Genomic DNA, 57,671 nt, shown 5'->3' on the forward strand with positions numbered 1-57,671 from the left:
GGTTTGGGGACTGTCCCCTTTCTGCAGCGGTTTGGGGACTGTCCCCTTTCTGCAGGTTCGCGGGTGTTCAAAGTTTTCAACAATGCTCTATACTTAACGACACTTTTCAACAATCACAAGGACAGAGCTATGGACATCACCCAGGAATCCGACGCCGAGGCGCTGTGGCAAGACGCTCTCGACCTGCTGGCCGACGAGGGCCAGCCGGAGTCGCTTCTCGCCATGTTCCGCAGCTGCACGCCCACCTCGCTGGAAGACGGCACGCTGCGCGTCGAGGCCTCCATGCGCCTCGTCCTCAAGAAGATCGCCGCGAACACCGAGGTCCTCGAGGACGTGCTCTCCCGCGCGGCCTTCGAGCCCGTGAAGATAGAGGCCATCCTCGGCGGCAACCACACGGCGCCCAAGGCCCACCTCTCCACGATGACGGCCGAGGAGGCGCGCGCCTGGGCTCCCCAGCCGGCCGCGGCAAACCCCTCGAACGCCCCCTCTTCCCGCATCGAGGACGACGGCTGGAGAGACGACGCCGAGCACGCCCAGCGGGAGAACCTGCGCCGCAGGCAGAACAACCCGCTGGTAGAGGATGTGGGCGCGGGCGACTCCAAGCTCACCTTCGACCGTTTCGTGCGCGGCGACGAGAACATGATCGCCTACGACTCGGCCGTCCAGGTGGCCAACGGCGTGAACAAAAGCTACAGCCTGCTCTTCATCTACGGCAAGTCGGGCCTCGGCAAGACGCACCTTTTGCGCGCCATCCAGAACTACATCGCCGAGAACGACCCGTCGCGCATCTGCGTGTACAAGGACGCCTCGTCGTTCATCACCGACTACGTCAACGCCTCGCGCTCCGAGAACAAGTCGGCAGCCGACGAGCTGCGCCAGAACTACGCTGACATCGACGTGCTCATCATCGACGACGTACAGGGGCTGGCCGGCAAGGCGGGCACCATCAACTTCTTCTTCGACACGTTCAATGCCCTGCGCGCCGCGGGCAAGTGGGTCGTGCTAGCCGCCGACCGCACCCCCGCCGAGCTGGGCATGGGCAAAGACGGCTTCGACGAGCGCGTGACCAGCCGCATCGGCGGGGGCTTCACCGCGTCGGTACAGGTTCCCAGCTACGAGCTGCGCGTGCGCCTTATCGAGAAGTTCTGCGAGCGGGCGCTCGAGGATGCGCAGAAAGAGCATCTCGGCGACTCCATGGCCGCCGTCGCCGCCCCCATACAGCGCCTCATGGCCGAGAAGGCCGGCAACAACATCCGTCTCATCGAAGGCTTCTGCCAACGCTGCCTCATCGCCGAGGGTCGCGCCCGAAAGGCCGGCGGAACGCTGCGCGAGGAGGACATCAGCGAGATCAGTCGCGAGGTATGGCCGGCGAGCGAGAAACGCGTGACCGTCGAGCAGGTGCAGAAGGGCGTCGAGCAGTACTACGACGTCAGCCACGCCGACCTCGTGGGCAACAAGCGCAACAAATCGCTCATGGAGGCCCGCCACGTCGCCGTCTGGCTCAGCCGAGAGCTCTGCGACCAAACCTTGGCCGACATCGGCAAGAAATTCGGCGGGCGGAGCCACGCCACAGTCATGCACAGCCTGCGCGTCATCGAGGAGGCCCGCCACGACCGAGCCTTCCAGGAACGCATCGCGAAGGTCCGTGAAGCTATTACGGGAGGCCTCTGATGGCCGTGTTCAAAAGCTGGTGACAAGCGGTAGGCCCGATGTTGAAAAACCGCGTCACCGTGTCGAAAGCTTTTCTTCACTCTTTGGAATGTTGAGAGTCGTTGAGAGGATGTCGGTTTCCGATGAATGAAATTTAAGCGTCTGACCTCGGAAAACACCAAGTTATCTTCTTTTCAACACGCTTTATTATTACTACTGGTTTTATGAATATATATAAGAACAAATAGAAGGGGTCGCCGATGAAGTTCACCGTCAGCCAGTCGTCTCTCATGAAGGCTCTCTCTGTCGTGGCCAAGGGCATGGGCGCTAACTCGACGCTGCCCATCCTCTCGGGCATCTACGTCAGGGCGAGCGAGGGCACGCTCGAATTCCAGACCAACAACCTCACCATCTCCATCCGCCACCTCATCCCGGCCAACGTTGAGGAGGAGGGCGAGACCGTCGTCTCCGGCAAGGTCATCACCAACATCGTGAAGACCCTACCGGATGCCGCCGTGACCTTTGAGGGCGGCGAGAGGACCATCTCCATCTCATGCGACAAGTCGTCCTTCCGTCTGAACACGCTCTCGCCCGCCGACTGGTCCGGCTTCCCGGCCGTCAACGCCCAGCGCGAAATCGAGCTACCAAGCGACCTTTTGGCCAACATGGTCGAAAAAGTCTACAAGGTGACCTCCAAAGAGACCTCGCGCGCCATCTTGCAGGGCATCCTGCTCACCGTCGAGGACAACACCATCCGCCTCGTGGCCACCGACTCCTTCCGCCTGGCGGTCTGTGACGCCTCCGCCGAGGCCCCTGCGGGAGAGGCGTTCCGCGCCATCGTCTCGGGCAACGTGTTCCACGACGTGCTCTCGATGCCGTCCATGACCGAGAAGGTGCGCATCGGCGTGGCCGAGAGCCAGGTCGTCTTCACTTTTGGCACCACCACCTTCGTCACCCGCAAGATCGAGGGCAACTTCCCCGACTACAAGCAGCTCCTGCCGCCTTCCTGCAACACCGCGGTCAATCTTGACGTCGCGGCCCTCACCGCCGCCCTTAAGCGCGTCTCGGTCATCGCCGTGACCAATGCCTCGGTGCGCTTCGATATCGACGCCGACGGCCGCTTTGTGCGCCTCTCCGCGAGCTCGCCCGAGCAAGGCGAGTCCTCCGAGATTCTCGACGCCCAGGTCGCCGGCCAGAGCCTCTCCATCGCACTGAACTACCACTACGTCTTCGACTGCATGAACGCCGTCGCGAGCTCCAAAAACCTGCGCCTCGAGCTGCAGAGCTCCGCGCAGCCGGGCATCTTCAAGTCCAACGGCGCCGTGAACTACCTGTACCTGCTCATGCCCGTGCGCCTCTAGCCGGGCATATCGTCGCAGGTCAGGGCTGGTCAACTGCATGGGGCTCGCGGTAAAGGGTCTTCATATGGACGACTTCCGCAATTCGGAGAGCCGCTCCATCGAGCTGTCTCGGCGCACGACCGTGCTCGTCGGCCCAAACGCGTCGGGCAAGACGAACACGGTCGAGGCGCTGCAGATGCTCACGGCGGGCTACTCTTTTCGCCGGCCACAGCCGCGACAGCTCGTGCGCGAGGGGGCCGCGGCCGCGCGCATCGAGGCGCGCCTCGAGGGCGACGGCCGCGTCGTCGACATGCGCTGCGACGTGGCGCAGGGGCGCCGCCAGTTTTTTCGCAACGGCAAGAAATGCCACGCGACCGATGTGCCGGGAACGCTTCTCTCGGTGCTCTTTACCCCTGATGACCTGGCGCTCGTTAAGCGCGGCGCTTCCGTGCGGCGAGAGGAGCTCGACGGTTTCGGCCGTCAAGCGGCCGCCGGCTACTCGCGGCTCCTCGCCGCCTACACCCGCGCCGTCGAGCAGCGAAACCGCCTGCTCAGGGAGGAGCGCCCGGATCCGGGGCTTCTCGACGCGTGGGACGCGAGCGTGGCCGTGGGCGGAGCCGCGCTGCTCCACTCGCGCCTGCGCCTCTTCTCGCGCCTCGCGCCCAAGGTAGCCGAGGCCTACGCCCAGATCTCGGGCGGTGAGTCGCTGAGCTGCGAATACGTGTGCAGCTTGGGGAACGCCGCCGTCGAGCTCGACCGCGACTCGCTGGCTGAGCGCTTCGGCGCAGCCCTGGCCGCCGCGCGCCTCGACGACCTGCGCCGCCAGCAGACGACCGTGGGCCCGCACCGCGATGACGTGTCGTTTCTCATCGACGGGCGAGACGCCCGTGCCTTCGCAAGCCAGGGCCAGCAGCGCTCGGCCGTCCTCGCGCTCAAGATGGCCGAGACGAGCATTGCCGAAGAGGTCACGGGCTCGCGGCCGCTGCTGCTGCTCGACGACGTGATGAGCGAGCTCGACGCCGCCCGCCGCGACGCCGTCGTGGGGATGCTGCTGGCCGACACTCAGGCCGTCATCACCACGACGAACCTGGGGTACTTCTCGGACGGCGTCCTTTGCGGCGCCGAGGTGGTGAGCTACGGATGATCAACATGAGCCGCACCGACGAGTTCGCGGCCGCCCAGGGGGTGGGCGACGCCTTGCGCGGGCTTCTCGACACGCCGCAGGCCAAGCGGGCTATGGGGCCCGGGCGCCTGGCGCAGCAGGCGTGGTACCGGGTGAACGGCGACATCGAGCGCGCCCATACCCGCGGCACCTACCTGACCCGAGGCCGCCGCTCCGGCGACGCGCCCACCTTCGTCGTCTACACCGATACCCGCACCTGCGCCATCGATTTCCGCGCGAACCGTGAGGTCTACCTGGCCCGCATGGCCGCCGCTGGCTTCGAGTTCTCGGACATCGAGTTCAGGCAGGACCGACGCCCGGCCCAAAAGGAGGCCGCCGGCCGCGCACGCAGCGCCAAGAAACCCGCCGCGCCGCGCCTGCCCGAGCTCACCGCCGAGGAGGAGGCCCGCATCCGTGCCGCGGTCGAAGATCAGCCCGAGAATTTGCGTGAGAGGGCCTATAAGGCGATGTGCGCGTCTGTAAGGCGCCAGAAGTACGATTCGGCGCAGAATTCGTAAATTACCGCTCAAAACGTCTCTGATGGCTTCTGGTGAGGTATCATAAGGTAGATACGCCTATATATGGCTCATGACCATACGCATAAGGCGGGACGGCCTGCGGTTTGGGGACAGTCCCCTCTGTCCGCAAAAGGGACTGTCCCCAAACCGCAGGCATACAGCTGAGCAGGCATTATGCGTATGGTCTTGGGTCAACTACGCCTATTTTTTGAATCGGCCTCCGGGCGACCGGCGGCCGTTCCGCGAAAAGCTGAAGGGGAGGGGGCCTCCCTAGGAAGGACATGCGCGTGGCAGAGACCAACGATACGCAGTACGACGGCAGCGAGATCAAGATCCTCGAGGGCCTTGAGGCCGTCCGCAAGCGCCCGGGCATGTACATCGGATCGACGAGCGCCTCCGGTCTGCACCACCTGGTGTACGAGATCGTCGACAATGCTGTCGACGAGGCGCTGGCCGGCTTCTGCACGAAGATTCTCGTGACCATCCACGCGGACAACTCCATCACCGTCGTGGACAACGGCCGCGGCATCCCCGTCGACCTGCACCCCGTCAAGAAGATCCCGACCCTTGAGGTTGTCCTCACGATCTTGCACGCGGGCGGCAAGTTCGATAACAACGCCTATAAGGTGTCCGGCGGCCTGCACGGCGTCGGCTCCTCCGTTGTCAACGCCCTCTCCAAGAAGATGGTCGCCCAGGTCAAGCGTGACGGCAACATCTACGAGATGAAGTTCGAGCGCGGCGAGACCACTCAGAAGATGCAGGTCATCGGCACCGCCGACACGACCGGCACCACCATCACCTTCTGGCCGGACGACCAGATCTTCGAGACCACCGTCTACGACTTCGACACGCTGCACGATCGCCTGCAGGAGATGGCGTTTTTGAACCGCGGTCTCTGCATCGTCCTCACCGACGAGCGCGAGAGCACCCCGCACGTCGAGGAGTTCTGCTACACCGGCGGCATCATCGACTTCGTCAAGTTCCTCAATGAGGGTGAGGACGTTCCCGAGACCCTCAAGGAGCCCATCTACCTCTCGGGCGAGAACGACGATCAAGACGACGCCAAGCGCGGCGAGGTCGAGGTCGCCATTCAGTGGAGCGGCTCTTATTCCGAGCACGTCATGAGCTTCGCCAACAACATCTACACCCCCGACGGTGGCATGCACATGGAGGGCTTCCGCACGGCGCTGACCCGTGTGGTCAACGACTACGCGCGCAAGCAGAACCTGCTCAAGGAGAAGGAGGCCAACCTCACCGGCAACGACATCCGCGAGGGTCTCACCGCCGTCATCTCCGTCAAGCTCGGCGACCCGCAGTTCGAGGGCCAGACCAAGGCCAAGCTCGGCAGTTCCTTCATGCGCCCGCTCGTCATGAAGGTCGTCTCCGAGGGTCTCGCCGAGTACCTTGAGGAGCACCCGAAGGCGGCCCGCAGCATCGTGAACAAGGCCCTGCAGGCCTCCAAGGCCCGCACCGCGGCCTCCAAGGCCCGCGAGGCCACGCGCCGCAAGTCGCTGCTCGAGACCGCGCACCTGCCCGGCAAGCTCGCCGACTGCTCCGAGCGAAACGCCGACCTCACCGAGCTCTTCATCGTGGAGGGCGACTCGGCAGGCGGCTCGGCCAAGGACGGCCGTCGCCGAGACATCCAGGCGATCCTTCCTCTGCGCGGCAAGATCTTGAACGTCGAGCGCGTCGGCGACGCCCGCGCGTTCTCTTCCGACACGATTCAGGCGCTCATCACCGCCATCGGCACCGGCGTGACCGGCTCTGGCGGAGACTTGGGCGACTTCGACCTTTCGAAGGCGCGCTACCACAAGATTATCATCATGACGGACGCCGACGTCGACGGCGCCCACATCCGCATCCTGCTGCTCACCTTCTTCTACAAGTACATGCGCCCGCTCATCGACGCCGGCTACGTGTACGCCGCCTGCCCGCCGATCTTCGGCATCAAGGTGCGCAAGAAGATCTACTACGTCTACCCCAACGGCAAGGAGCCCGAGGAGGAGATCTTGAAGCGCAAGATCCGCGAGCTCGGCTTCGGCGACGCGGACGACGCGGACGACGGCGACGAGATGTCCAACGGCAAGGCGAAGAAAAAGAAGCGCCCCTACACCGTCCAGCGCTACAAGGGCCTCGGAGAGATGGACCCTAAACAGCTGGCCAGCACGACCATGGACCCGCGCACCCGAATCCTGCAGCGCGTGACCATCGACGATGCGGCCATGGCCGACAAGGCTGTCCGCGAGCTGATGGGCAATCAGGTCGAGTATCGCCGCGACTACATTGAGAAACACGCGCATGATGCTCGCTTCCTCGATGCGTAACGCGCTTTCCCAATAACGGGTTCTACTTCTAGAGAAAGGCCGTAAGTGGCAGACGATATCAACAACAACGAGGGTGTGGACGGCGAGGCGCTGCCCGAGGACCTGCAGCGGCTCTTGGCGCGCGCTCAGGCCTCCGACGAGGGCGAGGACGTCTACGACGAGACCGAGGAGTCCGACGACGCCGAGGAGGACGACGTCGACGACGACGAGCTCGAGGAGGAGTTCGGTAACGCCGGCACCGGCGTCGACGCCGGCGAGACCGACGAGCACGGCGGCGCGCTGCAGCTCAAGGAGTTCGGCCACGAGATGCGCCAGTCCTTCATCGAGTACTCGATGTCGGTCATCACGGCCCGCGCCCTGCCGGACGTCCGCGACGGCTTGAAGCCGGTCCACCGCCGCATCCTCTACGCCATGAACGAGTCGGGCATCTTCCCGAACCGCCCGCACAAGAAGTCCGCCTGGACCGTCGGCGAAGTCATCGGCAAGTACCACCCGCACGGCGACTCCGCCGTCTACGACACCATGGTGCGCCTCGCCCAGTGGTTCTCGATGCGCACGCCGCTCATCGACGGCCACGGCAACTTCGGCAACATCGACGGCGACGGCGCCGCAGCCATGCGATACACCGAGTCTCGCCTGGCCAAGCCCGCCATGGAGCTTCTGCGCGACCTGCAGAAGGACACCGTCGACTGGCAGCCCAACTACGACGAGTCCCTCGCCGAGCCGCAGGTCCTGCCCGCGCGCTTCCCGAACCTGCTGGTCAACGGCTGCGGCGGCATCGCCGTCGGCATGGCCACCAACATCCCGCCCCACAACTTGGGCGAGGCCATCGAAGCCACCTGCCTGCTCATCGACAACCCGGACGCCACGACAGAGGAGCTCATGGGCGTCATGCCCGGCCCTGATTTCCCGACGGGCGCCGTGATCATGGGCACCGACGGCATCCGCGAGGCCTACGAGACCGGCCGCGGCTCCATCACCGTGCGCGCCAAGGCCCACACCGAGACGACCAAGACCGGCCGCAACCGCATCGTCTTCACCGAGATGCCCTATCAGGTCAACAAGGGCGCCCTGCAGGAGAAGATCGCGCAGCTCGTCAACGAGAAGCGCATCGAGGGCATCTCCGATCTGCGCGACGAGTCCAACCAGAAGGGCATCCGCCTCGTCATTGAGCTCAAGAAGGACGTGATCCCGCAGGTCGTCCTCAACAACCTGTACAAGTTCACGCAGCTCCAGACCACGTTCGGCGTCATAAACCTGGCGCTCGTCGGCGGCACGCCGAAGCTCCTCACCCTGCGAGAAATGCTGCAGCACTACATCGACCACCAGGTCGATGTCGTGACCCGCCGCACCCGCTTCGACCTCAAGAAGGCCCAGGCCCGCGCCCACATCCTCGAGGGCTATCTGCTCGCGCTCGACCACATCGACGAGGTCATCAGCATCATCCGCGCGAGTCGCACCGACACCGAGGCCTCCGAGCGCCTCATCGAGCGCTTCGGCTTCTCGCCCGAGCAGACCCAGGCCATCCTCGAGATGCGCCTACGCCGCCTGACCGGCCTTTCCCGCGACCAGATCGAGGAGGAGCTCGCCGGGCTCCGCCGCGCCATCGCCTACTACGAGGACCTTCTTGCCAACCCCGAGAAGATCCTGGCCGTCATCAAGGACGAGATGCGCGAGATTTCCCGCAAGTACGCCGACAAGCGCCGCACCGAGATCTCGGCCCAGGGCACCAGGGAGTACAACGTCGAGGACCTCATCGCCGAGGAGGACATGGTAGTTACCTGCACGCACGCGGGCTACGTCAAGCGCACCCCGCTCGACACCTATCGCGCCCAGAAGCGCGGCGGCAAGGGCGTCCAGGGCGTGAACCTCAAGGACGAGGACTTCGTCGAGGACCTCTTTGTGGCGAGCACCCACGATTACGTGATGTTCTTCTCCAACAAGGGCAAGGTCTACCGCATGAAGGTGCACGAGCTGCCCATCGGCCAGCGCACTGCGCGCGGCACGGCGCTTGTCAACCTCGTGCCCTTCGCCGAGGGCGAGCACGCGACGGCCGTCATCACCTGCCGTACGTTCCCCGAGGACGAGTACCTCATGTTCGCCACGTCCAACGGCACCGTGAAGAAGACCTCCATGGCCGCCTACGATCGCACGCGCCGCGATGGCATCATCGCCATCAACCTGCGCGATGACGATGAGCTGGTCAACGTCCGTCGCGTGTGCGAGGGCGACAAGGTCATGCTGGTCTCGACCGACGGCAAGTGCATCATGTTCCCCGAAGGCGACGCGCGCCCGATGGGCCGCGACACCACCGGCGTCCGCGGCATCACGCTCAAGGACGGCGCCAAGATGCTCGGTATGGAGATCACCGACGGGTCGGGCGACCTGTTCGTCATCACCGAGAAGGGTTATGGCAAGCGCACGCCCGTCTCCGACTACCCTGAGCACAAGCGCGGCGGCCAAGGCGTCTTTACTATCGTGATGACCGAGAAGAAGGGTCAGCTGGTGGCCTGCCGCATCGTCAGCGAGGAGCACGAGCTGATGATCATGTCCAACGACGGCGTGGTCATCCGCGTGAAGAGCGCCGACATCAGCCAGCTCGGGCGCTCCACGCAGGGAGTCAGGGTCATGAACATGGTTGACGGCGACACCGTGAGCGCCATCGCTCGCCTGGAGGACGACAAGGGCGACGGCGAGGGCAACGACGCCGAAGCCGAGTAAGAACCAGCTCGCCTGCAGTTTAGGGACAGTCACCTTTTTGCACACGCACGAGAGCCGGGAGTGTAACGCCGAATCATTGGGCGAATCACTCGAAACGGCGTTTCGTGTGCAAAAAGGGGACTGTCCCCAAACTGCAGGCGTCTTCTTGGCGAAGTCTTGCTGCAAAAAGGTGACTGTCCCCAAGCTGCGGGTGCAGCTACTCCGCGAAGTCGTCGGGGGAGAGATGCTCTACGAAGTCGTGGAAATCGGCTGCCTCGGCGGCCTGCTCGGCCTCGCGCACATCCTCGAGGTCGAGCATTGACGCGGCCTCGATGACCTCGTCGGCCATGAGCACGTCGACGTCGCAGCGCACGGCGAGCGCGATGGCGTCGGAGGGGCGGGCATCCACGCGGACCTCGCGCCCGTTGGCCGTGCGCAGGACGAGCTGAGCGAAGAAGGTCGTCCCCTCGACGCCGCAGATTCGCACGTTCAGAAGCTGCGCGCCCAACGTCTCGATGGTTGCCTTGAGCAGGTCGTGCGTTCGTGGACGCTGCTTTTTCGCGGGGTGGACGCCCGAGTTGATGGCCGCGGCCTCGACCGATCCGATGCGAATCGGGATGCGCCTCGCCTTGCCGTCCTCGTGCTGTTCGAGCACGAGGAACGACGGTAGGGGGCCCTGGCCCATCGCGACGGTGCGGATATTCACTCTCTTTAGCGGCAAAGCGGTTCCTTACTGTTCGGTGTGCTGTGCTATGGTACCCGTCCTGCGCCGCCGCGCATGGCGCACGAAAGTTTTTCAAAAAAGTTGTTGACGCGGGTGTTCGAGATGCGTAATATTACTTCTTGCGTTGGGCCTGTAGCTCAGTTGGTCAGAGCGTCCGGCTGATAACCGGGAGGTCACAAGTTCGAACCTTGTCAGGCCCACCATCTTTTTCTTGGCAATAGCCGCCCCAGCGTTAGCCGAGTCGCCGCTGGGGCGGTTATTCTATGTAAGGGATGATCACGCAATCGGGGACTTAGCTCAGCTGGGAGAGCGCGGGCTTTGCAAGCCTGAGGTCGTGGGTTCGAACCCCATAGTCTCCACCATGAATTTGTTGCCGCCGAGCCTTTGGGCCCGGCGGTTTTTCTTTGTGGTGATTTAGTATCAGAAGGCCACGATTATGTCTTAAAAAGGAGAAAATCATGACCATTGTGCCGATCAAAGAGCTGAAGAACACCGCTGCCATCTCGGAAAAGTGCCACGAGCTCGATGAACCGATCTTCGTGACCAAGAACGGCTACGGCGACATGGCCATCATGAGCATGGAGACTTTCCAGCGCTACGACGAGATTGTTCGCAAGGTCGAGGCTGACAAGGCGGCGCGCGAGGCATGGATGGACGAGACCGTGAGGCAGTTGCGCGAGGCCCATGCCCAGGTCCAGCGCGACGAGGTCAAGGACGGTTTTGAGTTCATGGAGGAGATGAAGGTGCGCTATGGCCTTTAATGTTGAAGTCTCCAATGAGTTCCAGGCCAACTACATCGAGGCGTCCGATTACCTGGTGCGGTGCAACGAGTCCGGTAAAGCGGTGGCGAACCTCGCGGCCGACGTTGAGGGTCTCATGCACCTTCTAGCCGAGTTTCCACGGATGTATCCGGTGAGGGAGGAAGAATCGAGGAAGGCGGGGATAGAGCTCGGGGCGACCGCGGCTGGGCGCTACATTCTGTACTACCACGTTGGAGAGTGGACAGTTCATCTTTACGCCCTTCGTCACCAGCTGCCGGACCCTGGCGCTGCGGATTGGGCGGCGCTCGCCGGGGAGTAGGGCGCATGCGGTAGGATGCTGGTGTTAAATGACGAGGAAGGGGCTGGGTATGGCAGACGATGAGCTTCGAGACGGTGTTTCGGCGGCGACCGACGAGATGGCGAGCGCGCTGCTCGGCCGGGCGCTCGATGTGTTGGCCGTGGGCGAGGAGCTGCACGTTCTTCTTGCCTTGGGCGACGAGGCGGGCGAGGTTTCGAGCTTCGAGTTTGCCGACGACGGCCCGGAGGAGTGCCTCGAGGGTGCCCGCAAGAAGGCTGCCGAGGCCGGGGCGTCCGTCGTTCGCGCCGCGCTCGCGTATCGTGGGGCTATCGCCGACGAGGCCGGTGCCTACCAGGATGCCGTGATCCTTGAATTCGGCGAGCGCGGTTATCACAGTTATTCGGCGTTTTCGCTGGTAGATGTAACCGGCGACGAGGATACTTTCGGTTGGACCGAGCCCGAGCCTGCCGGCGAGGTCGCCCCGCTGCTTTAGCGTTTCGCCCGCAGCCCGGGGACAGCCCCCTCGCGGACAGAAGGGACTGTCCCCGGACTGCGGGCGGGTTGCTGTAGATGCCGTGACTGCGCCGTATACGCGCCTCTCGCCGCCGTTCGCGCTGTATAATGCCCCAGTTGCCGAAAATTGAGGCATTACAACCACGAGAGGGACATATGCGCCAGGAGAACATCAGGAACATCGCCATCATCGCGCACGTCGACCACGGCAAGACCACGCTCGTTGACGAGCTGCTCAAGGCCAGCGGCGCTTTCCGCGCGAACCAGCAGGTCGAGGAGCGCGTCCTCGACTCCAACGACCAGGAGCGCGAGCGCGGCATCACCATCCTGGCCAAGAACATCTCCATCGAGTACAAAGGCATCAAGATCAACGTCATCGACACGCCGGGCCACGCCGACTTCGGCGGCGAGGTCGAACGCGTGCTGCGCATGGCCGACGGCGCTCTGCTGCTGTGCGACGCGGCCGAGGGCCCGATGCCCCAGACCCGCTTCGTCCTCTCGCACGCCATCGCCGCGGGCCTCTCCGTCATGATCGTCGTGAACAAGATCGACAAGCCGGGCTCCGACCCCGAGAAGGCCTACAACGACTGCCTCGACCTCATGGCCGACCTCGGCGCCACCGACGAGCAGCTCGAGTTCGCCATGGAGCACGTCGTCTACGCTTCCGCGGTCAACGGCTTCGCCCGCCTCGACCCCGCCGACGACAACGCCGACATGTTCCCGCTGCTCGACATGATCGTCGACGACCTGCCTGCGCCCGACGTGGATCCCGACGGCGCCCTTGCGCTGCAATGCGTCACCATTGACCATTCCGACTACGTCGGCCGCATCGGCATCGGCCGCATCTACTCCGGCACCATCCACTCCGGTGACAAGATCCTCGTCGTCAAGAACGACGGTAGCCGCGCGATGAGCCAGGTCAAACAGCTCTTTACCTTTGACTACCTGGGACGCAAGGAGTGCACCGAGGCCGTGGCCGGCGACATTGCCGCCGTCGTGGGCGTCGACTCCACCGACATCGGCGACGTCTACACCGACCCCGAGAACCCCGTCGAGCTCGAGCCCATCGAGATCGACCCGCCGACCCTCTCCATCGTGTTCGAGCCGTCCACCTCGCCGCTCGTCGGCCGCGAGGGCGACATCGTCGGCGGCCGCCAGCTCAAGGAGCGCCTGTTCCAGGAGCGCGAGAACAACGTGACGATGCGCATCGAGGAGCTGCCCGACAAGACCGGCATCGAGGTCTCCGGTCGCGGCATCCTGCACCTCTCCGTCCTGATGGAGTCCATGCGCCGCGAGGGCTTCGAGTTCCAGGTCGGCCGCCCGCGCGTCCTCTTTAAGAAGGACGACCGCGGCAACACCGTCGAGCCTGTTGAGCAGGCCGTCGTCGAGTGCCCGGGCGAGTATTCCGGCAAGGTCATCGAGGTTTTCGGCAACGCCGGCGGCACCATGGTCAGCATGGAGAGCGGCGCCGTGCAGACGCACCTTGAGTTCAAGATCCCGACCCGCGGCATCATGGGCCTGAAGAACCGCATCCTCAACGTGACCCACGGCGAGGGTGTCTTTTACCACACGTTCCTCGAGTACGGCCAGTATGCCGGCGAGATCGGTGTGCGCCAGAACGGCGCCATGATTTCGATGAGCACCGAGAAGGCTGTGGCCTACGCGCTCGGTACCCTGCAGGAGCGCGGCCAGCTCTTCGTCGCGCCCGGTGACGAGTGCTACGAGGGCATGCTCGTGGGTGAGCGCTCGAAGCCCGGCGACATGGTCGTCAACATCGCGCGCACCAAGAGCCTCGGCAATCAGCGCAGCTCAACCGCCGACGTGGCCGTGCAGCTCACCCCGCCCAAAACCTTCTCGCTGGAGGAGGCGCTCGAGTACATCATGGAGGACGAGCTCGTGGAGATCACGCCGCAGTCCATCCGCATGCGCAAGCGCATCCTGAACGAGACCGAGCGCCGCAAGTGGGCCGTGCGCAACGGCAAGGTCAAGAAGTAAGGGCCACAGACCTCGAAATCTGTGTTGTGGGTGCCTCCGGGGACGTTCCTCGTCGGCACCTGTTCGCAAATCGCGAGCAATACCAATCGATTTGAGGTTCGCATTGGTATTGCTCGCGATTTGCGAACATTTTGCCCCGAATGTTCCAGAAACTCGAGCAATACCAATGAACCTTGTCCAGGCATTGGTATTGCTCGAGTTTTGCGAACACCTCAGTCCTGATGGGGGAGTATTGAGGAGGTGCTCATCACGAAATCGAGCTCTTTTTTGAGTTTCAGGCGTTTGAGGCGGGCTTCCTGGCGCGCCTTGATGGTTTGGCGCCGATCGAGCCCGACGTCCTTGCGGATGAAGCCGAAGATGTCGTCCATCATGTCCATGTCGTCGTAGATGGTCTTGTTGACGCGGTACTCCTTGCCGTTGAGGGCGAGGATCTCGTCGGTGCGCTGGGCGTCGATGCCCTGTTGCTCGCTGGTGAGATGCCCCGCGCCGTCGTATTCTACGGCGACGAAAGCGAACGGGGCGGCTGACCCCTCTGCCGCGGCGATGACGATGTCGGGCTTGCGAACACCGAGGATTCCGGCCTTCCCGAGCCGCGGCACCGGCAACGGCTGGTTCATCGATTGGATGGGGATGCCGTAACCGCCCTGGCCGGGCTTGAGGCAACAGCGCAGCGCGAGCTGTGTCTCGCGCGGGGACGCCGACCCCTCGACCACCCCGGCCATCGCGCCGCGCACCTTGGCCACGCCCGGAAACTTTCCGAGCGCATCGAGGTGCGCGCCAAGTGACTCGAGGGTCAAGATAGGGGAGCGTCGCTGGAATATGCCGTCCTCGAATTCATTGGTCAGGGCATACGTTCCGACGAATTCATATATGAGGACCTGCAGCTCGAGGCGGCTTAGCTTCGAAGCTATCTGCACGATTAGGTGCTCCGGCGAGACGCACGCGAGCCCATAAGGCAGCTTGAGAATGGATCCGGCCGGCAAATCGGCGCCGCAGATGTGCGACTCGAACTCGGCCGTTCGCACACGCGCTTCGCGCCCGGCCACCAGGATGTGAACGGGTTTCGAGCGCGCATCGACGCGGAAGCAACGGAGCTCGTACGCGCAGAGATCGGTGTCGGTCGGCCGTGTGCTTGGAATCTGTCCGCGGCACGGCGCCCGCCGCTCGAAGTGCGCGCGCATATTCCAGCTGCGAATCACCTCGAGCGCGGAGCCGTGTGAAAGCACTATCCCCATGCCTGTATGAGCCACTCGTCGCGCTCGTTCACCCCCTCTCTAGCCACGCCGAGCTTTTCCTGCGGTTGTTTTAACCCTCGCATCCCAACGTAATTCGTCATTTGAACCTCCCGGGCATGTGCTTTTTTGGTTGACCCCTACGCGGATAAAGGGGCCGTCCTTTTGTCCGCAAGTTTCTGGGGGAGCATCATACGAAGAAAATCGCAGGTGCGCGGGCGGGGAGAGGGAAGCAATCTTGCAGAATTCTTACCGAATTCTTACCGTCGGTGTGCGAATCTGTCGTTTTTGGTCGGGAGTTTTCAACAATAGGCACGTCGGAGGCATGGGAGCACTGGTATGCAAACTGGTATTAGGGCTGGCGTCATATCCACAAAATAACTATTTAAGGCTTTATTTAGAAAGCTATATTTCTTCTTAAAAATCTCTAGGAACCGTAAATTTATACAGCCTATGTAAGGGGACGGCTATGTGTGGAGCCGCCGATGTGGCTGCCGGAGGCGCCGCGCGGGTTGTCCGATCAAGGAGAGACCCAATGAAAGTAAGAGGTGAGATGAGCTAGAAGGTACTATCTGTCTTTGTGGCCGCCGTCATGGATGCGCAGATGTGCATCTCACCCTTCCAGATCACCTACGCTCAGGAGGAGCAGACCGCTGCTCGGGAGTAGGTGGCCCAGATGCTTGAGGACGATTCGAACGTCGTCACCGAGTCCAAGACCGAGCTCGCCGCACAAGGCGACGACCCCCAGGCCCCGGTCGAGGAGTCTCAGGCTGAGCCCGAGGCCAACGTCGTGGCTGCCTCCGGCGACACCGTGTACACCCTAGGCAATGGTGATCCCATGATTACCTTGGGCGTGTATACGAACGAGAATTGCACAACCGCGTACAGCGGCGCTGCCATCACGGATGGAACCCGCTGTATGGCAAGCTCAACATAAATTACTAAAGATAAGCCCCTCGCGAATGGAACCCACCAGACCATTAAGTATGTGTTCCCGACGAACATCTCTGCTGTGAATGCTACTGGCGGTGACCTTAATGACGCTGAAAGCAATTAGGTCGGAACCTGGTCGCTCGCAAACAACGTGGTGGCCTTCGTCTACGACCTTACTTGGGTTGAGGAGCACTCGTCCAACATGACTTCTTACCTCAAATTCAAGTTCACGCTCGGCTCTACGAGCGGCTTTGGCGAGCGCGAAGTTAAGGCAAGCTTCCCGGGTATTGGCACCTCGATCACGATTAAGGTCGAGGAGGGTGACGTCACCGGTTCCAAGTCCGGCAGCTATAACGCCAACACCGGCAAGGTCACCTGGATCATTGCCCTTAAGCCCACTTCCAACATGATGAACCTCGTTGTGACCGATACCCTTGGCAGAACCTCTTGCTTTTCGCCGACTCCTTCAAGCTTGACGGCAATCAGGTTACCTGCACCATCGATGGCCAGACCGCAACCATTAAATGAGGCAGCGTCACCAATGGTGATCCAACCTGACCTACGAGACTACCGTTGGCGAGCCCGCCATCGACGCACTTGTCAACGGCGGGAAGCTCTCCGACACCGATAACACGGTAAACAGGTCTTGGGGCAACGGCCGTAAGAACACTACCCTCGCAACCGGCGCCGTCGACCTGAGCAAGGCGGCTATCACAAAGACCGACGGTACCGAAATCAAGGATGGCATCGCTGCATGGACCGTTGCCGTTAATGACGGCCAGTTGAAGGGTGGCGTGAGGGGCTGGATGTTTACCTACATCGCCGAAACTGGCCACGCCGTTATCGGCGCTGCTACCATCGAGAACGACGACGGTACCAGCAACACGATTAACATCAGCGGCAGCAGCTTTACCTGCACGTCCCTGCGAATGCGGGTAAGTACCAGTACGCCATTGCGTACAACACCAAGCTGCCCGACGCCTCTTCCACGAGCCCGGTGGAGACACCGCTAAGGTGAACGACGGCAAGAAAGGCTTTGCGGCCGAGGGCTCCTTCACCTCGGCCGACAAGACTCAGCACGTTGAGAAGGCGCTCGTCGACTCCAGCGCCGCCGTCATCGACGGCAAGGCCAAGTGGTCCACCGCTATTTACTTCAGCAAGATGAAGGACACCGTTATGTCGGTGGAAATGACCGACACGCTTTCGACGCCTGTTACGGCGAACTCCAAGTCCGACAAGGTTACCGTGACCGACCTTGTGGCCAAGGCTGGTGACGTTACGCTCAAGGCGGGTATCGACTACAGCTTTGCCGTGGACGGCAACAATCGCCTGAACAACAGCTTCAAGATCACCTTCGCCGTCGCCGCCATTAAAAAGTATCGTGGCAATACCGATGTGCCCGTGACCTACACGACCGCTACGGCAAATTACGGCACCTGCACCTACGCCAACACCGCAACGGTGCTCAACACTTCTTCCGGCGCTTCGCATGACATCACGGGCAATGCTCCTGACGTCCTGAAGAAGGCCGGTACGGCTACCTACGACGCCACCACGAACTCTTACGTCGTCGAGTTGGCCGTCTACTTTAACGCCAACAACTCCAACCCGACGAGCTGAGATGCCGATGAGACGTTGATTGGCGACAGCATCGTGATTAGGGACACGTTGCCGAACGGCGCTAGCTACGTTGAGGGCAGCGCTGTTTACTCCCTCCCCAAAAATGGTGTGTGGAATAAAACGGACCTTAATCCCGCGATATCTAATGGTGTTGCAACTTAGACCATCGACAACTCCAAACTGAGCTCCAAGCAAGGGATGGTGGAGCTGAAGTGCAAGACCAGCTAGGCCGCGTCTAAGATTTCTGCCGCTGACTCCAAGATTATTCTCACCAACTCCGCCTACGCCGAGGCTGGATCTCTTAAGTTCCCCGCCGACCCCGATAAGGTGACCATCAAGAAGACCCACCTGACCAAGTCCGGCAAGCAGGTGGAAAGTAGCAACCACATTCGCTATACCATCAAGGTGAATGAGGGTGGCCTGGACCTCGACGCCAAATTCGACAGGCTCACTCTTTCCGACACCGTTAACGACAGGGGTACGTTTCTGCCTCAGGCGTTTACTGCGGTCGACAACAGCAACAACGTCCTTAAGGGCTCCAGCCTCAGCGAGGAAGGCAAGACCCCGACCCTTGAAGTTCTCGTCGGCCTGCTCGTAACGGTTACGTATGACGTCATCACCGTCGGCAACGTGGGCGACGGCGCCGAGATCAGGAACACTGCGGTTCATATGGGCATTGTGAACAAGACCGTCAACGGCGGCCCCGAGACCGTTGCCTTCGAGGGCGTCATCTATATTCTCGCCGAGGCAGGTAAGACCTAAAGGTGCATGATCATCGAGGTCGGCCATAACGACAAGGGGTTGATCGCCGACTCTGACGTCACCGCTGATGTTACGGTCTCCCAGAACGTTGACCGCAGTCTCAAAATCGAGCAGAAGTACGGCCGCGGCACCAACGTCACCGAGTTCACGAAGAAGTACGCCACCGTGGGCAACGCAACCACATCGGTCTACAAGACCGTCAACGGCGTTGCGTATATCTCCGTCGTCGTGACCAAGGACGGGCAGCGCACCTTCGAGTTCTCGCTCAAGGGACATCGAGGCTGGCAGGGTCCCTGACATTGTTTCTCTGCAGGCCGGCGAGCACAATGCCGCTTGGTTCAACAACACCATCGACACCGAGCTCTACGAGAACGAGCACTGGTTATAAGACCGCCAGCTCGACCACGTCTTCTAAGAAGTCCACTATGCCTTCTACCGGCGAGGTGCTCTGAACGTGGCTCCCGTTGTGGTCGCCGTCGGCCTCGCCCTCGTGGCGGCGGGCCTGCACCGCAGCCGAAAGCGCTACGAGGAGCAATCCCGTCTAGCTAGCCGCACCAAGGCCAGCAAAGCAAAGCCGCCTAGCGCCTCGGCGCCGGTCGGCTTTTCATTGCCGTCGATTGTCCGATCTTCCGGGGTGTTCGCAAATCGCGAGCAATACCAATGAATCGGAGACGCCCATTGGTACAGCTCGGCTTTTGCGAACATTTGTGGACGAATGTTCGAAAAAGTCGAGCTGTACCAATCGCGTCGTCAAAACGATTGGTACAGCTCAAGATTTGCGAACACCTTCGGCCGCCGCGCTTGATTTTGGGAGGCTTGAGCGCGCCCGCCCGCAGTTTGGGGACAGACACCTTTTTGCACACGCGTCGCAGCTGCGAGCTGGTCGCCGAATCCTTGGGCAAATTTGCCGACACCAAGGTTCGTGTGCAAAAAGGCGTCTGTCCCAAACTGCGGGCGGGCGCGGCCAGAGGTTAGCGCTTCTTGCGCTCGCTGATGGCGCGCTTGAGCGCCGGCGTCAGGTCGTGCGCGCCCGGGGTCGTGGCCCCATGGCTCAGTGACCAGCGCCTAAGGCCCACGGTCACCACCATAAGGACCACCGCCGAGACGTATTTGTCGAGGCCGACCCACACGACCAGCGCGTAATACACGGCGCTGCCGGCCACGGCGCACACGGCGTAGAAGTTGCTAGGCTTAAAGATCCGTGGCACGTCGCCGAGGAAAACGTCGCGCAGCATGCCGCCGCCGACACCCGTCAGCGTGCCCATCAGGATGGCCGAGACAGGCAGCAGGTGGTACACGATGGCCTTGTCGGTGCCGCCCAGCGCAAAGAGCCCGACCGAGATGATGTCGACCCACTCGATCAGGCCGGGCACCTTCTCGAATACCCTCGCGAAGAAGAACACCGCGAGGCCGATGAAGATGGCCGCGGGGATGGCGTATTCGTTGTCGATCATGTAGACCGTGCCGACCTGCATGGCCATGTCGCGGATCAGGCCGCCGCCGAGGCCGCACAGCATCGAGAGGCCGATGAAGCCGATGGGGTCGAGATGGCGTTCCTTTGCCACGAGCGCGCCCGAGATGCCGCCGACCGCGACGGACGCGAGGTCGAGCCATGCGGGGAGCGAAACGGCGATTTCGGGGTTGTTCTGCGCAATTGAGAGGATCATCGGTCTCCCTGGGGCGTGAGTTGCGAGGTTTTCTCAACAATCCTAGCAATTGACGCAAATTTTGGTGGACATGCTCGGTAAAGTTCCGCTACAATAACCCCCGCACCACTTCAACTGGAGAGTTGTCCGAGTGGCCGAAGGAGCACGATTGGAAATCGTGTATACGTCTAAAGCGTATCCTGGGTTCAAATCCCAGACTCTCCGCCAGAATTTTTAACAGGGGCCTGCGGGCCCCTGTTCACCCTACGGAGGGGTGGCAGAGTGGTTGAATGCGGCGGTCTCGAAAACCGTTTACCCTTCGGGGTACGAGGGTTCGAATCCCTCCTCCTCCGCCATTTATAAGAGATGAGCCCCGGCGCCCGCGTCGGGGCTTTTTTAGTGCCGCGCCGCCCCACCTGCACCGGATGACAGGTTCCTGCTACTGTCCCCAAACGACAGGTTCACGCCTGCCATTTGGGGACAGTCCCCTTTCCGCAGCGGTTTTGGGACAGACCTGCATGCGGCGACAGGCTCGTTGTGCAGCACGATAAACCTGTCACCGGCTGCTGTACGAAATGGCGGGTTCGCTGTCCCCAAATGACGGGTGTTAAGCGGGTATTGAGCGTGGTGGGGTACCCTAGGTACTACCCAACGATAGGAGAATCATGGCATCGAACGTCGAAACCGGCGGCTACCAGCCCGACCGCTATATCGCCCGCAGCTGGGCGCTTCTTACCAGCGAGAAGGGCTGGTGGAAGCCCGTCCTTATCTGCATGGCCGCGAGCTTCGTGCCCATTGTGGGCCCGTTGGCCGTGCTCGGTTACGCGCTGGAGTGGAGCCGCCGCGTAGCATGGGGCTCGACGGAGGGCCCCTCTCGCCACGTCAAGGTGGGCGAGCTGATCCGCAGCGGCTGGCGCGGCGTCGTGGTCGCCGGCGGCTGGACCCTAGCCAGCATGGTTGTGAGCAACATCCTGGGCAACGTCCCTTACATGGGCGAGCTGCTTGACTTCGTGTGGTCCGTTTTCGGCATTCTGCTTGGCATGGTGTTCATGGCTGCGGCCGTCCGTGCCACCATTTACCAGGACTTTAAGGCCGGTTACCGCGTAAAGACCCTGTACCAGATGACGGCCGAGGATCCCCGGGGCCTGCTTCGAGTGTGGCTCATCCAGCTCGCGGCCTACATCGTCGACTTCGTGGCGAGCATGGCAATCATCGTCCCGACCATCGTCTCGTCGCTCTCGTGGATTGTGCGGCTGTTCGAGTATGTCGAGAACTACTCCAGCTACTACAGCTACGGCGTGGGCGACAGCTACGTGCTCGAGATCGTCGCCGCGCTGATCGGCCGCTTCGGCCCGGCGATCGTGCTGGCAATCCTGGTGGCCATCGCGGTCGAGGTGTTCTCGAAGCTGCTGATGTACGCGGGCCTCGGCCTGTGGATGCGTCGCTTCGACGTGGATAAGTGGGGCAAGGAAGAGGACCCGCTGCCCGAGCGCGCGATCACGGCGAAGGCGGAGGCGAGCGAGGCTGCGGCGCCGGTTGCACCGATCGAGCCGGAGCCGGTTGCGCCCGAGCCCGAGGCGCCCGAGCCCATCGAGCCTGCTGAGCCCGCTGAGCAGCAGGTTGTTGCCGACGAGCCTGTTGCCGACGCCGACGACGAGCCGCCCGTGCCAGGTGCGGATGAGGAGCCTGAGACGCCCGCCGAGGAGGAAGAGGAGATCGTTGCCGTGGAGCCCGTGGCCGTTGCGCTGCCCGCCGAGCCCGCGCCCGCCGCGAGCGCCGCCGACGCGCAGAGCCCGACGGAAACCGACACGCCCTCCGCGTAAGAATTCTCCCGACCCCTCAAAAACCGCCCAAAACATGGGGTTCCATGGAGAAAAGATGGGTATATTGGCAGGGACGTCGAGGAGCTTTCAGGTTCCTCGACGTCCCTGCCCGCGCATTGTTGAAAACACCTCCGACCTGCGGGAAGACTGCGGTTAGATTTCTGTCCGGAGCGCCTGCTAAGCTTCTTCTCAAACGAATTCAGGGGCCTGCGGAAGCTCCGATGGTGAGAAAAAACGGCGTATAAGCTGCTTCTATTTAAAAAACGGCTGCGCATATGCTAATATTCTCGGTCGGAACTTTCCTGCTCCGGGTGCACCTTCACTCCCCGGAGCCATTAGCCCAGAGGAGGTGACCACATGAAGGCTTATGAACTGCTGTATTTTGTCGATCCCACGTCCAACGAGGAGCAGCGCGCGGGCGCTATGAAGCGCATCGAGGTTGCTATCACCACCGACGGCGGCACCATCGACAGCGTCGAGGACTGGGGCAAGCGCAAGCTCGCCTTTGAGATCGACAAGCTCACCGAGGGTGACTACACCCTGATCAACTTCCACGCAGACCCCACGCAGATCACGGAGCTCGACCGCGTCCTTCGCATCAACGACGCCGTCAAGCGCCACATGATTACGCGCCGCGAGGACAGGGACTAAATGGAAGCGCAGGCTACGCGCCTGCAATGAGAGGGAGTGAGTTAAATGAGCATCAACAAAGTGATGATCACGGGCAACCTTACGAGGGACCCCGAGCTCCGCGCGACGGGCGGCGGCACGCAGATCCTGCACTTCGGGGTCGCCGTCAACGACCGTCGTCGCAACCAGCAGACCGGTGAGTGGGAGGACTACCCCAACTTCATCGATTGCGTGGTCTTCGGCGCGCGCGCCGAACCTCTCTCGCGTTTCCTCGCCAAGGGCTCGAAGGTCGCCATCGAGGGCAAGCTTCGTTACAGCTCCTGGGAGGCGAAGGAGGGCGGCCGCCGCAGCAAGCTGGAGGTCGTCGTCGACGACCTGGAGTTCCTCTCCTCGAGGAACGGCCAGGGCGGCCAGGGCCAGGGTTACCAGGCTCCCGCTGCCCAGCAGTACAACCAGGTCAACCAGGGCTACCAGGCCTCCGCTCCGAGCTACTCGGCGCCAGCGCCGGCCGCCCGTCCCGTCCAGACCCCGCCTCCTGCGGACGTCTACGACGAGGACATCCCGTTTTAAACACCGGCGGCCCTCGGGCCGTCATACGAAAGGCAACCAGACATGGCTCAGCAGAAGCAAGATTTTTCGCGCCAGCCGCGTCGCAAGTTCTGCCAGTTCTGCAAGGAGGAGACTGCGTTCATCGACTACAAGGACACGCAGCTTCTTCGTAAGTACATGACCGACCGCGGCAAGATCAAGCCGCGCCGCGTCACTGGCGCTTGCACGCAGCACCAGAGGGACATCGCCAACGCCATTAAGCGCGCTCGCGAGATGGCCCTTCTGCCCTACACCGTTCCCGTGGTCTCCAGCCGCGGCGGCCGTAACCGCGGTTAGGGATTTCGAACCGCTTCGAGAAAGGATGCGTGAGCAGTGGCTTTAACGCATGACAACGGGCGGCCCCCGGTTCCCGAGGGTATGTCCGGGGCAGGCGCTGGAGGCCCCGCTCAGCAAAAAGGCATCGTGCTCAGGGACCGGCAGGATAAAACCGCCGGACAAGGGATTCCGATGCTTTTCGCGTGCATTCTTTGCATGGTCGGAGGATTCGCGGCGGGGTTCTTCTCGCCGCTCGCCTGCCTGCTCGTGGGCTTTGGGGCCCTCGCAGCGGGTGCCGGCAAGAACGTGGGCGTCCGCGTCCTCGTCGCTGCCGGAACGCTCGTCTTCGCGGGCATCGGCGGCGCCGTTTTCGGCATCGAGGCCGTGCCCGACGCGATGGTCGCCTGCGTCCTCTCTCTCGCGCTGGCCGAGTTGGCCCGCCGGGGGAAGTTGACGCCGACGGTTGCCATCGTGGCCGGAATCCTGGCCACAGCCGCGCACATCGGCATCGCCGAGGCGTTCGCGGCGGCGGACCAGACGACGTTGGCAAGCTCGTTCGCGGGGCTTCTCGATGGCAACAAAGAGCTCCTCGCGGCCGCCGGCATCGACGACGGCACCTGGCAGACGCTCAAATGGGCGATGGGCCTTCTTTGGCCTGCGGTCTTTGGGACGTCTACCGTCTTCGAGCTCCTCTGCTCGTGCGCGGGCGCTGGCCTTGCGGCCGGCCGCCTGCAGGACCGTGAGGTCAAGAAGCCAGATTTCGGCCTCTTCGACCTTCCGCTTTGGGTCGTGGCGATCTTTGTCGCGGCCGTCGCGGGAATGGCCGCCTGGGTTACCCAGCCGGCACTTCGCAGCGACGCGCTTCTTGCGATTTCGGGCAACGCCCTTCTGGTCGTGAGGTACGCCTTGGCGGCACAGGGCTTCGCTGTGCTCGAAGGGCATATGCGCAGGAACAACACCCCTGCGTTCGCCTTCGTGCTGGCGGCTTTGGCGGCGGCTTATCTCGAGGTGCAGTTCATCGTAATGAGCATCGTCGGCCTGGTGGACGTGTGGGCCAATTTCCGACACCTCACGCGAGGCGAGGAGAACGGCACCCGGGACACCGCGGGCGCGACGAAGCAGGATTAAAGGCCGACAAACGTCGGCCGTAAGAAGGAGATACCCATGAAAGTCATCCTTTTGGGTGAGCTTCGGGGCAAGGGCGGCGAGGGCGACATCGTAGACGTCGCTCAGGGCTATGCGGAGAACTTCCTGTTCCCCAACAAGATGGCCCAGCCCGCCACCCCGGGCAACATCAAGCAGCTCGAGCAGCGCCGCAAGAACATCGAGAAGCGCGAGGCCGAGCGCGTGGCCAACGCCGAGGCCCTCAAGGCCGCCATCGATGGCAAGTCCGTGACCGTCGACGCCAAGATCGGCGAGGAGGGCCAGCTCTTCGGCTCCGTCACCGCCGCTCAGATCGCCGACGCTATCAAGGCTCAGCTCGGCACCGAGGTCGACCGCAAGCGCGTCGGCCGTGGCAACGCCATCAAGTCCGTTGGCGCCCACAAGGTCGAGGTCAACTTCTACCGCGAGATCACCGCTGAGGTGACCGTTCTGGTGGGCGTTACCGAGGCCGAGACCGCTGAGGAGGAGACCGAGGCTGAGGCCGAGGCCGCCGAGGACGTCGAGACTGCCGAGGACGCCGAGTAGCAACGGTTTTCGACCGGTTTTTCGCTCAACTGGGGTTTTCTTCAAAACCCGCAGGTAAAGCGATGACTTACAAACTGGTCACCGCTTACTCAAGCACATCTTGAAACCCCGCATGACCTGCAGGTTATGTGGGGTTTCTTATTTGCAAACACATTTACGTAGGCATCTACCTGCGGTTATGCAAAAGTGAACCAGAATTTTATGAGACGACGCGCGGCGATGCCGGCTTTACGCAGGTGTTTTGCTTGAGTCAATCTTGAATGTTGAAAACTGGCTCCTTGCGCAGTTCAGTAAATGTTGAAAACGTTGAAAACCCGTCACGGCCCGCCCGCCAAGAGTGACAGTTATTGGTGGCAGGTGAATCAGCTTCCAATGACCATCACTTTTGGCAGGCGCGCCACACTCGCCCCCATGCGAGTAAAATATCGACTCTAATTCGAGTGAAAGGCGCGAGCGTGGCAGGCGATTACGGCATCAACCCGACGAAGATGACCATGGAGGAGGGGCGCAACATGCCCCAGGACCTGGAGGCCGAGTCCTCGGTCCTCTCGGCCATGATGATTTCCGCGGAGGCGCTCCAGGAGTGCCTCATCGGCCTCACCCCGGATGACTTCTTCCACCCGTCGAACCGCACGGTTTACATCGCCATGCGTGAGATGTTCGACAAGAACATGCCCATCGACGCCATCAGCATGGCCGACTACCTGCGCTCCAAAGGCGAGCTCGACCGCATCGGCGGCCGCTCGTTCCTGCTCGGCCTGGGCAACAACTCCCTTGCCCTCGTCGGCTGGCGCCGCCACATGGAGATGCTCCATCGCGACACCACCCTGCGTAAGATGATTCAGGCCTCCGCGCAGATCACGGCGCTCGCCTTCGACGCCCCCGAGGACACCAAGGAGGTCGTCGACCGCGCCGAGAAGCTCCTGCTCGACGTGACCAACCGCGACGTGCGCCAAAGCGAGCAGTCGCTCGAGGAGATCATGGGCGAGCTGTACGAGGAGCTCGAGGAACAGGCCATGGCCGGGGAGAAGACCCACGGCGTGCAGACCGGTTTTCCCAAGATCGACGAGTGCCTGCTCGGCCTGCGCCCCGGCCAGATGATCGTCCTGGGCGCCCGACCCGGCGTCGGCAAGACCTCGTTCTCGCTGAACCTGGCCACCAACGCCGCCTTTCACGGCGCGTCGGTCGCGTTCTTCTCGCTCGAGATGTCCAAGGCCGAGATCGCGCAGCGCCTGCTGGCCGCCGAGGCGCGCATCGGCCTGCAGGAGATCCGCTCCGCCCGCATCCGCGACGACCAGTGGCCGCAGATACTCGAGGCCGTCAACCAGCTCTCCAACCTCGACATCGTCATCGACGACACGCCGGGCACGACCGTCACCGAGATCCGAGCTAAGGCCCGCCGCATCCTGCGCGGCAAGAAACTCGGCGTCATTGTCATCGACTACCTGCAGCTCGTCTCGCCGCCCGAGGGCGGTCACCGCGCCGACTCGCGCGCCACCGAGGTCGGCGAGATGTCGCGCGGCATCAAGATCATGGCCAAGGACCTGGGCGTGCCGGTCGTGGCCCTCTCGCAGCTCAACCGTACCGTCGAGAACCGAACCGGCAAGCGCCCGCAGCTTTCTGACCTGCGCGAATCCGGCTCCATCGAGCAGGACGCCGACATCGTCTGCTTCCTCGACCGCTCGATGAGCGACGACGAGGCCGCGCGCGAGGACCGCCCAAACGCAGGCGAGACCACGTTCATCATCGCCAAGAACCGCTCGGGCTCCATCTGCGACGTGCCGCTGACGTTTTTGGCCGCTTCCACCAAGTTCGTCGAGATCGACAACCGCTACCAGGATTAGCCGGCCCGCGCCCGCGGTTTGGGGACAGTCCCCTTTTTGCACACGAACCGCCGCTTCAAGCAATTCGCCCAATGATTCGGCGACGAGTCCGTAGCCTCCACGCGTGTGCAAAAAAGGGACTGTCCCCAAACCGCGGGCGCGAACCCGTCATTTCGTGCAGCACAACGAACCTGTCACCACGTGCAGGTCTGTCCCGAAACCGCTGCAAAAAGGGGACTGTCCCCAAACCGCAGGCGCGGGCCTGTCACCCGGTGTTGGCGGATGGTGTGTTTGCGGCGTGTAGGCGGGTGCATGTAGCTATACTTGGGAAGTAATTATGTCTTCTCAACGAGAGGAAACGCATGTCTGCATCAGTGCTCGTGGGTACGCAGTGGGGCGACGAGGGAAAGGGCAAGGTCACCGACCTGATTTCCGGCGATTTTGACGTCGTTTGCCGCTACGCCGGCGGCGCCAACGCCGGCCACACCGTCATTGCCAACGGCAAGAAGCTCGCGCTTCACCAGGTCCCCTCCGGCGTCATGTACGAGGGCACCTACCCCGTCATCGGCAACGGCTGCATCGTCGACCCCGAGATCTTGTTGGGCGAGATTGATATGCTCGCCGAGCAGGGCATCTCCGCCGAGAACCTCAAGATCTCCGGCAACGCGCACATCGTCATGCCCTACCACAAGGACCTCGACGGCGCCCACGAGAAGAAGCTCGGCAAGAACCTCATCGGCACCACCAAGCGCGGCGTCGGCCCCTGCTACATGGACAAGATGAACCGCATCGGCCTGCGCATCCAGGACATGCTTGACGAGAAGATCTTCCGCGAGAAGCTCGAGGCCGCCCTGGCCTACACCAACCCCATCCTCGAGAAGATCTACGAGATGCCGACCTACACCGTCGACCAGATCTGCGAGACCTACCTGCCCTACGCCGAGCGCATCCGCCCCTACATCGTGGAGTCGTCGCTCTTCCTCAACGAGCAGCTCGAGGCCGGCAAGAACATCCTCTTTGAGGGCGCCCAGGCCACCATGCTCGACATCGACCACGGTACCTACCCGTTCGTCACCTCCTCCAACTGCACCGCTGGCGGCGCCGTCACCGGCTCCGGCGTGGGCCCCGTGCACATCAAACGCGTCCTGGGCGTGGCCAAGGCCTACCTCACCCGCGTCGGCTCCGGCCCCTTCCCGACCGAGCTCTTCGACGAGATCGGCGATAAGCTCGGCGAGGTCGGCCACGAGTACGGCGTGACCACCGGCCGCAAGCGCCGCTGCGGCTGGTACGACGCCGTCGTCGTCAACTACGCCGCCCGCGTCAACGGCCTCACCGACCTGGCCATCACCAAGCTCGACGTCCTCGGCTGCCTCGACGAGATCAAGGTCTGCGTCGCCTACGAGTGCGACGGCAAGACCTACAAGACCGTCCCCGAGCACCAGAGCGTCTTCTACCACGCCAAGCCGGTCTACGAGACCCTCCCCGGCTGGAAGTGCGACATCTCCGGCGTCCGCGACTTCTACCAGCTGCCGCGCGAGGCTAAGGACTACATTGATTTCCTCGAGCAGGTCTCCGGCGTCCGCGCGTCCATCATCACCGTCGGCCCCGACCGCGAGCAGACCATCAACCGCTACTGGAAGTAAGCGAGCAGCCCTGCGTGTCCAACAACAGCTTCGCCATAATTTGTGATAGCACTTGCGGCCTCCCGTCCGAGCTTCTTACTCGGCTGGAGGTCGTGTGCGTACCGCTTCACGTGCAGGCGGGCGGCCGCGCCTGGCTCGACGGGGAGGATAACGCCACCGCTGCCGAGGCCATTGCGGCGGCCGGCGCCGACGTCATCGTGGGCCGGCCCGACTCCGCCGAGCTCCTCTCGGTGTATCAGTGCCTCGCCGACGACGGCTACGACAAGATCGCCGTGGTGTGCAGCTCGCTCGAGGCGACGGGCATCTGGTCGGAGGCTGAGCAGGCTGTGGCCGAGCTCCAGAACCCCGGCGTGCGCATCCGCACCGTTGACACGGGCGTCGCCGCCGTGGCCACGGCCATGGTCATTGAGCGCCTGGCCAGCGCCCGCGCGGCCGGTGTCGACTTCGACGATGCCGTCGACCGCGCCCGCGCCCTCTCGCGCGAGGTGCGCTTCCTCTACATCCCCGAGTCGTCCGCGCCGTTCGTGCAGCGCGCCTTTCGCCGACGCCGCCGCGGCCTGCTCGCGCGCGCGGCCAGCCTGCGTCTGCGCCTGGCGGGGGAGCGCTCGCTCTACCTGCTGCGCGGCGGCGAGTACACCGCGCTGGCCCGTTCGACCGACATGACCGACCTGTGCGGCCGCGTCGCGCATGCCATGAGCTCGGTGGCTTCCGGCTCAGGCGAGCTCGTCTACGCGGTGATGGCGGGCACGTCGCCGCAGGCCGTGCGCGCCATCGAGAAGCCGCTGGACACCAACGAGTTCTGCTCGCTCTTCCTGGGGCACGCCTCGGCGTCGCCGTCGATCATGGCGAGCATCGGTCCCGAGGCGGTGGGCGTGGGGTTTGCGCCCAAAGACCTGTACCTCGCCGCGGGCGCCGACGGGCCGCTAATTAACCAGCAGGCATCAAAATACTAAGCAACCATACAGATAAAACCAATGTCAAACTGGCACGTCAAACATCTACTTGGAGGATCTCATGAGTGGTAAGGTCGATATCCTGCTTCTGGGCTCCGGCGGCCGCGAGCATGCGCTGCTGGTAAAGCTCGCCGAGTCGCCTACCGCCGGCGACATCTACGTCGCGCTGGGCAACGGCGGCATGTACGAGCGCGCGACCAAGGTCGACCTCGACGCCGAGGACCCCAAGGCCGTGGCCGCCTGGGCGCTCGAGAACCGCATCGGCCTCGTGGTCATCGGCCCGGAGGCCCCGCTCGTGGCGGGCGTCGCCGACGCCGTGCGCGCGGCCGGCATCCCGTGCTTCGGCCCGTCCGGCGAGGCCGCGCAGATGGAGGGCAGCAAGAAGTTCGCCAAGCAGGTTATGGCCCGCGCCGGCGTGCCCACCGCCGCCTACCGCAGCTTTACCAGCGAGGACGAGTGTGCCGCGTACGTGCGCCAGGTCGGCGGGCCCATCGTGGTCAAGGCCGACGGCCTCGCCGCGGGCAAGGGCGTCATCGTGGCCAAGACCACCGAGGAGGCGCTCGAGGGCGTGCACGAGTGCTTCTCGGGCGCGTTCGGCGAGGCCGGCGCCACCGTCGTCGTCGAGGAGATGATGGAGGGCCCCGAGTGCTCGCTTCTGGCCCTCACCGACGGCAAGACGCTCGTTCCTCTTGCCACCGCGCAGGACCACAAGCGCGCGCTCGACGGCGACCGCGGCCCCAACACGGGCGGCATGGGCGTGTACAGCCCGGTTCCCATGGTCACCGACGATGAGCTCGCGCAGATGATCGACATCGAGAAACGCGTCGTGGCCGAGCTCGCGGCCGAGGGCATCACGTACTCCGGGTGCCTGTACGGCGGCTTTATGCTGACCGACGAGGGCCCGAAGGTCCTCGAGTTCAACGCCCGTTTTGGCGACCCCGAGACGCAGGTCGTGCTGCCGCGCATGCAGGCTGACCTGGTCGGCGTTTTTCTTGCCTGCGACAACGGCACGCTGGACCCTCATGATGTGCGTTGGGGCGACGATTGGGCCGTCAGCGTCGTGCTGACGTCGGCGGGCTACCCGGGCGCCTACGAGAAGGGCAAGGTCATCACCGGCATCGAGGACGCATCGGTGCTCGAGGGCGTGACCGTGTACCACGCGGGCACGAAACTCGGCGAGAACGGCGAGGTGCTCACCAACGGCGGGCGCGTGCTCGACGTGACGGCCGTGGCGCCCACGTTCGAGGCCGCCCGCGCGCAGGCCTACGCCGCCTGCGACCTCATCGACTTCGAGGGCAAGACCTTCCGCACCGACATCGGCCTGCGCTGCATCCAGGGCCGCTAACCAACCCCCTGCAGTTTGGGGACAGTCCCCTTTCCGCAGCGGTTTTGGGACAGACCTGCACCAAATGACAGGTTCGTCTCTTGATTTGGAGGAACCATGAGCGAGAACGACAACAAAGACCAGCTCGGCGACGTGCTCGACGATATGCGCGACTCCGTGGCCGCCTTTACCTTCGACGGCGACCGCGCCGAGAAGACCCACGAGTCCGGCTCCCCGCTCGAGCGCGACCTGGTGCTCGGCGAGGACGACCCGCGCGACGCCGGCCTCGCCGAGAAACCCCTGACCGAGGACGTGGCCTGGATTGGCCGCATCTTCAACGTCAACCGACTGCAAGTAGAGCTGCCTGACGGCCGCAAGGCGCTGCGCGACGTGGTGCGCCACCCCGGCGCCGTCGCCATCGTTGCCCTTACCGAGGAGGGCCGCATCTGCCTCGTGCGCCAGTACCGCACCGCCCTCGGCCGCGTGACCGTCGAGATTCCCGCCGGCAAGCTCGACCCGGGCGAGGACCCGCTGGAGTGCGCCAACCGCGAGCTGCTCGAGGAGACCGGTATGGTCGCCGAGAAGATGGCGTTTCTCACCACCATCGCCACGTCGGACGGCTTCTGCGACGAGCTCATCCACATCTACATGGCCACCGGCCTTACCTTCGACAAGTCGAGCCCAGACGCCGACGAGTTCATCAACGTCGACCTCGTCGAGGTGGGCGAGCTCGTGGACGCCGTGCTCGACGGCCGCATCGAGGACGCCAAGACCGTCGTCGGCGCCCTGATCTGCGACGCTATAAGCCACCGCCTGTAAAAAGAGGACAAAGGGACAGTCCCTTTGTCCGCAAGGAAGAAGCCTGAATGCTTAAGCGATTTATCGCCTATTACCGCCCCGTCATGGGGCTCTTTATTGCCGACACGGTGGCCGCCGTCGTCATCGCGGCCGTTGACCTGGCGTTTCCCATCATCCTGCGCGGCTTCACGAACGGCCTGTTTACCGAGGGCGCCCAGACCATTCTCTCCGCGCTGCCCGCCATCGCCGCCGGTCTCGCCGCGATGTACCTCGTGCGCTGCGGCTGCCGCTACTTCGTGAGCGCCCAGGGCCACATCATGGGCGCGCGCATGGAGTCGCAGATGCGTCAGGACCTCTTTGACCAGTACGAGCGCATGAGCTTCTCGTACTTCGATTCCCACAGCTCGGGCGACATGATGAGCCGCGTGGTCAACGACCTGTTCGACATCTGCGAGGCCGCCCACCACATGCCCGAGTGGATCATCTTGTGCTCCATCGAGATCGTAGGCTCGTTCATCATCCTCTTCGGCATCTCGCCCGCGCTCTCGGCGGCCATCCTCGCGGTCACGCTCGTCTTCGCCGCCGTCATGTTCCGCATGAACCTGACCATGCGCGCGAACTTTGCCGACAACCGCGCGAAAATAAGCGACGTGAACTCCCAGCTGCAAGACTCGCTCGAGGGCATCCGCGTGGCCAAATCCTTTGCGAACGAGGCCACTGAGCAGCGCAAATTCGCCGAGTCCAACGAGCGTTACCTGGTCTCCAAGGAGGACATGTACCGTACGATGGGCCGCTATTACGGCGTCTACGGCCTCATGACCGGCTGCCTCTACACCGTCGTGGCCGTCCTCGGCGGCTGGCTCGTGGCGCAAGGCGACCTCTCGGCCGTCGACATGGCCACGTTCGCGCTCTACATCACGCTCTTCTCGACGCCCATCGAGACGCTGGTAAACTCCACCGAGATGTACCAGAAGGCCATCGCCGGCTTTAAGCGCATGGACGAGGTCCTGCGAACCGTCCCCGACGTGGCCGACGCCGCGCACGCGGCCGAGTTCGCCTGCGGCGCGGGCGCCATCGAGTACGACGACGTGTGCTTCTCTTACCCCGACGTGGAGCTCGACGAGAACGGCGAGCGCCGCGAGCGCCCGGTCATCGACCACCTGAGCCTTGCGGTCAAGCCCGGCGAGACGCTCGCGCTGGTGGGCCCTTCGGGCGGCGGCAAGTCGACTACCTGCAGTTTGTTGCCGCGTTTCTACGACGTGGTGTCCGGCGCCATCCGCATCGACGGGCAAGACGTGCGCGACGTCACGCAGCAGAGCCTGCGCCAGGTCATCGGCCTCGTGCAGCAAGATGTTTACCTTTTTGATGGCACCATCGGCGAGAACATCGCCTACGGCAAGCCTGGAGCGAGCATGGCGGAGGTCGTGGAGGCCGCCCGCCGCGCGAACATCGCGGACTTCATCGACAGCCTGCCCGACGGCTACGACACCGAGGTGGGGGAGCGCGGCACGCGCCTGTCCGGCGGCCAGAAGCAGCGCATCGCCATCGCGCGCGTCTTCCTCAAGAACCCGCCGATCCTGATCTTCGACGAGGCCACGAGCGCGCTGGACAACGAGTCGGAGCGCGTGGTGCAGGAGTCGCTCGAGGAGCTCGCGCGCGGGCGCACCACCATCGTGATCGCGCACCGGCTCTCGACCATTAAGGGCGCCGACGAGATAGCCACCGTCGAGGCCGGGCGCGTCGTCGAGCGCGGCACGCACGAGGAGCTTCTCGCCGCCGACGGCACGTACGCCCGCTACTATCGCATGCAGTTCGCGCAATAGCGTGGCGCCCGCGGTTTGGGGACAGTCCCCAAACCGCACACGAACCGCCGCCGCAAGCAATTCGCCCAACGATTCGGCGACGAGCCCGCAGCCTCCACGCGTGTGCAAAAAGGGGACAGTCCCCAAACCGCAGGCGGCGGGGCGGGCTGGGCGCGAACCTGTCACCCTGTGCAGGTTGTTGAGTTGGCAGGCGCGGTTGGGGCACGGGCGCTATACTGACTATATCGCTGCCCAAACTCAGGGAAGAACACCATGGCAAAGAACACCGAGATCGCGCGCATCCAAAAGGGCGCTCTCACCGCCGACGAGGCGGAGGCGCTGTTCGCGACCGTCGACGAGACGGGCCACACCGACGAGGAACGCGCCCGCAAAGAGCGCCGCCGCCGCAAGGAGAAGGGCGCCGGCGTCGACGTCGACCCCCTCACCGGCGACGACCCGTCCGGCTCCAACGTCGAGAAGGTCATCGCCAAGACCGCCGTCGTTTTCGTGGTCTTCTTCCTCGCGCTCGTCGTCGTCATGCAGGTTGTTTTCGGCTTCGTTCGCCGCTCGAACACCTCGAACCTCTCGGAGAACGTCAACGTGAAGACCGTCGCGTCCGCGCTTTCCGGCGGCGTCGAGTGGGGCAACGGCTTCACGCAGTTCCCCGAGGACTTCTCCGTTATTGAGGCCGACGAGAATACCGGCCGCATCGAGGTCTCCGTTACCGACACCAGCTCCGAAAACGCGCTCGAGTGTTTTGCCGGCAGCCAGGTCCAGGCCACGGCCTTCGCGGTAAACTCGCTGCTCAACCCCAAGATCGACACCGTGGTCTACCACGTTAACGTCCATCTCGACGAGAACGGCAATATCGAGCGTTCGCAGCTTTTCGGTTTCCTTAAACCCACCGGTGACGTGACATCGTTCATGACGTTCGTATGGACAAAAACTCAGTCGAGCTCCGGCGTCAACTTTAGCTGCACGATCACGGGAATCGACGACGCGCTGCAAGACGAGCTGAGAGACCAGATCACCACATCGTTCACGCCGGTCCAGATCCTGAGCGGTTCAAATAATTAAAATTAAGCGGCCCGTGTCAAAGCGGGCCGCCCTTGTAATCAGGTAAATTGGAAAAGGATTGTATCGAGGCGTTCTGGAGGATGCCGATGCGTTGTGAGAACTGCGGAACGGAGCTGCCGGAGGGCGCCCGTTTTTGCTATATGTGTGCCGTTCCGGTGGGGGAAACTGCGGACGGCGATGCCGTTGCTGCGAAGGGAGCGGATACTGAGGAGGCGGGCGCCGAGGCCGGCGCTGCCGCCGTGGTTGTGGGCGAGTTCGAGGATGATACCATCGACGAGCGCGAGACCATTCCCGTGCCCTTCAAGCTCGAAGGCACGCTGCCCGTTGCGGCCGTACCTCTCGTGCCCGTGGTCCCGGCCTCGCGCTCAGTCTACGTCCAGCGTCGCATGAGCCAGCCGAACAGGACGCCTCGCTCGGGAGTGAATTCGGCACCCGCCAGCGCCTCCAATTACAAAAACGCAGGCTGGTCGCAGAACTCGGAGCGATCTCACGCGGGCAACGGTGAGAAGGACGCCGAGGCCGCGGCTACGGGGGCTATCGGAGCGGCTGGTGACGCTGCGGGAGTCGCCGGTGCCATCGACGATATGAAGAGCAAGCTCACCAAGGCCTTCGGTTCTTGGGACGCATCGTTCGCGTCCCTCTCCGAGAAGATGCGCCAGGAGCGCGAGATCAAGGAAGCAGCGCACAGGGTCCAGAAGCAGGAGAGCACCGAGTCCAGCGCCGCGGCCGAGCGCGAGGAGGAGCGCCTCGAGCACGAGGCCCCCGTCGCGGCGAGCAAGAAGGTCGCTGAGCCGGCTGATGCCGAGGTTGCCGAGGTCGCAGCTGATGCCGAGGCCGCATCTGTCGATGCGTTCGAAGCCGACGCCGTCACCGAGTTTGCGGAGACTGTTGCCATCGATGCCGCCGAGGACGCCCCCGCCGCCAGGCCGGCATCCGCCTCCGCGGCCTTTCGCGCGGTCACCCTCCCCGACGTCCCCGAGATTCCCTCCACTGACGACGACTCCATCGAATCCGACGACGTCTCCGCCTTCTGGTCGAGCGACCCTTACACCGACGACGATGCCGACATCCCCGCGCGGGAGGGCTACGTCTACGCACACGATCGCTACAAGATGCGCAACAAGCCCCTCATCGCGACGATCATCGCGGTTGCTGCCGTGGTCCTTATCGGCATCGGCGCCTTCGCGGCGTTCTTCAGCAAGCCCGCCGAGTCCGAGACCCCGCAGCTCAAGCCTGCGACCGAGGTCACGTTGCCCGGCCAGGATGCCTCCGACGAGGAAGAAGCCGAGCCCGAGGAGGAGATCGCCGTCGCCGTTGAGGCGAGCGTCAATGACTACTCGTGGTCCGACCTCTCGAAGATTGCGGCGGTCATTTCGTCCAAGACAAGCGAGACCGAGGCCCTCGAGGTAGCAAAGAAGTACAACCTCTGCTCCGCCTCCGGCTCCCTCGACGGAAGCCAGGCCAAGACCTTGCGGCTCAGTGACGGCACCTCGGTGAACATGCGCATCGTCGGCTTCTGGCACGATCTCAAGTCCGACGGGACCGGCCACGCCGGCATCTCGTTTATCGCCGATGCTTCCGTGGGCACGCGCGCCATGTGCGAGTCCGGCTACACTGACTGGGGCTCTTCCACCCTGCGCGAGTGGCTCAATGGCGAGTTCCTCGAGAGCCTGCCCACCGAAGTCAAGGATTCCCTGGTTAGCGTCTCGAAGCAGACCAACCGCTACACCTTGACGCAGAAGCAGGAGGTCACCGACGACAAGGTGTGGCTCGCCTCGTACTCTGAGCTCGTGGGGCCGCTCGAAGACGGCAGCGATCGCTATTACAGCTATAACTCAGAGGGCGATCAGTACCAGCTCTTTGCCAACCAGGGCGTTTCCTGGAGCCAGGCTTCCAACCAGCTCATCGTCGGCGGCGATTGCGTCAACTGGTGGACCCGCAGCCCCGACACCGCAAACGCCGAGCGCTACCTCGCGCCGCGTAACGAGGACGGCAACCCCGCCTACTCGCGCAACCCGGCCCTGCCCAACCAGGTCGGCGTCGTGCCCGGTTTCTGCCTGTAAAGTCGCTGTGCCTGCAATTTGGGGACAGTCCCCTTTTTGCAGGCGACAGCCTCCACATAACTTTGCTCCCAAAAACTCGAGCGATACCAACGTCCGGGCACGATTCATTGGTATCGCTCGATTATTTGAGGAATTTCTGCCCCGATGTCTCAAAATCGCGAGTAATACCAATCGCCGGCGACGAGTCACTGGTATTGCTCGCCTTATTGGGAACGCCTTCGTGCAGCTACCCGCGAAGTTGGGCAGCGGCGTACTCGCGGATAAGGGCGTCGACCTCCGGATCGCGCGCGACGACGTCTCCCCCGCAGCCGGCAATCTGTTGGGGAAGCCACATGCCGCCGAAATAAGGGACAGTGCCGACGACCTCGCTGCTCTCGGCTTCGCGCAGCTCGAGGCCCGGCCACTGGAAGAGGTCGAGCCAGCATTTATCGTAAAACTCGAGCTCAACGCGCCGCGCCGCGCATCTCTGCGCGTCGTTGCCCTCGTCGCCCCGGCCGCGCGCGACGGCGCGGACCTCGTCCATACGGTCGAGCCTGAACACGCGCTCCGCGCGCTTATCCAGGTCGATCCCGTGCAAATACCACGCGCCGTCTTCCAAAGAAAAGCGCTCGGGGCGAACGTGCCGCAGCTCAGGAGTGCCGCCGGCTTTGCGGTACTCAAACTCGACGTCGTGCAGTGCGGCGATGGCGGCCGAGCAAGCGGAGACCGCGTCTCTCACTTCGGTCTCGGGCGCGACTGCGATCATGCGCCGGGCGAGCTCTTGGCCGGCGCTGTCGTTGGCGAGGCTTCCCTGCAGCTTTGCGCGCAGCGGGTGATTTTCGTCGATCCCAAGGCGATTCAAAGCGCTGACCAGCGCAAACGTCTCGCTCGCGTTGAGGCGCAGCGCACGGCCGAAGGACCCTGTGGACCCAACGACGAGACCCTCCTCGTCTTCGTACGCCGTGATTCCGCTCGGGTCGCCGACGAGGTTGGTCAGCAGCGCGTAGAGCTTCGCTGCCTGCTCGGGGCTGCAGCCGAAGCGCTTCTGGATGGCGCCCTCGCTGACGTAATCGCCCGGGTCCGAGAGGGAAGAAGCGAGGCTCAGCAGGTCGAGCACGATCTCGGCCGCGCCGCGCCTGCCTGCGTTTTTCTTGTTAGCCACGCGCCAACACCCCCTCCAAGCAGCGTTTCCATGCGTCGACAACCGCCTGTGGGCTCAAGGGTCGTATGCCCTGCGCCACGGCCCATGCGGCGGCGGCCTTCTCATCCACGCCGTCGACACGCCAGGTTAAGCGGCCGTCTAGTTGGGCAAACTTGCCTTTGCCAATGGCCGCGCGCCGTAGGTCGGCCTCGCGCTCGGTTGGCACCTCGAACACGGCGTCGAACCTCGCCTCGCCGATCTGGAAGGGGAGTCGCCGATACTCGTTGATGTCGAAGCCCACCGGCGCGTCGTAGCGCGTCGCTGTTCGTTCGGCGCCCAGGATGCGGTCAAGCCGCAGCGTCCTGCGCGCGCCGCCCTCCTCGACCATGTCGCCCACGGCGTACCCGCGCCCGCGCAGCGAGAACGTGCCGAGCGGCGCAAAGAGACGCTCGCTTTGCGCGCCGTTTGCGTCGCGGTAAGAGATGTGCGCCGCGACCCCGCTCTCGATGCAGTCGGAAATAACCTCCGTGACGGCATCTACCTGCGGCGTATTTGCGGCAACCGCCTGGTCGGGGTCCCCAAAGGTCCGATCGATTTTTGCCAAGGCTCGCCGCAGCGCTCGCGAGAAAACAAACCCCGGGTCCTCAAGCAAGGGTTGACATGCGATGTCTAGGCCGATCGCTTCCAAGGGCTCGAGCTCGGTTTCGCTCGCGAAGCTGGCCTCGGTATCGGCCTCCCAGAGTTTCTCGGACCCGCCGCCCGACACGGGCTGCGTGCCGGCCTCGCGTATGACGATGCCCGCCTCGGCAAGAAGGTCGCGGTCTCGTTTGAAGGTCTTCCTGCGATTTTCGTCTCCGAGATCGGCGTAAAACCGCTCGTCAACCATCGAGGTGCTCACCGGCCCGCCGGCGTTTGCAAAGAAGACGCCGAGCGTCGCCACCCTCTTGCCGCGCCGCTCGTCGGCGTTGAAGTCAATCTCAGTCGAGCTCATGTGACCCTCCCGTCGCCCATGTCGTATCCGCGTGTCCGTTGTCGGATATTTGGGTCGCCCCGCCGAAGAACAGATGCGTAATCTGCGAAAACGATAATCAAGACGTATACTCTTTTGATTGTATGTAACTACACGAAGTTCTCTCGGGACTCTGCTCAAAAGGACCTACACAATGGCCATGACACATGACTACATGGACTACCTCAACGAAAAGGTGGGCATCAGCCCCGCCGGCAGCCAAGAGGAGCTCCAGGCAGCCGAGACCATCGCCGACCTCATGCGCCAGCACGACGTCGAGCCCAATATCGAGGAGTTCGACGCCAAGACCTACGGCGGCGTCGTCCCCGCGGTGCTTTACGTGCTCATTTTTGTCGGCGTCTTTCTCGCCGGCATCGGCGTGACGGTGCTCACCGCCATCGGCTTCGTGCTGGTGGCCGCCCCGGTCGCGCTGTTTGTTCTCAAGTACCTGGGCCGCGACCTTCTTGCCGGCGTTGGGCCCACCACCCGCAGCCAGAACGTCGTTGCGTTCCACAAGGGCACGGGCCCCATGGTCATGAAGGGCACCCGCCCCATCGTGATTGTCGCCCACTACGATTCCCCGCGCGAGAACCCGTTGTACGCCACCACGCTCGCGGACTACGTGCCCATGCTCTGGAAGGTGAGCAAGTACAGCGTGCTGGTCTGCGCCGTGTGTACCCTGTTTCAGCCCCTCGCCTTCCTGTCCGAGCCGTTCCGTCGCTTCATGTGGATCATCGGCATTGTCGCCGCAGTCCCGCTGGCCATCCTCGGCATCTCCACCGTCCTCGAACACTTCTCAAATTGCACCGACGGCGTCAACGACAACAAATCCGGCGTGGCCGCCATGCTCGGCGTTTTGGAGAACGTTCGCCCGTCCGGCCTCGAGAGCGTTCACGGCGCCGAGAGCATCGACCAGGCCCTCGAGGCCATGTTCGCAGCCGCCGAGGCCCGGGCCCAGATAGCCGCAGCCGAGGACGCGACCACCAACCCCGAGATTTTTTACGCCGGCTTCAACGATACGCTGGCCAACATCGAGCCCAACGAGCAGAGCGCCGTCGTGGCAGATCCTCTTGCCGCCGTGTCCGACGAAATCCGCGCCGCTGCTGCTGCCGAGAAGGGGCCCGAACCCGTCGTCGTGTACAGGCGCGGCCACGTCGAGGGTGTCCGCCACGGCGCCGACGTGGTCAAGAGCCTCGGAATGCTGCCCGAGGACTGCGAGATCGAGTACATCGAGCCCGAGCCCGTCGCGGTGGCCGTTCCCGGCGTGTCCAAGCGCGGCCACGTCGAGGGTGTCCGCCACGGCGCCGACGTGGTCAAGAGCCTCGGAATGCTGCCCGAGGACTGCGAGATCGAGTACATCGAGCCCGAGCCCGTCGCGGTGGCCGTTCCCGGCGTGTCCAAGCGTGCCGCGGGCGTTGCTGCCGGCGTCGCCGCTGGTGCGGGCGCTGCTGTCGGCGTCGCCGCCGCGGACGTTGCTGTGGGCGTCGCCGCTGGCGCGGGCGTTGCCGATGCGGGCGCTGTTGCCGCCGCCGCGGACGTTGCCGCCGCCGCTGGCGCGGGCGTTGCTGATGCGAGTGAGGTTGCCGCCGCCGCGGACGACTTCGATTTCCCTGCCCCCAACCAGTTCGACGCCGCTGTCGGCATCGAGTCCGCCGACCCTTACGGCGCTGCTGACGACAAACCTACCGCCCTCGAGTCCATCAAGTCGCTCTTCCGTATGGTCAAGAGCAGCGTGACCGCCGCCCTCAAGTTCATCAATTCTCTCTTCCGTATGGTCAAGAACAGCGTGACCGCCGCCGCGAGCGGCATCGGCGAGAAGGTCGTCGCAAAGCGCGAGGAGGCCCGCGCCGCCGCCGAGCAGGCTGAGGGGCAGGTTGCCGAGACGGGCGACGCCGGTGTGGCCGCCGACTTCGCCGAGCTCGGCCGGGTCGACGACTACGAGGAGACCGCCGAGACCGCCGAGTTCGAGCAGGTCGATGATCCTGTCGACGCCGGTGTGGCCGCCGGCTTCGCCGAGCTCGACCGGGTCGACGACTACGACGTCGCCGACGAGGAGCTCTCCATCGCCGAGTTCGAGCAGGTCGAGGACGAGGCTCAGCAGGCCGACGCGCCGGTCATACCCGAAGGCAAGGTAATCCCCCTCAACGAGTCTGCCGAGTCCGCCGACGTGACCACGGCCACCACCGCATCCTTCTCGGCGCCCGCTGAGCAGACCACTGACATCGCCGCGCCGGCCGCCCCCACCTCCGCCGAGGCCGTCGTCTTTGAGCCGATTGAGGAAGACTACGCCATCGACCCCGACAACACCGGTCTCGACGCCGAGGACTCCATCGACCTCGGCGACGCCGCCCCGGCCGCGGTCGCCAGCTACCCCAAGCATGCCGCCCCCGACGACCTCGAGTGGGGCAAGACGAGTTTTGGCCCGCAGATGTCCAACGTCGCCCGCCGCGCGACCCTCCTCGACTTGCCCGAACCGTCTTCACAAGGCATCGACCCGTTCGGCACCGATCCCGATGCGCCCAAGGTCAGCGTCTCTGTTGATGTCCAGATCACGACTTCGTACGGCGGTGCCGTCGCCTCCCAGAACACCTCGGTTGAGGATGAGGAGTTCGCGGCCCTGGTCGGGGCCGACTCCGCCAAGACCGATTCCGACGGCGGCCTCCTCGGCCGCCTCAAGGGCATGTTTGGCAAGAAGGAGACCGCCGATTCCGGCAGCGCGCCCAAGCACGGCAGCTGGAAGGGCGGTGCCGCGGTCCGAGCCGGCCTGCGCATGATTGAAGGTGATGGGTTCGATTTTGACGACGAACTCGGCTTTGAGTTCGACGAGCAGTACGTCCCGACTGAGGAGGACCTCCGCGAGGAGATCCTGGGTCTCGGCGACGATGCCCTTGTCTGCCACGACATCTGGTTCGTCGCCCTCGGCGCGAGCAGCTGCGACCACGCCGGCATGCGCGCCTTCCTCGCGCAGCATCGCAATCAGGTCCGCGGCGCGTTTGTCATCAACCTGGATTCCGTGGCCGCCGGTGAACTCACGCTCCTCTCGCACGAGGGCCTGCTCGTTACCCGCCGCGCCGACCGCCGCATGATCCGCATGATGACAAACGTGGTCGATGACTTGCACATTCCTGCCGAGCGCGCCAAGTACGACTGGGCCTCCACCGACGTCACGCCCGCGATGCTCTCGTCCATGCGTGGCCTCACGGTGATGGGCACCGATGAGGCTGGCATGCGCGCTCTCTCGCACACCGCCGCCGACGTTGCCGACAACGTGGTCCCCGAGCAGGCGGTCGCTGTGGCCGAGGCAGTGACGGAGCTCATCCGCCGCAGCTAGCCGCACGCGACGCGCTGTGCTAAACTTAAACAGCTTTGCGGGCATCGCCAAGTGGTAAGGCATCAGCTTCCCAAGCTGACATCCGCGGGTTCGAATCCCGTTGCCCGCTCCATAAAATCACAGGTCCCCGACTCCGGGGGCCTTTCTTTTTGCGGTAACGCCGCGAGGAGGAAGCAATGGGATTCGAGCCCGCATGGCGCTCCTGCAAATAGGGAACTGTCCCCAAATGGCAAACGTAACTATAAGGGTCGCCTTTAGGTGGCTCTTCTGCGTTGAGCAGCAAAACCTTGTACGGCCGCTGCCCGCCACGGCTGTGACGCGAACCTGTCATTTCGTGCAGCAGCTGATGACAGGTTCCCCGTGCAGCGCAACGAACCTGTCACCACGTGCAGGTCTGTCTCAAAACCGCTGCGGAAAGGGGATTGCCACCTTTTGACAGGGGCGAGAACTGCAAGGTTTTGGCGCTTGTGCGACGTAGAGCGCGGTTGCGTGCAAGGTTTCGCCGCTCGTGCGACGTTCTTTTGCTCGGATTTCGGTGTTTACGTGCTCGCGGACTCTCGCCAACTGGGGTTTTGTGGAGGTGCAGCGCCGCAGGACTCGAATTTACGTCGCACGAGCGGCGAAACCTTGCAGCGGTATGCCCTGAACGTCGCACGAGCGGCGAAACCTTGCACAGCGGCGCGCGGCTGCGGCGGGAACCTGTCATTTCGTGCAGCGTTGGATATCTGTCACCCGGCGCAGGTCTGTCCCTAAACCGCTGCGGAAAGGGGACTGTCCCCAAATGGCAGGGCGCTCCTCTTACCGGCGCATTCCACCCCTCGGCCACAAATTTCGCCCCCGTCCGCTGCGGTTGGGTATACGAAGAGGGCACGGCCCCATCGCCGAAAGGAACCTACCATGTCCCTCGTCCCTATGACCGACGAAGAATGCCGCATCGCCACCGATGCGCTCTCCGAACAGCTCGACCTCTACGCGAACCTGCTGGTAAAGAAAGGTGTTGCCATCAGGCCCGGCCAAGAGCTCGTGCTTCAGGCGCCCGTCGAGCGCGCCGACTTCGCCCGTCGCGTCGTTGCCGCGGCCTACCGCGCGGGCGCGGGCCACGTCACCCTCATCTGGAACGACGACGCCATCACGCGTCTCACCTACGAGAACGTGCCGACCGAGTGGTTCGAGCAGACCCCGTCCTGGAAGATTGAGCAGCTCAACAGCCTGGCCAAGGCCGGCGCGGCGTTCCTCTTCCTCGAGGGCTCCGATCCGAACGCTCTCAAGGGCATCGACCCCGCCAAGCCCGCGACCGCCTCGCGCGCCCGCAACACGCAGTGCAAGGCGTTTCGCGAAGGAATGGACTTCGGCCGCAACGTCTGGTGCATCGCCGGCGTCCCCGTAACGGCGTGGGCCAAGCAGGTCTTCCCCGACCTCGCGCCCGCTGAGGCCGTCTATCGTCTCTGGCAGCTCATCCTCGCCACGTCGCGCGCCGACGGCGAGGACCCCGAGAGTGTCTGGGAGACCCACAACGCGTCTTTCGAGAAGACTAAGCGCTTTCTCAACAAGCACCACTTCGACGCCCTGCGCTATCAGGCCGCGAACGGCACCGACCTCACCGTGGGCATGACCGCCGGCCACATCTGGGACGGCGGCGCGGGTCGCACCACGTCGGGCACGGCCTTCTTCCCGAACATCCCGACCGAGGAGGTCTTCACCTCGCCCGACCGCATGCGCGCCGACGGCATCGTTTATTCCGCCATGCCGCTCGTGCACGCGGGGCAGGTCGTGCGCGATTTTTGGTTACGCTTCGAGGGCGGCAGCGTCGTGGACTACGACGCTGAGCAGGGCCGCGACGTGCTCAAACACATCATCGAGGCCGACGAGAACAGCTGCCGCCTCGGCGAGTGCGCCTTGGTGTCCAAAAACACGCCGATCCGCCAGAGCAAGACCCTCTTCTTCGACACCCTCTACGACGAGAACGCGAGCTGCCATCTGGCGCTCGGCATGGGCTTCCCCGAGTGCGTTGAGGGCGGCCTCGACGCCGACCGCGATGGCCTTCTTGCCATGGGCGTAAACCAGAGCTCGACCCATGTGGATTTTATGATCGGCTCCGACGACATGAATATCTGGGGTGTGGCCGCCGACGGCGCCGAGACCTCCGTCTTCGTCAACGGCCAGTGGGCCTGGGAAGAGTAACCCAAATCCGCGACGCCCGCAGTTGGTGGCAGTCCCTTTGCGGACAGGGCGGACAGTCCCTTTGTCCACCAGGGACGTGACAAAGGGACAGTCCCTATGTCCGCAAAGGGACTGCCACCAACTGCGGGCCGCGGACGTGATAGAATCAACTTCCGCACACGCGCCGTTAGCTCAGCTGGTAGAGCAGGGGACTTTTAATCCCAAGGTCCAGGGTTCGAAACCCTGACGGCGCACCACCTAAAATACAAGGCCGCAACCATTGTTTGGTTGCGGCTTTTATGTTTATCCGACTTGGATGATGCTGAAATCGTCAGCGTGTCAGCGCTAGCAGCAGAGCGCAGGTGTGCCGGTGGAGGTGATCTTTCCCAGCACGCCGAGGTCCTTCTCGTCAGTGATCACGGCGCTGAAGTCGTTGATCGATGCAAAGCGGTAGCCGTTCTTGATGCCGAACTTGGCGTGGTCGGCAAGAAGGAAGCAGTATGAGGCGTTGTGGAGCACCTTCTCCTTGACCAAGCCGTCGTCCATGCTGTCGGCCATGACCGAGTGGTCGTCGACCGAGCATCCGTTGCAGCCGATGAACGCCTTTGCAAAGAGCAATGGCTCCAAAAGGCTGATCGACGCTGATCCAATAAAACCCGTTAGCTGAGGATTCAGCACGCCTCCGGTGAGAAGTGCCGTGACCTTCGGGTTGCCCGAGAGGCGGCGCGGGATGTCCATCATATTGGTCGTGACAATCAGCCGTTTGTCTCCCTTGGCGATGATGTCGGCAAGGTAGATGTTGGTGCGCGAGATGTCCAGGAAGATGGCATCGCCGTCGTTTATCTCCATGTAGGCGCGCGCGGCAACGGCGCGGCGCCCCTCGTCGCCAAGGATCGTGTCGTCATTGACGTCGGCGATGGCGGGGGAATCGGAAAGCGCGGGCGAAACGGGCGTCGCGGCGTCGCCGCGCGCCGTGCTCATGCGCTGCGGCTCCCCCTCGCGCTCCATCCTGTGCGCCCCGCCGTATTCGCGACGGCATAGGCCATCTTTTGCCAAAACGCCGAGGTCTTTGCGGATGGAGTCCACACTCACGGAGAAACGCGCTGCCAGCTCCTCGACGGTTGCGTGGCCCTGCTCGTCCAGAATCTGGACAATTTTTTCTCTGCGTTGCTTTGGGAACACTCTTCGACCCTCAGAATTTCCTGTTTTCCTGTTTCCCCACCAATAATGCCCGCAAATTTCCCGATTTTGGTGCTTAAGAAATGAAATTCGGTGAAAAGATACAAGTAGATGTGTAGAAACGGTGTAGGGAACAGGATAAAACAGGAAAACAGGAGGCGAACAGACGCTTGTTGTCTATAGTTTGCCTCGGAACAAGAAAAACCATGAAAGGAGCGCCCGATGAACAGTATGAGTTCAATGCTCAAGCGTGAGAACGTCCAGATCGTCGAGAAGGTCTCCGACTGGCAGGAGTCCGTTCACGTGGCGGTCCAGCCCCTGGTGGACCAGGGTTATGTCGAGTACGCCTACCTCGAGGGAATCATCCAGAACGCCATCGAGTACGGCCCCTACTTCGTGATCTGCCCCGACCTCGCCCTGCTGCACGCTCGTCCCGACCAGGGCGTCATTAAGCGCCAGCTTGCCGTCACGGTCCTGCGTGAGCCCGTCCGCTTCAAGGAGGAGGGCCCCGACGTCCGCCTTCTCGTGACCCTTGCCGCCACCGACGCCGACGGTCACATCGAGGTCATGCGCCAGCTTGCCACCATGTTCGGGGAGCCCGAGAACATCACCAAGATCTGCGAGGCGCAGACCGCCGACGAGATCTACGGCTACTTCGTAGCCTAAACGTCCTACCCGCGGCCACGCCGCACCCAACCTCAGCGAATGCGCCGAAAGCCTACCCCCCTTAATTTCGGCGATTTCACGTCCCGTAAGCGTTCAATCAACAAGGAAAGAGGTAAGAAATGGCAGTTATCGACTTCATAGTCAACATTCTGTCGACGCCGGCAATTCTCGTCGGCCTCCTAGCCCTCCTCGGTCTAGTGCTTCAGAAGAAGCCGATCGAGCAGGTAGTCATGGGCACCATCAAAACCATCGTCGGCTTCTTGGTGCTCACCGCCGGTTCTTCGTACCTGCAGTCCGGCTCTCTTCTCGCCTTTGGCGAGATCTTCAACTTCGCCTTCAACATGCAGGGCGTCGTTCCCAACAACGAGGCCGTCGTCTCGATGGCCCTCACCGACTTCGGTCAGGCGTCCGCTCTCATCATGTGCATCGGCATGATCCTGAACATCGTTCTGGCTCGCTTCTCCCGCATGCACTACATCTTCCTGACCGGCCACCACACCCTGTACATGGCCTGCATGCTCGCCGTCGTCCTCTCCATCGGCGGCCTCTCCGGCATCCCCCTGTACGTCGCCGGCGGCTGCGTCCTGGCCCTGATTATGGTCATCTCCCCGGCCTACTGCCAGCCCACCTTTAGGAAGGTCACCGGCTCCGACGGCGTCGCGCTCGGCCACTTCGGCGGCATCGGCTACGCCATCGCCGGCAAGATCGGCTCTCTGTTCAAGGATTCCTCCAAGTCCACCGAGGACATCAACTTCCCTAAGCGCCTCGTCTTCCTGCGCGATACCACCGTGTCCATCTCCATCACGATGATGGTCTTCTTCGTGGTCGTCACCGGCGTGGCCGTTGCGCGTGGCATCCTTACTGCCGACCCCACCCAGTTCTCCTATCTTGACGAACTGCTTAACGTCGGCACCGAGACCCAGACCAACTGGTTCATCTGGGCCATTACCTCCGGCATGGCCTTTGCCGGCGGCGTCTACATCATCCTTTCCGGCGTCCGTCTGATCGTCGGCGAGATTGTCCCCGCCTTCAAGGGCATCGCTGAGAAGCTCGTCCCCGGCGCCATCCCCGCCATCGACTGCCCGGTCGCGTATCCCTACGCTCCCAACGCCGTCATCATCGGCTTCCTGGTGTCCTTCGTCTTCGGCATCCTCGGCCTGGTTATCCTTAGCTTCATCGATGCCAACCTGGTGCCCGTTGCCCTTATCCTCCCGGGCGTCGTTCCCCACTTCTTCTGCGGCGCCACCGCCGGTGTCTTCGGCAACGCCGAGGGCGGCATCAAGGGCTGCGTCGCCGGCGCCGCCGTGCACGGCCTGCTGATCACCTTCCTGCCGGCCCTGTGCATGCCTGTCTTCACCGCTCTGGGCTTCACCTCCGCCACCTTCTCCGACGCCGACTTCTCTTGGCTCGGCATGCTCTTCGGCAACCTTGCCCAGGCTGTGCCCGGCATGCCGCTGCTGATCATCTGCGTCCTCCTTTTCGCTGCGCCGATCGTTTACAACTTCGTCGCGCCCAAGCCCAAGGCTGCCGAGGAGAAGTAAAGACCGCGCTTTAAGCGGGTAGACTCCAAGTACCGCGGGGCCGAGCATGATCTCGGCCCCAACAACAAACAGACGGCTCGCTTTGCGGCCACAAGAGGAAAGAGGAACCATGGAAGTCCACAAGATCATGTGCGCATGCGGCAACGGCATCGGCTCGAGCCTCATGGTTGAGATGAACATCAACAGCGTGCTGAACACGCTGGGCAGGACCGACATCGAGGTCACCCACACGACCATCTCCGAGGTGAAGCCTGGTGTCGCCGACCTCTACGTCTTTGGCCGTGACCTCGCCAACTTCGTCGATGGCATCGAGGAGGACCGTCTGGTCGTCCTGAACAACATCATTGACAAGAACGAGCTCACGGAGAAGCTGGGCGCCAAGCTCGGCTAATCCAAGCCACAAAGTCGCTACCCCCAAGGGCCCGCAGGCTGTGCTTGCGGGCTTTCTTTGTGCGGCTGTTGGGCGGCCGGCTGCGCGCGGGTCGGGGTGGTTCGGGCTGCTCTTTGTTTCAACACGGGCCTGGGCAACTCGGCCCGCTCTTTGTTTCAACCTTGAATCGCCCGAGCACGTGGGTTGCATCGCCCCCGCGCGCAGGCCTATAGTCGAACGAGTTGATTGCAGCCCCGCGCACATATCGCGGGCCACTAGTCTTTAGGGGAGGCGAAAGAAGCCTAATGAAGAGTTACGGCGCCATGATTGCGGGCCTTTACCAGGCCATCGCCATCTCTTCTCCCCGAACCCGACGCCAGAACCGACGAATCTAGCCCGCGATGCCGCGTGCGCTGCGTTTTTGTCCTGGCGGTCTATTCCCCAGATGAATTCTTGCGCGCCTGGCACCAACGGGCGCCTCGTTCTGCTGTAATTAACCCTGCTAAATGAACCAATTAGCCAATCGAAAGGAAATCAAAAATGGCTGAGAAGGAAAAGGTCGTCCTCGCGTACTCCGGTGGTCTGGACACCTCCGTCATCGTGAAGTGGCTCCAGATCGAGAAGAACCTCGACGTCGTCGCCATCTGCGGTAACGTCGGCCAGGACGAGAAGGACCTCTCCTGGGTCGAGCAGAAGGCCCTCGACATGGGCGCTATCTACTCCAAGGCCGTCGACATGCGCCAGGAGTACGCCGAGAAGTACCTGACCCACGCCATCAAGGCCAACGCCAAGTACCAGAAGGTCTACCCGCTGCTCTCCGCCCTCTCCCGCCCGCTGATCTCCAAGCACATCGTGGACATCTGCCACGAGACCGGCGCCAAGTACGTGGCCCACGGCTGCACCGGCAAGGGCAACGACCAGGTCCGCTTCGAGACCGAGATCCGTGCGCTCGACCCCTCCCTGGAGATCATCGCCCCGGTGCGCGTCTGGGACCTCACCACGCGTGAGTCCGAGATGGACTGGGCCGAGGCCCACGACGTGCCCATCCCCGTCACCAAGAAGAAGCCCTACTCCATCGACGACAACCTGTGGGGCCGCGCCATCGAGTGCGGCGTCTTGGAGGACACCTGGAACGAGCCGCCTTCGGACATCTGGACGATGACCAACAACCTCGAGGACTGCCCTGCTGAGCCCGAGACCGTCGTCATCTCCTTCGAGAAGGGCATCCCCAGCGCCATCAACGGCGAGAAGATGGACATCCTCTCGCTTATCCTCGAGGCCAACAAGATCGCCGGCCGCAACGGCTTCGGCCGCATCGACATGGTCGAGAACCGCGTCGTGGGCATCAAGTCCCGCGAGTGCTACGAGTGCCCCGGCGCCCTGCTGCTCATCCAGGCCCACGAGACCATGGAGCAGATGTGCCTCGACGTGAACACCCAGAAGACCAAGCGCGAGCTCGACGAGAAGTGGGCTGACCTCGTGTACGACGGCCTCTGGTTCAGCCAGGCCAAGCTCGCCATCGACGCCTACAACGACTACACCTCGCAGTTCGTGACCGGCGACGTCCGCATCAAGCTCTGCAAGGGCGGCCTGTTCGTCGACGGCATGCGCTCCGAGTACAGCCTCTACGACTACAACCTGGCCACCTACGACGAGGGCGACACCTTCGACCACACCGCTTCCCGCGGCTTCATTGCCCTCCACGGCCTCGAGTCCCAGACCTGGTCCAAGGTCCAGGGCCCCAAGTCCGGCCTTACCCCGGTCGACTAAGCGTCGGCCTTCCTGCGGCTTGACGACGGCGCGTCCGGGTACCCTCGGGCGCGCCGTTTTTCTTGTGGCGCCTGCAGTTTGGGGACAGTCCCCTTTTTGCACACGAGCCGCGGTTTCAGCAAATCTGCCCAATGGTTCGACAACCAGCCTGCAGCCCTCAAGCGTGTGCAAAAAGGGGACTGTCCCCAAACCGCAGGCGCGCTGCCGCGCACATGACTTGAAGGTGCGGTAACCTAGCTGGGACGATTTACGACGAAAGGGGAGCTCGATGGCTCTTTGGGGTGGCAGGTTCGAGAAGGGCGTCGACGCCTTCACGCAGGAGTTCGGCGCGTCTCTTAACGAGGACAAGGCCATGGCGCAGCAGGACATCGCCGGCAGCCGTGCGCACGCGAAGATGCTCGCTGAGCAGGGCATCATCTCCGAGGACGACCAGGCGGCCATCGACGCCGGCCTGGCCGACATCTCCGGCCAGATCGAGCGCGGCGAGTTTGCTTGGGACGTCAACGACGAGGACATCCACATGGCCGTCGAGGGCGCCCTCACCCGCAACATCGGCACCCCTGGCGCCCGCCTGCACACCGGCCGCTCCCGCAACGACCAGGTGGCGACCGACATCCGCCTCTACGCCAAGGAGCTCTGCCAGCACCTCATCGAGGGCAACGACGCCCTGCGCCGCGTCTTCGTGGACGCCGCCGAAAAGCACATGGGCGTTGTGATGCCCGGCTACACCCACCTGCAGCACGCCCAGCCGGTGCTCTTCTCGCACCACATGCTGGCCTACTTCTGGATGTTCACCCGCGACCGCAAGCGCCTGGAGGCCGCGTTGGACGCGGCCGACGCAAACCCGCTGGGCGCGGCGGCGCTCGCCGGCACGACCTACCCGCTGGACCGCCAGCGCACCACCGAGCTTCTCGGCTTCTCTCGCGCGATCCCCAACTCGCTGGATGCCGTCTCCGACCGCGACTACCTGCTTGACCTCGAGTACGCCTGCAGCGTCAGCATGATGCACCTCTCGCGCCTGTGCGAGGAGATCGTGCTGTGGAGCTCCACCGAGTTCGGCTTCATCACGCTCTCGGATAGCTACTCCACCGGCTCCAGCATCATGCCCCAGAAGAAGAACCCGGACTTCGCCGAGCTCACGCGCGGCAAGTGCGGCCGCGTCTACGGCGACCTGATGGCGCTTCTTACCACCATGAAGTCGCTGCCGCTGGCCTACAACAAGGACCTCCAGGAGTGCAAGGAGGGCCCGATGGACGCCGCCAAGACCCTCTCCGACTGCATGGAGATCGCCGCCGGCATGCTGGAGACCATGACGGTCAACGCCGACGTCATGCTCGCCCAGGCCAAGACCGGATTTACCGCCGCCACCGACGTGGCCGACTACCTGGCCAAGAAGGGCATGCCGTTCCGCGACGCGCACCGCGTGGTGGGTGAGCTCGTGCTTTATTGCGAGAAGAACGGCAAGGGTCTTGAGGACCTCACCTTTGAGGAGTTCCGTTCCGCGTCCGACCTCTTCGACGAGGACATTGCCGCCGACCTCGACCCCGAGGGCATCGCCCGCGCCCGCACGACCTACGGCGGCACCGGACACGCGGCCGTGGAGACCCAGCTCGCTGAGGCCAAGGCCGCGCTGTAAGCAACGTTTGGCCCGCCGGCTATTTGGGACAGTCCCCTTTTTGCACACGAACCGCGGTTTCAGGCATCTCGCCCAATGATTCGGCGACGAGACCGCAGCGCACGTGCGTGTGCAAAAAGGGGACTGTCCCCAAATGGCAGGCGCCGCGCCTAGCGGGTTGTGCGCAGGTCGCTGGCGTCGATCGTCTCCATCCAGGCGCAGTAGAGATCGGGCGCGTGGCTGTGGATGATGCGCACGATGTCGTGGCCGTTGATCATGGAGTACAGCGACTTGACCACGCCGACCGGCGTCTTGAAGTCGTCGATGGTCGGCGCCACCTCGGCGATGTCGGACACGATCTTGTCCACGTCCTCAACATCGGTCGGGTCACTTTTTGTCTCGCAGCGGACGTGCTCGCTAAACTTGGCGCACACGGCAATAAACTGCTGGTCGAAGCCATGGTTTCCGTATTCCGGCAGCCATAGGTCCACGCCGTAGCGCTCGTATCCCCACACGTTCAGCGGCATGCGCGGCACGAGGTCCGACGGGTTCATGATGTTGAAGATGTTGTTGTACATGGCGTCGCGGCAGTTGCTCGACTCGGTGAGCTCGGGCGTGGCGAAGGCGTACGCGTAGAGCGACCTGGCCGGGATGCAGCCCTTGATCCAGATCGCGCCATCGATCGCGGCGCTCTCGCCGGCCTCCGCCGCGCTCGCCATAGTGGCCGCCTCGGCCTCGTAGTATTCCTTGTCGATGGCCGAGCCCAGAAGGTTCGTGATGGCGCCGCCGCGCGAGTGCCCGCAGACGAACAGCGAGATGTCGCTCAGGTCTCTCGGGTCGTGCCCGAGGTTCATGATGTACGAGAAAATGCGGCTTTCCAGCTCCTGCGCCGCCTCGGAGAAGCCCTGGTGGTCGTTCTCGCCGTAGCCGTAGGTGTCCGACATGCTCGAGCGGAAGTTCATCGCGAGGTTCGACAGCCACTCGGTGCCGTAGCTTCCGCGTACAGCGGCCATGACCAGCAGTTTCTTCTCGCCGGTCTGCGAGTTCACGATCTCCTTCGACGCAATGGTGTAGGCCGTCACGTCGGTGCCCTTGTCCTTAAAGACGGCCGAGAGCTGGTCGATGATCTCGCTGCGGTACTGGTAGGACGCGGTGGACATGTTGTCGAAGCCGAGCTGCGCCAGGATGTTCTCCATGTAGTCGCCGGAATCGCTGCCGGCCTGGTAGTGGACGGACTCGGAGTTGGCCACGGTGGAGAGCACGATGGCCGTGCGCGCGAGCTGGTGGTTGTACTCGCTCGAGTCGGCGAAGAACCAGTCGTCGTTCCACTCGATGGTCTCGGTGGCGTCCTTGCCGTCGTCGGCCACGATGCTGGAGTAGGTAACGTTTGCGGTGATGTTGCCGGAAGCGTCGACCGAACCCTCGACGGCCTCGATGGGCTGCGGTTCGCCGATCATAAAGTCGCTGCTGCTGGCCAGGCCGAGGCGCCACTGGACCACGCCGGTGAACACGAGGGACGCTATCGCCGCCACACACGCGACGACGATAAGCGCGACTTTGAGGCCGCGGTGCCTGCGCCGGCGGGGCTTGGTCTTGGCGGGGGTTGCGCCGGCGGCTTCGGCCGGGGCCTTGACGGGGGTTTCGGCAAGAGCTTCGGCGGTTGCCTTGTCCGCCGCCCGAGCATTCGTCTGAACTGCGGTTTGTTTATCTTCCAGCTGCTCGTGTTCTTCCACGCGAGCCTCCAAATTTCCGTTCACAAAGCTGATGTGCGCGCCAAGCGCGTTTCTGCTCGATAATAATGGAGCCGGGTACCGCGCGCCCCCAAACCGTCAATTAACGACGAACGAACCTGAGGTGCATCTTGACCGATATCGATAAGAATAACGCCGCCCCCGCCTCTGTGACCCTCGAAGGCGACGACCTCGACGACCTCGCCGCCCGCGCCAACGACCTACTCGTCCACGACGACGGCACCTTCGCCCGTGGCGTGCGCTGGTACGGCATCTATCTCACCATCTCCGGCTGGCTCTCCCTCGCGTTCTTCATCTTCCTCGCCGTCTCTATCGGCATTTTGTTCGCCCTGATGCTTACCGAGGGCTCGGGCGCGGACCTCGCGAGCAGCGTTCAGGCGGGCATCGCCGAGCTCAAGACGAGCACCTTGGTCATTGCTCTCTCCATCGTCGAGCTCATCGGCACGCTTGCCGACGCAATTATCAGCCTTAAGCTGGGCAAATCCCTCCGCAAGAGCATCCACCGCAACGCCGCCGTGTGGTCGCGCCGCCTCATGTGGATCTCAATCCTCAACCTCTCCGTCTCGTACATGCTCAGCGGCTTCTCGTGGAGCTTCTTCGGCATCTTTGTAAAGATCGCCGCGCTGGTCATCTTCTCGACCGTGCTCGACCCGACCCTCGCCGCCGAGAAGCGCGCCGCCCACGAGCGCGAGCGCGAGCAGGACATGGATGCCGCCGAGAAGGGCATGCTCGGCCGCGACGTCTCGGGCAAGGGCTACATCCGCCTCGATTTCTACAACCTGTTCTGGATGTTCTTCGTTTGCAGCATTCTTGGCCTGATTCTCGAGATCATCTGGCACATGACCGTCGTCGACCAAGGCGTCTACCAGGACCGAGCCGGCCTGCTTATCGGCCCGTTCTCACCTATCTACGGCTTCGGCGCCGTGTTGATCACCATCGTGCTCAACCGCCTGTACGACAAGAACCCCCTCATCACCTTTGTGGTCGCGGGCCTGGTCGGCGGCGGCTTCGAGGCGGCGACGGCGTTCTTTATGAAGGCGTCGTTCGGCATCACCGCCTGGGATTACAGCAGCTACATGCTGTTCGGCCTCATGCCGGACCCCGTGGCCGTCCTCACCGGCGGCCGCACGGCCACGATGTTCCTCATCATTTGGGGCCTGCTCGGCCTCGTGTGGGTCAAGTTTGTGTTGCCCATCATGCTCAAGGGCATCAACCTCATCCCGTGGGACTTCCGCTACGGCCTCACCGCGCTCGTGGCCGTGTTCATGATCACCGACGGCCTGCTCACGCTGGGCAGCCTCGACTGCTGGTTCGAGCGCTCGTCGGGCCTCGAGCCGTCGACGCCCGTCGAGACGTTCTTCTCGGTGTACTGCGACGACGACTTCATGAAGAACCGCTTCCAGTCCATGACGATGGACACCGGCGACGCCACCCGTAAGGATACCGTGGAGAAGAAGGCCGTCGAGAACAACGAGGCGGTGAGCCCGACCCTCATTACCAGCCGCACCGTCTAGCCCGCCACCTGCACCTGCCATTTGGGGACAGTCCCCTTTTTGCACACGATACGCCGTTTCAGGCGGTCCGTCCAATGGTTCGGCGACGAGTCTGCAGCCCTCACGCGTGTGCAGAAAGGGGACTGTCCCCAAAGCGCTGCAGAAAGGGGACTGTCCCAAAATGGCAGGCCCGTGCTGGTAGAATGGGTGCGTCTGGATGTTCGACTCCTTGGAGGGAACCACATGATCGATCGCTACACCCGTCCCGAGATGGGCCACATCTTCTCGCTGGAGAACAAGTACGCCGTCTGGCAAGAGATCGAGGTCCTGGCCTGCGAGGCCCACGCCGAGCTGGGTGAGAGCGGCATCACCAGGGAGGAGGCCGCCTGGATCCGCGAGCACGCCGCCTTCAAGAAGGAAGAGGTCGACGAGATCGAGGCCGTGACCAACCACGACGTCATCGCCTTCCTCACCAACATGGGCTCCTACATCGACGCCGACGTGCCCGAGGGCGAGCCCAAGCCCTCCCGCTGGGTCCACTACGGCATGACCAGCTCCGACCTGGGCGACACGGCCCTTTGCTACCAGCTTGTCCAGGCCACCGACATCCTCATCGAGGACTGCAAGAAGCTCGGCGAGATCTGCAAGCGCCGCGCCTTCGAGGAGAAGGACACCCTGTGCGTCGGCCGCACCCACGGCATCCACGCCGAGCCGATGACCTTCGGCATGAAGTTCGGCAGCTGGGCTTGGGAGCTCAAGCGCGACTACGACCGCCTGGTGGACGCCCGCGCCAACGTGGCCTTCGGCGCCATCTCCGGCGCGGTGGGAACCTACTCCAGCATCGACCCGCGCGTGGAGGAGTACGTCTGCGAGCACCTGGGCCTGGCCCACGACCCCCTCTCCACCCAGGTCATTTCTCGCGACCACCACGCCTACCTCGCCGGCGTCCTGGCAACCACCGCCGCCACCTGCGAGCGCATCGCCACCGAGATCCGCAACCTGCAGAAGACCGACACCCTGGAGGCCGAGGAGCCGTTCCGCAAGGGCCAGAAGGGCAGCTCGGCCATGCCGCACAAGCGCAACCCCATCACCGTGGAGAAGGTCTGCGGCCTTTCTCGTGTGGTGAAGGCCAACGCCCAGGTGGCCTTCGACAACGTGGCCCTGTGGCACGAGCGCGACATCTCGCACTCTAGCGCCGAGCGCGTGGCGCAGGCCGACAGCTTCATCGCGCTGGACCACATGTTCAGCTGCCTCATTCGCATCGTGGACGGCCTCGTGCTCTACCCGGCCCAGATGCTGGCCAACCTCAACAAGACCCGCGGCCTGATCTACTCCTCCAAGGTGCTGCTGCACCTGGTGGACACGGGCATCACTCGCGAGGACGCCTACAAGATCGTGCAGGAGAACGCCATGGCCACGTGGCGCGAGGTCCAGCAGTGCGAGGCGGGCACCACCTTCCGCGAGAAGCTCGAGGCCGACCCGCGCTGCTCCAAGCTCAAGGCCGAGGAGCTGGACGCCATCTTTGATCCCAAGGCGTTCCTCACCCGCACCGGCGTCGTCTTCGACCGCCTGGAGCGCCTTACCTTCTAGCCTCGCCCTCCGCCTGCAGAAAGGGGACAGTCCCCAAACCGCTGCGCTTTGGGGACAGACTTCAAGCCGCATAAGACAGGGGGACAGTTCCAGTCCCTTCGTTTCATTGTCAGGTGCGCAAGGTTTTGCCGCTCTTGCGACGTAAAGCACGGTCGCGTGCAAGGTTTTGCCGCTCGTGCGACGTTCTTTCGTGCGAATTTCGGCGTTTGCGCGCCCGCGAGTTATTGCCAACTGGGGTTTTGCGGGGCCGCGCTGTTGCCGGGCGTGAATTTACGTCGCACGAGCGGCAAAACCTTGCAGTGGCATCCCCCGGACGTCGCACGAGCGGCCAAACCTTGCATGGTAGCCGTGGCGCGAACCTGTCATTTCGTGCAGCACAATCAAAAAGGGGACAGTCCCTAAACCGCTGCGCTTTGGGGACAGGCTTCGAGCCGCATTGCTCCTACGGGCCCGCGCCGGGCGTGGGTATACTGAGGTGAGTTGACTCGAGAGGGGAGTACCATGCAGCACATCGACTTCAAGCCGCGCCGCGTTTGCAGCCAGATGATTCACATCGACCTGTCCGATGACGGCAAGACCATCGAGCAGGTCACCTTCGACGGCGGCTGCTCCGGCAACCTGTCTGCCATCTCCAAGCTGGTTGCCGGCCGCCCGACGGCCGAGATTGCCGAGATCCTTAAGGGCAACACCTGCGGCCCGCGCGGCACGTCGTGCGCCGACCAGTTCTCGCAGGCGCTACTGCAGGCCATGGAAGCCATCCAGGCAGGCAACGACCCATCCGCCGCTGTGGCCAATTAACCGCAGGTCAAGGTAGTAGTCTGATGCATCTTCGCAAGAAAAACCCCGACGGCCCCGCTGCCGACCGCACCCACGTCCCTGCCACCCGCCTCACCCGCCGCGGATTCTTTCGCGCGTCGGCCGCCGCGGGCGTCGCCGGTGCCGCCATCGGCGTCCTTTCCTTCTGCGGCTCCAACGACGCCGACGACGACTCTGAGCCCGTGGTCGTCGACTCTGACTCCGCCGTCTCCGTTACCGCCGACGACTCACCCTACGAGTTTATCGACGAGTACGGCTACACCCCCGAGGCCACCTACACCCTGCCGCTCGGCACCGTCCTGCGCCCGGCCGAGGGCACCTGGGTTCCGGTCACCATTGCCGGCTCCTCGGCTACCCCCATGGTCAAGGCTGGCGCCTTCTCCTCCGAGACTGGCACCCTCTCCGAGGTCGTCAGCAGCCCGGTGAGCGACGCCGCCACCGTCGTCATCTACGACGTGGCCTGCTCGGATTCCGTCTACGCCTGGACCGAGCTTGACACCACCGACCGCTCCTGGACCCTCTATGCTGCCAAGTTCAGCGACGGCGAGCTCACCGGCGACCCGCAGAAGCTCTGGGATACCACCTCCGACTAC

At 63.4% G+C, this 57,671-nt stretch carries 47 protein-coding genes and 6 tRNA genes (1 of these 53 running past the window's edge); 46 read left to right on the top strand and 7 right to left on the bottom strand.

Features of this window, described 5'->3' with window-relative positions; translation table 11 throughout:
- Window positions 1-129: 129 nt before the first annotated feature.
- From U5709_RS06345 to gyrA, 6 genes are all read left to right on the top strand, one after another.
- On the top strand, window positions 130-1,671 hold the full coding sequence (locus tag U5709_RS06345; RefSeq protein WP_321973024.1) for a DnaA ATPase domain-containing protein: 1,542 nt from the start codon (window positions 130-132) through the stop codon (window positions 1,669-1,671).
- A 239-nt stretch (window positions 1,672-1,910) separates the two neighbouring features.
- Window positions 1,911-3,011 carry a DNA polymerase III subunit beta gene (dnaN, locus tag U5709_RS06350; RefSeq protein ID WP_321973025.1) on the top strand — a complete coding sequence of 367 codons (1,101 nt, stop codon included), beginning with the start codon at window positions 1,911-1,913 and terminating at the stop codon, window positions 3,009-3,011.
- 37 nt (window positions 3,012-3,048) lie between these two features.
- On the top strand, window positions 3,049-4,134 hold the full coding sequence (gene recF, locus U5709_RS06355) for a DNA replication/repair protein RecF (protein ID WP_321971923.1): 1,086 nt from the start codon (window positions 3,049-3,051) through the stop codon (window positions 4,132-4,134).
- Complete coding sequence (locus U5709_RS06360; RefSeq protein ID WP_321973026.1) at window positions 4,131-4,670, top strand: hypothetical protein; 540 nt, start codon at window positions 4,131-4,133, stop codon at window positions 4,668-4,670. Before recF ends, U5709_RS06360 begins: the two co-directional genes overlap by 4 nt.
- A 281-nt stretch (window positions 4,671-4,951) precedes the next feature.
- Window positions 4,952-6,994, top strand: coding sequence for a DNA topoisomerase (ATP-hydrolyzing) subunit B (gene gyrB, locus U5709_RS06365; protein WP_321971925.1), 2,043 nt, complete (start codon window positions 4,952-4,954; stop codon window positions 6,992-6,994).
- Window positions 6,995-7,039: 45 nt separating this feature from the next.
- A complete protein-coding gene (gene gyrA, locus U5709_RS06370) occupies window positions 7,040-9,715 on the top strand; it encodes a DNA gyrase subunit A (protein ID WP_321973027.1) in 2,676 nt (891 codons plus the stop codon).
- Between the two features lie 196 nt (window positions 9,716-9,911).
- Here the strand turns inward: gyrA and U5709_RS06375 are convergent, their stop codons facing one another.
- Window positions 9,912-10,415 (bottom strand): bifunctional nuclease family protein, encoded by a 504-nt coding sequence (locus tag U5709_RS06375; protein WP_321973028.1) that lies wholly within the window; start codon window positions 10,413-10,415, stop codon window positions 9,912-9,914.
- A 129-nt stretch (window positions 10,416-10,544) separates the two neighbouring features.
- Here U5709_RS06375 and U5709_RS06380 point away from each other — a divergent pair.
- The 6 genes from U5709_RS06380 to typA all read left to right on the top strand — a co-directional run bounded on the left by U5709_RS06380 (window position 10,545) and on the right by typA (window position 13,985).
- A tRNA-Ile gene (locus U5709_RS06380) sits at window positions 10,545-10,621 on the top strand.
- Window positions 10,622-10,704: 83 nt separating this feature from the next.
- Window positions 10,705-10,780, top strand: a tRNA-Ala gene (locus tag U5709_RS06385).
- 96 nt (window positions 10,781-10,876) lie between these two features.
- Window positions 10,877-11,179, top strand: a complete 303-nt coding sequence (locus U5709_RS06390; RefSeq protein ID WP_321971928.1) for a type II toxin-antitoxin system Phd/YefM family antitoxin — start codon at window positions 10,877-10,879, stop codon at window positions 11,177-11,179.
- Complete coding sequence (locus tag U5709_RS06395) at window positions 11,169-11,498, top strand: type II toxin-antitoxin system RelE/ParE family toxin (protein ID WP_321973029.1); 330 nt, start codon at window positions 11,169-11,171, stop codon at window positions 11,496-11,498. The genes U5709_RS06390 and U5709_RS06395 overlap by 11 nt, the downstream gene beginning before the upstream one ends.
- A 49-nt stretch (window positions 11,499-11,547) precedes the next feature.
- Entirely contained in the window at window positions 11,548-11,970 is a 423-nt protein-coding gene (locus U5709_RS06400; RefSeq protein ID WP_321971930.1) for a hypothetical protein, read from the top strand.
- Window positions 11,971-12,146: 176 nt separating this feature from the next.
- A complete protein-coding gene (gene typA, locus U5709_RS06405; RefSeq protein ID WP_321971931.1) occupies window positions 12,147-13,985 on the top strand; it encodes a translational GTPase TypA in 1,839 nt (612 codons plus the stop codon).
- A 212-nt stretch (window positions 13,986-14,197) separates the two neighbouring features.
- Here typA and U5709_RS06410 read toward each other — a convergent pair whose 3' ends face one another.
- Window positions 14,198-15,235, bottom strand: a complete 1,038-nt coding sequence (locus U5709_RS06410) for a hypothetical protein (RefSeq protein ID WP_321973030.1) — start codon at window positions 15,233-15,235, stop codon at window positions 14,198-14,200.
- A gap of 658 nt (window positions 15,236-15,893) precedes the next feature.
- On the opposite strand from U5709_RS06410, the gene U5709_RS06415 reads away from it, so the two are divergent.
- The 5 genes from U5709_RS06415 to U5709_RS06435 all read left to right on the top strand — a co-directional run bounded on the left by U5709_RS06415 (window position 15,894) and on the right by U5709_RS06435 (window position 18,829).
- Window positions 15,894-16,154: a hypothetical protein gene (locus U5709_RS06415; RefSeq protein ID WP_321973031.1), complete on the top strand. Its 261-nt coding sequence runs from the start codon at window positions 15,894-15,896 to the stop codon at window positions 16,152-16,154.
- Between the two features lie 198 nt (window positions 16,155-16,352).
- Window positions 16,353-16,781 (top strand): hypothetical protein, encoded by a 429-nt coding sequence (locus U5709_RS06420; protein ID WP_321970594.1) that lies wholly within the window; start codon window positions 16,353-16,355, stop codon window positions 16,779-16,781.
- A gap of 383 nt (window positions 16,782-17,164) precedes the next feature.
- Window positions 17,165-17,770: a hypothetical protein gene (locus U5709_RS06425; RefSeq protein ID WP_321973032.1), complete on the top strand. Its 606-nt coding sequence runs from the start codon at window positions 17,165-17,167 to the stop codon at window positions 17,768-17,770.
- 327 nt (window positions 17,771-18,097) lie between these two features.
- Window positions 18,098-18,532, top strand: a complete 435-nt coding sequence (locus U5709_RS06430; RefSeq protein ID WP_321973033.1) for a hypothetical protein — start codon at window positions 18,098-18,100, stop codon at window positions 18,530-18,532.
- A 6-nt stretch (window positions 18,533-18,538) separates the two neighbouring features.
- A complete protein-coding gene (locus tag U5709_RS06435) occupies window positions 18,539-18,829 on the top strand; it encodes a hypothetical protein (RefSeq protein WP_321970597.1) in 291 nt (96 codons plus the stop codon).
- Window positions 18,830-19,503: 674 nt separating this feature from the next.
- Here the strand turns inward: U5709_RS06435 and U5709_RS06440 are convergent.
- Window positions 19,504-20,199 carry a trimeric intracellular cation channel family protein gene (locus U5709_RS06440; protein WP_321970599.1) on the bottom strand — a complete coding sequence of 232 codons (696 nt, stop codon included), beginning with the start codon at window positions 20,197-20,199 and terminating at the stop codon, window positions 19,504-19,506.
- 116 nt (window positions 20,200-20,315) lie between these two features.
- Here U5709_RS06440 and U5709_RS06445 point away from each other — a divergent pair.
- From U5709_RS06445 to U5709_RS06520, 16 genes are all read left to right on the top strand, one after another.
- Window positions 20,316-20,406: transfer RNA gene (locus tag U5709_RS06445), tRNA-Ser, on the top strand.
- Between the two features lie 40 nt (window positions 20,407-20,446).
- Window positions 20,447-20,534, top strand: a tRNA-Ser gene (locus U5709_RS06450).
- Between the two features lie 309 nt (window positions 20,535-20,843).
- The gene (locus U5709_RS06455; RefSeq protein WP_321973034.1) at window positions 20,844-22,001 is read left to right on the top strand and encodes a DUF4013 domain-containing protein; all 1,158 of its coding nucleotides are present in this window, start codon (window positions 20,844-20,846) and stop codon (window positions 21,999-22,001) included.
- A 357-nt stretch (window positions 22,002-22,358) separates the two neighbouring features.
- Window positions 22,359-22,652 carry a 30S ribosomal protein S6 gene (gene rpsF, locus U5709_RS06460; protein WP_321970601.1) on the top strand — a complete coding sequence of 98 codons (294 nt, stop codon included), beginning with the start codon at window positions 22,359-22,361 and terminating at the stop codon, window positions 22,650-22,652.
- Window positions 22,653-22,697: 45 nt separating this feature from the next.
- On the top strand, window positions 22,698-23,201 hold the full coding sequence (locus tag U5709_RS06465; RefSeq protein WP_321970602.1) for a single-stranded DNA-binding protein: 504 nt from the start codon (window positions 22,698-22,700) through the stop codon (window positions 23,199-23,201).
- Between the two features lie 42 nt (window positions 23,202-23,243).
- Window positions 23,244-23,516 carry a 30S ribosomal protein S18 gene (rpsR, locus tag U5709_RS06470; RefSeq protein WP_321970603.1) on the top strand — a complete coding sequence of 91 codons (273 nt, stop codon included), beginning with the start codon at window positions 23,244-23,246 and terminating at the stop codon, window positions 23,514-23,516.
- 171 nt (window positions 23,517-23,687) lie between these two features.
- Window positions 23,688-24,623 carry a hypothetical protein gene (locus U5709_RS06475; protein WP_321973035.1) on the top strand — a complete coding sequence of 312 codons (936 nt, stop codon included), beginning with the start codon at window positions 23,688-23,690 and terminating at the stop codon, window positions 24,621-24,623.
- A 36-nt stretch (window positions 24,624-24,659) separates the two neighbouring features.
- Complete coding sequence (rplI, locus tag U5709_RS06480) at window positions 24,660-25,184, top strand: 50S ribosomal protein L9 (protein WP_321970605.1); 525 nt, start codon at window positions 24,660-24,662, stop codon at window positions 25,182-25,184.
- A 455-nt stretch (window positions 25,185-25,639) separates the two neighbouring features.
- Entirely contained in the window at window positions 25,640-27,028 is a 1,389-nt protein-coding gene (dnaB, locus tag U5709_RS06485; protein WP_415860336.1) for a replicative DNA helicase, read from the top strand.
- 341 nt (window positions 27,029-27,369) lie between these two features.
- Complete coding sequence (locus tag U5709_RS06490) at window positions 27,370-28,650, top strand: adenylosuccinate synthase (RefSeq protein ID WP_321970606.1); 1,281 nt, start codon at window positions 27,370-27,372, stop codon at window positions 28,648-28,650.
- 14 nt (window positions 28,651-28,664) lie between these two features.
- The gene (locus U5709_RS06495; protein WP_321973036.1) at window positions 28,665-29,603 is read left to right on the top strand and encodes a DegV family protein; all 939 of its coding nucleotides are present in this window, start codon (window positions 28,665-28,667) and stop codon (window positions 29,601-29,603) included.
- 61 nt (window positions 29,604-29,664) lie between these two features.
- Window positions 29,665-30,948 carry a phosphoribosylamine--glycine ligase gene (purD, locus tag U5709_RS06500; RefSeq protein ID WP_321973037.1) on the top strand — a complete coding sequence of 428 codons (1,284 nt, stop codon included), beginning with the start codon at window positions 29,665-29,667 and terminating at the stop codon, window positions 30,946-30,948.
- Window positions 30,949-31,044: 96 nt separating this feature from the next.
- Window positions 31,045-31,746 carry an NUDIX hydrolase gene (locus U5709_RS06505; RefSeq protein ID WP_321970609.1) on the top strand — a complete coding sequence of 234 codons (702 nt, stop codon included), beginning with the start codon at window positions 31,045-31,047 and terminating at the stop codon, window positions 31,744-31,746.
- 47 nt (window positions 31,747-31,793) lie between these two features.
- Window positions 31,794-33,548, top strand: a complete 1,755-nt coding sequence (locus tag U5709_RS06510) for an ABC transporter ATP-binding protein (RefSeq protein ID WP_321973038.1) — start codon at window positions 31,794-31,796, stop codon at window positions 33,546-33,548.
- A gap of 252 nt (window positions 33,549-33,800) precedes the next feature.
- Complete coding sequence (locus U5709_RS06515) at window positions 33,801-34,604, top strand: hypothetical protein (protein ID WP_321970611.1); 804 nt, start codon at window positions 33,801-33,803, stop codon at window positions 34,602-34,604.
- Window positions 34,605-34,690: 86 nt separating this feature from the next.
- Window positions 34,691-36,667 carry a DUF6273 domain-containing protein gene (locus U5709_RS06520; protein WP_321973039.1) on the top strand — a complete coding sequence of 659 codons (1,977 nt, stop codon included), beginning with the start codon at window positions 34,691-34,693 and terminating at the stop codon, window positions 36,665-36,667.
- A gap of 226 nt (window positions 36,668-36,893) precedes the next feature.
- Here the strand turns inward: U5709_RS06520 and U5709_RS06525 are convergent, their stop codons facing one another.
- A complete protein-coding gene (locus U5709_RS06525) occupies window positions 36,894-37,808 on the bottom strand; it encodes a WYL domain-containing protein (protein ID WP_321973040.1) in 915 nt (304 codons plus the stop codon).
- Complete coding sequence (locus U5709_RS06530) at window positions 37,801-38,778, bottom strand: WYL domain-containing protein (RefSeq protein WP_321970614.1); 978 nt, start codon at window positions 38,776-38,778, stop codon at window positions 37,801-37,803. Before U5709_RS06530 ends, U5709_RS06525 begins: the two co-directional genes overlap by 8 nt.
- A 172-nt stretch (window positions 38,779-38,950) precedes the next feature.
- Here U5709_RS06530 and U5709_RS06535 point away from each other — a divergent pair, with 172 nt between their 5' ends.
- The 4 genes from U5709_RS06535 (at window position 38,951) to U5709_RS06550 (ending at window position 44,544) form a co-directional block, all read left to right on the top strand.
- Window positions 38,951-42,127 carry a hypothetical protein gene (locus U5709_RS06535; RefSeq protein ID WP_321973041.1) on the top strand — a complete coding sequence of 1,059 codons (3,177 nt, stop codon included), beginning with the start codon at window positions 38,951-38,953 and terminating at the stop codon, window positions 42,125-42,127.
- Window positions 42,128-42,164: 37 nt separating this feature from the next.
- Window positions 42,165-42,239: transfer RNA gene (locus tag U5709_RS06540), tRNA-Gly, on the top strand.
- A gap of 785 nt (window positions 42,240-43,024) precedes the next feature.
- The gene (locus tag U5709_RS06545) at window positions 43,025-44,308 is read left to right on the top strand and encodes an aminopeptidase (RefSeq protein ID WP_321970616.1); all 1,284 of its coding nucleotides are present in this window, start codon (window positions 43,025-43,027) and stop codon (window positions 44,306-44,308) included.
- Window positions 44,309-44,468: 160 nt separating this feature from the next.
- Window positions 44,469-44,544: transfer RNA gene (locus tag U5709_RS06550), tRNA-Lys, on the top strand.
- Window positions 44,545-44,632: 88 nt separating this feature from the next.
- On the opposite strand, the gene U5709_RS06555 is transcribed toward U5709_RS06550, so the two are convergent.
- Window positions 44,633-45,469 carry a DeoR/GlpR family DNA-binding transcription regulator gene (locus U5709_RS06555; RefSeq protein WP_321970617.1) on the bottom strand — a complete coding sequence of 279 codons (837 nt, stop codon included), beginning with the start codon at window positions 45,467-45,469 and terminating at the stop codon, window positions 44,633-44,635.
- 219 nt (window positions 45,470-45,688) lie between these two features.
- Between U5709_RS06555 and U5709_RS06560 the strand changes: the two genes are divergently transcribed.
- The 5 genes from U5709_RS06560 to argH all read left to right on the top strand — a co-directional run bounded on the left by U5709_RS06560 (window position 45,689) and on the right by argH (window position 51,449).
- A complete protein-coding gene (locus U5709_RS06560; protein WP_321970618.1) occupies window positions 45,689-46,132 on the top strand; it encodes a PTS sugar transporter subunit IIA in 444 nt (147 codons plus the stop codon).
- Window positions 46,133-46,251: 119 nt separating this feature from the next.
- A complete protein-coding gene (locus U5709_RS06565) occupies window positions 46,252-47,673 on the top strand; it encodes a PTS ascorbate transporter subunit IIC (protein WP_321970619.1) in 1,422 nt (473 codons plus the stop codon).
- Window positions 47,674-47,782: 109 nt separating this feature from the next.
- The gene (locus tag U5709_RS06570; RefSeq protein WP_321970620.1) at window positions 47,783-48,064 is read left to right on the top strand and encodes a PTS sugar transporter subunit IIB; all 282 of its coding nucleotides are present in this window, start codon (window positions 47,783-47,785) and stop codon (window positions 48,062-48,064) included.
- A 519-nt stretch (window positions 48,065-48,583) separates the two neighbouring features.
- Complete coding sequence (locus U5709_RS06575) at window positions 48,584-49,813, top strand: argininosuccinate synthase (protein ID WP_321970621.1); 1,230 nt, start codon at window positions 48,584-48,586, stop codon at window positions 49,811-49,813.
- Between the two features lie 268 nt (window positions 49,814-50,081).
- Window positions 50,082-51,449 carry an argininosuccinate lyase gene (argH, locus tag U5709_RS06580; protein ID WP_321970622.1) on the top strand — a complete coding sequence of 456 codons (1,368 nt, stop codon included), beginning with the start codon at window positions 50,082-50,084 and terminating at the stop codon, window positions 51,447-51,449.
- A gap of 149 nt (window positions 51,450-51,598) precedes the next feature.
- Here the strand turns inward: argH and U5709_RS06585 are convergent, their stop codons facing one another.
- Window positions 51,599-53,161: a lipase family protein gene (locus tag U5709_RS06585; RefSeq protein ID WP_321973042.1), complete on the bottom strand. Its 1,563-nt coding sequence runs from the start codon at window positions 53,159-53,161 to the stop codon at window positions 51,599-51,601.
- Window positions 53,162-53,289: 128 nt separating this feature from the next.
- Between U5709_RS06585 and U5709_RS06590 the strand changes: the two genes are divergently transcribed.
- From U5709_RS06590 to U5709_RS06605, 4 genes are all read left to right on the top strand, one after another.
- Complete coding sequence (locus U5709_RS06590; RefSeq protein ID WP_321970624.1) at window positions 53,290-54,693, top strand: putative ABC transporter permease; 1,404 nt, start codon at window positions 53,290-53,292, stop codon at window positions 54,691-54,693.
- Window positions 54,694-54,915: 222 nt separating this feature from the next.
- On the top strand, window positions 54,916-56,262 hold the full coding sequence (purB, locus tag U5709_RS06595; RefSeq protein WP_321970625.1) for an adenylosuccinate lyase: 1,347 nt from the start codon (window positions 54,916-54,918) through the stop codon (window positions 56,260-56,262).
- Between the two features lie 501 nt (window positions 56,263-56,763).
- A complete protein-coding gene (locus tag U5709_RS06600; protein WP_321970626.1) occupies window positions 56,764-57,060 on the top strand; it encodes a TIGR03905 family TSCPD domain-containing protein in 297 nt (98 codons plus the stop codon).
- A gap of 23 nt (window positions 57,061-57,083) precedes the next feature.
- Window positions 57,084-57,671: the 5' portion of a Tat pathway signal protein gene (locus U5709_RS06605; RefSeq protein ID WP_321970627.1), read on the top strand. It continues 684 nt past the right edge of the window; only the first 588 of its 1,272 coding nucleotides appear in the window; it begins with the start codon at window positions 57,084-57,086; the stop codon falls past the right edge of the window.

It is taken from the genome of Paratractidigestivibacter sp. (assembly GCF_963660155.1).
In the GTDB taxonomy this organism is placed as follows: Bacteria; Actinomycetota; Coriobacteriia; order Coriobacteriales; family Atopobiaceae; genus Paratractidigestivibacter.

What these genes read in the sequence shown, in the direction of transcription:
- U5709_RS06465 (WP_321970602.1), top strand. Translation starts at nt 22,698, where the DNA reads ATGAGCATCAACAAAGTGATGATCACGGGCAACCTTACGAGGGACCCC.
- U5709_RS06575 (WP_321970621.1), top strand. Translation starts at nt 48,584, where the DNA reads ATGGCTGAGAAGGAAAAGGTCGTCCTCGCGTACTCCGGTGGTCTGGAC.
- U5709_RS06565 (WP_321970619.1), top strand. Translation starts at nt 46,252, where the DNA reads ATGGCAGTTATCGACTTCATAGTCAACATTCTGTCGACGCCGGCAATT.
- U5709_RS06515 (WP_321970611.1), top strand. Translation starts at nt 33,801, where the DNA reads ATGGCAAAGAACACCGAGATCGCGCGCATCCAAAAGGGCGCTCTCACC.
- U5709_RS06455 (WP_321973034.1), top strand. Translation starts at nt 20,844, where the DNA reads ATGGCATCGAACGTCGAAACCGGCGGCTACCAGCCCGACCGCTATATC.
- U5709_RS06400 (WP_321971930.1), top strand. Translation starts at nt 11,548, where the DNA reads ATGGCAGACGATGAGCTTCGAGACGGTGTTTCGGCGGCGACCGACGAG.
- argH (WP_321970622.1), top strand. Translation starts at nt 50,082, where the DNA reads ATGGCTCTTTGGGGTGGCAGGTTCGAGAAGGGCGTCGACGCCTTCACG.
- recF (WP_321971923.1), top strand. Translation starts at nt 3,049, where the DNA reads ATGGGGCTCGCGGTAAAGGGTCTTCATATGGACGACTTCCGCAATTCG.
- rplI (WP_321970605.1), top strand. Translation starts at nt 24,660, where the DNA reads ATGAAAGTCATCCTTTTGGGTGAGCTTCGGGGCAAGGGCGGCGAGGGC.
- U5709_RS06505 (WP_321970609.1), top strand. Translation starts at nt 31,045, where the DNA reads ATGAGCGAGAACGACAACAAAGACCAGCTCGGCGACGTGCTCGACGAT.
- U5709_RS06530 (WP_321970614.1), bottom strand. Translation starts at nt 38,778, where the DNA reads ATGAGCTCGACTGAGATTGACTTCAACGCCGACGAGCGGCGCGGCAAG.
- rpsF (WP_321970601.1), top strand. Translation starts at nt 22,359, where the DNA reads ATGAAGGCTTATGAACTGCTGTATTTTGTCGATCCCACGTCCAACGAG.
- rpsR (WP_321970603.1), top strand. Translation starts at nt 23,244, where the DNA reads ATGGCTCAGCAGAAGCAAGATTTTTCGCGCCAGCCGCGTCGCAAGTTC.
- U5709_RS06345 (WP_321973024.1), top strand. Translation starts at nt 130, where the DNA reads ATGGACATCACCCAGGAATCCGACGCCGAGGCGCTGTGGCAAGACGCT.
- U5709_RS06390 (WP_321971928.1), top strand. Translation starts at nt 10,877, where the DNA reads ATGACCATTGTGCCGATCAAAGAGCTGAAGAACACCGCTGCCATCTCG.
- U5709_RS06535 (WP_321973041.1), top strand. Translation starts at nt 38,951, where the DNA reads ATGGCCATGACACATGACTACATGGACTACCTCAACGAAAAGGTGGGC.
- gyrB (WP_321971925.1), top strand. Translation starts at nt 4,952, where the DNA reads ATGCGCGTGGCAGAGACCAACGATACGCAGTACGACGGCAGCGAGATC.
- U5709_RS06420 (WP_321970594.1), top strand. Translation starts at nt 16,353, where the DNA reads ATGACTTCTTACCTCAAATTCAAGTTCACGCTCGGCTCTACGAGCGGC.
- purD (WP_321973037.1), top strand. Translation starts at nt 29,665, where the DNA reads ATGAGTGGTAAGGTCGATATCCTGCTTCTGGGCTCCGGCGGCCGCGAG.
- U5709_RS06415 (WP_321973031.1), top strand. Translation starts at nt 15,894, where the DNA reads ATGCTTGAGGACGATTCGAACGTCGTCACCGAGTCCAAGACCGAGCTC.
- U5709_RS06560 (WP_321970618.1), top strand. Translation starts at nt 45,689, where the DNA reads ATGAACAGTATGAGTTCAATGCTCAAGCGTGAGAACGTCCAGATCGTC.
- U5709_RS06490 (WP_321970606.1), top strand. Translation starts at nt 27,370, where the DNA reads ATGTCTGCATCAGTGCTCGTGGGTACGCAGTGGGGCGACGAGGGAAAG.
- U5709_RS06600 (WP_321970626.1), top strand. Translation starts at nt 56,764, where the DNA reads ATGCAGCACATCGACTTCAAGCCGCGCCGCGTTTGCAGCCAGATGATT.
- U5709_RS06435 (WP_321970597.1), top strand. Translation starts at nt 18,539, where the DNA reads ATGATCATCGAGGTCGGCCATAACGACAAGGGGTTGATCGCCGACTCT.
- U5709_RS06440 (WP_321970599.1), bottom strand. Translation starts at nt 20,199, where the DNA reads ATGATCCTCTCAATTGCGCAGAACAACCCCGAAATCGCCGTTTCGCTC.
- dnaN (WP_321973025.1), top strand. Translation starts at nt 1,911, where the DNA reads ATGAAGTTCACCGTCAGCCAGTCGTCTCTCATGAAGGCTCTCTCTGTC.
- typA (WP_321971931.1), top strand. Translation starts at nt 12,147, where the DNA reads ATGCGCCAGGAGAACATCAGGAACATCGCCATCATCGCGCACGTCGAC.
- U5709_RS06475 (WP_321973035.1), top strand. Translation starts at nt 23,688, where the DNA reads ATGCTTTTCGCGTGCATTCTTTGCATGGTCGGAGGATTCGCGGCGGGG.
- U5709_RS06545 (WP_321970616.1), top strand. Translation starts at nt 43,025, where the DNA reads ATGTCCCTCGTCCCTATGACCGACGAAGAATGCCGCATCGCCACCGAT.
- U5709_RS06520 (WP_321973039.1), top strand. Translation starts at nt 34,691, where the DNA reads ATGCGTTGTGAGAACTGCGGAACGGAGCTGCCGGAGGGCGCCCGTTTT.
- U5709_RS06570 (WP_321970620.1), top strand. Translation starts at nt 47,783, where the DNA reads ATGGAAGTCCACAAGATCATGTGCGCATGCGGCAACGGCATCGGCTCG.
- purB (WP_321970625.1), top strand. Translation starts at nt 54,916, where the DNA reads ATGATCGATCGCTACACCCGTCCCGAGATGGGCCACATCTTCTCGCTG.
- U5709_RS06395 (WP_321973029.1), top strand. Translation starts at nt 11,169, where the DNA reads ATGGCCTTTAATGTTGAAGTCTCCAATGAGTTCCAGGCCAACTACATC.
- U5709_RS06510 (WP_321973038.1), top strand. Translation starts at nt 31,794, where the DNA reads ATGCTTAAGCGATTTATCGCCTATTACCGCCCCGTCATGGGGCTCTTT.
- U5709_RS06360 (WP_321973026.1), top strand. Translation starts at nt 4,131, where the DNA reads ATGATCAACATGAGCCGCACCGACGAGTTCGCGGCCGCCCAGGGGGTG.